Annotated in this window: 53 protein-coding genes and 1 pseudogene (1 of these 54 only partly in view); 26 read left to right on the plus strand and 28 right to left on the minus strand. The window is 61.5% G+C overall.

Annotation, left to right across the window (positions count from 1 at the left end):
• Positions 1 to 303 precede the first annotated feature (303 nt).
• From hemG to pepQ, 4 genes are read right to left on the minus strand one after another with little or no spacing between them, the layout of a single operon-like run.
• Complete coding sequence (hemG, locus tag ACB039_RS17090) at positions 304 to 828, minus strand: menaquinone-dependent protoporphyrinogen IX dehydrogenase (protein ID WP_041206713.1); 525 nt, start codon at positions 826 to 828, stop codon at positions 304 to 306.
• A 7-nt stretch (positions 829 to 835) separates the two neighbouring features.
• Complete coding sequence (locus ACB039_RS17095; protein WP_005323940.1) at positions 836 to 2,293, minus strand: TrkH family potassium uptake protein; 1,458 nt, start codon at positions 2,291 to 2,293, stop codon at positions 836 to 838.
• 36 nt (positions 2,294 to 2,329) lie between these two features.
• On the minus strand, positions 2,330 to 2,947 hold the full coding sequence (locus tag ACB039_RS17100; protein WP_005323938.1) for a YigZ family protein: 618 nt from the start codon (positions 2,945 to 2,947) through the stop codon (positions 2,330 to 2,332).
• Positions 2,947 to 4,269, minus strand: a complete 1,323-nt coding sequence (gene pepQ, locus ACB039_RS17105) for a Xaa-Pro dipeptidase (RefSeq protein WP_005323936.1) — start codon at positions 4,267 to 4,269, stop codon at positions 2,947 to 2,949. The genes ACB039_RS17100 and pepQ overlap by 1 nt, the downstream gene beginning before the upstream one ends.
• 196 nt (positions 4,270 to 4,465) lie before the next feature.
• On the opposite strand from pepQ, the gene ACB039_RS17110 reads away from it, so the two are divergent.
• The 6 genes from ACB039_RS17110 (at position 4,466) to ACB039_RS17135 (ending at position 13,724) form a co-directional block, all read left to right on the plus strand.
• Positions 4,466 to 6,403 (plus strand): acetoacetate--CoA ligase, encoded by a 1,938-nt coding sequence (locus tag ACB039_RS17110; RefSeq protein ID WP_371166086.1) that lies wholly within the window; start codon positions 4,466 to 4,468, stop codon positions 6,401 to 6,403.
• 204 nt (positions 6,404 to 6,607) lie between these two features.
• Positions 6,608 to 8,755 (plus strand): fatty acid oxidation complex subunit alpha FadB, encoded by a 2,148-nt coding sequence (fadB, locus tag ACB039_RS17115; protein WP_371166087.1) that lies wholly within the window; start codon positions 6,608 to 6,610, stop codon positions 8,753 to 8,755.
• Positions 8,756 to 8,776: 21 nt separating this feature from the next.
• Positions 8,777 to 9,940 (plus strand): acetyl-CoA C-acyltransferase FadA, encoded by a 1,164-nt coding sequence (gene fadA / locus ACB039_RS17120; protein WP_371166088.1) that lies wholly within the window; start codon positions 8,777 to 8,779, stop codon positions 9,938 to 9,940.
• Positions 9,941 to 10,223: 283 nt separating this feature from the next.
• Positions 10,224 to 10,946, plus strand: a complete 723-nt coding sequence (locus ACB039_RS17125; RefSeq protein WP_005323928.1) for a response regulator — start codon at positions 10,224 to 10,226, stop codon at positions 10,944 to 10,946.
• Positions 10,947 to 11,016: 70 nt separating this feature from the next.
• On the plus strand, positions 11,017 to 12,462 hold the full coding sequence (locus tag ACB039_RS17130) for an ATP-binding protein (protein ID WP_218410812.1): 1,446 nt from the start codon (positions 11,017 to 11,019) through the stop codon (positions 12,460 to 12,462).
• Between the two features lie 5 nt (positions 12,463 to 12,467).
• The gene (locus ACB039_RS17135; protein WP_371166089.1) at positions 12,468 to 13,724 is read left to right on the plus strand and encodes an ABC transporter substrate-binding protein; all 1,257 of its coding nucleotides are present in this window, start codon (positions 12,468 to 12,470) and stop codon (positions 13,722 to 13,724) included.
• Positions 13,725 to 13,769: 45 nt separating this feature from the next.
• Here ACB039_RS17135 and ACB039_RS17140 read toward each other — a convergent pair whose 3' ends face one another.
• A complete protein-coding gene (locus ACB039_RS17140; RefSeq protein WP_005323922.1) occupies positions 13,770 to 13,961 on the minus strand; it encodes a hypothetical protein in 192 nt (63 codons plus the stop codon).
• A gap of 281 nt (positions 13,962 to 14,242) precedes the next feature.
• On the opposite strand from ACB039_RS17140, the gene tusA reads away from it, so the two are divergent.
• Both tusA and ACB039_RS17150 read left to right on the plus strand, forming a co-directional pair.
• Positions 14,243 to 14,488 (plus strand): sulfurtransferase TusA, encoded by a 246-nt coding sequence (tusA, locus tag ACB039_RS17145; protein ID WP_182786987.1) that lies wholly within the window; start codon positions 14,243 to 14,245, stop codon positions 14,486 to 14,488.
• Between the two features lie 21 nt (positions 14,489 to 14,509).
• Positions 14,510 to 14,854, plus strand: a complete 345-nt coding sequence (locus ACB039_RS17150; protein WP_139751730.1) for a RidA family protein — start codon at positions 14,510 to 14,512, stop codon at positions 14,852 to 14,854.
• 145 nt (positions 14,855 to 14,999) lie between these two features.
• Here ACB039_RS17150 and ACB039_RS17155 read toward each other — a convergent pair whose 3' ends face one another.
• From ACB039_RS17155 to ACB039_RS17180, 6 genes are all read right to left on the minus strand, one after another.
• On the minus strand, positions 15,000 to 15,656 hold the full coding sequence (locus tag ACB039_RS17155) for an OmpA family lipoprotein (RefSeq protein WP_371166090.1): 657 nt from the start codon (positions 15,654 to 15,656) through the stop codon (positions 15,000 to 15,002).
• 165 nt (positions 15,657 to 15,821) lie between these two features.
• Positions 15,822 to 16,064 carry a hypothetical protein gene (locus tag ACB039_RS17160; protein ID WP_005323913.1) on the minus strand — a complete coding sequence of 81 codons (243 nt, stop codon included), beginning with the start codon at positions 16,062 to 16,064 and terminating at the stop codon, positions 15,822 to 15,824.
• A gap of 120 nt (positions 16,065 to 16,184) precedes the next feature.
• Positions 16,185 to 16,439 carry a hypothetical protein gene (locus ACB039_RS17165; RefSeq protein ID WP_371166091.1) on the minus strand — a complete coding sequence of 85 codons (255 nt, stop codon included), beginning with the start codon at positions 16,437 to 16,439 and terminating at the stop codon, positions 16,185 to 16,187.
• 82 nt (positions 16,440 to 16,521) lie between these two features.
• Positions 16,522 to 16,794: a hypothetical protein gene (locus tag ACB039_RS17170; protein WP_161507760.1), complete on the minus strand. Its 273-nt coding sequence runs from the start codon at positions 16,792 to 16,794 to the stop codon at positions 16,522 to 16,524.
• 44 nt (positions 16,795 to 16,838) lie between these two features.
• Entirely contained in the window at positions 16,839 to 17,093 is a 255-nt protein-coding gene (locus ACB039_RS17175) for a hypothetical protein (protein ID WP_043129211.1), read from the minus strand.
• Positions 17,094 to 17,413: 320 nt separating this feature from the next.
• Positions 17,414 to 17,983: a DNA-3-methyladenine glycosylase I gene (locus ACB039_RS17180; RefSeq protein WP_371166092.1), complete on the minus strand. Its 570-nt coding sequence runs from the start codon at positions 17,981 to 17,983 to the stop codon at positions 17,414 to 17,416.
• A 188-nt stretch (positions 17,984 to 18,171) separates the two neighbouring features.
• On the opposite strand from ACB039_RS17180, the gene glyQ reads away from it, so the two are divergent.
• The 5 genes from glyQ to ACB039_RS17205 all read left to right on the plus strand — a co-directional run bounded on the left by glyQ (position 18,172) and on the right by ACB039_RS17205 (position 23,586).
• Positions 18,172 to 19,095: a glycine--tRNA ligase subunit alpha gene (gene glyQ, locus ACB039_RS17185; protein ID WP_016348984.1), complete on the plus strand. Its 924-nt coding sequence runs from the start codon at positions 18,172 to 18,174 to the stop codon at positions 19,093 to 19,095.
• A 9-nt stretch (positions 19,096 to 19,104) separates the two neighbouring features.
• A complete protein-coding gene (glyS, locus tag ACB039_RS17190; protein WP_371166093.1) occupies positions 19,105 to 21,174 on the plus strand; it encodes a glycine--tRNA ligase subunit beta in 2,070 nt (689 codons plus the stop codon).
• A 235-nt stretch (positions 21,175 to 21,409) separates the two neighbouring features.
• On the plus strand, positions 21,410 to 22,192 hold the full coding sequence (locus ACB039_RS17195; protein WP_371166094.1) for a hypothetical protein: 783 nt from the start codon (positions 21,410 to 21,412) through the stop codon (positions 22,190 to 22,192).
• Positions 22,193 to 22,350: 158 nt separating this feature from the next.
• The gene (locus ACB039_RS17200) at positions 22,351 to 22,569 is read left to right on the plus strand and encodes a hypothetical protein (RefSeq protein WP_371166095.1); all 219 of its coding nucleotides are present in this window, start codon (positions 22,351 to 22,353) and stop codon (positions 22,567 to 22,569) included.
• 483 nt (positions 22,570 to 23,052) lie between these two features.
• Complete coding sequence (locus tag ACB039_RS17205; protein ID WP_371166096.1) at positions 23,053 to 23,586, plus strand: transposase; 534 nt, start codon at positions 23,053 to 23,055, stop codon at positions 23,584 to 23,586.
• A 344-nt stretch (positions 23,587 to 23,930) separates the two neighbouring features.
• Here the strand turns inward: ACB039_RS17205 and ACB039_RS17210 are convergent, their stop codons facing one another.
• A complete protein-coding gene (locus ACB039_RS17210) occupies positions 23,931 to 24,497 on the minus strand; it encodes a hypothetical protein (protein WP_182787001.1) in 567 nt (188 codons plus the stop codon).
• 218 nt (positions 24,498 to 24,715) lie between these two features.
• On the opposite strand from ACB039_RS17210, the pseudogene ACB039_RS17215 reads away from it, so the two are divergent.
• Positions 24,716 to 24,905: pseudogene (locus tag ACB039_RS17215) on the plus strand (hypothetical protein); the annotation flags it as partial.
• Positions 24,906 to 25,134: 229 nt separating this feature from the next.
• Here the strand turns inward: ACB039_RS17215 and ACB039_RS17220 are convergent.
• The 8 genes from ACB039_RS17220 to norV form a co-directional block, all read right to left on the minus strand.
• The gene (locus tag ACB039_RS17220; RefSeq protein WP_371166097.1) at positions 25,135 to 26,358 is read right to left on the minus strand and encodes an aromatic amino acid transporter; all 1,224 of its coding nucleotides are present in this window, start codon (positions 26,356 to 26,358) and stop codon (positions 25,135 to 25,137) included.
• A gap of 402 nt (positions 26,359 to 26,760) precedes the next feature.
• A complete protein-coding gene (locus tag ACB039_RS17225) occupies positions 26,761 to 27,975 on the minus strand; it encodes an aromatic amino acid transporter (RefSeq protein ID WP_182787003.1) in 1,215 nt (404 codons plus the stop codon).
• Between the two features lie 70 nt (positions 27,976 to 28,045).
• Positions 28,046 to 29,512, minus strand: coding sequence for a tryptophanase (gene tnaA, locus ACB039_RS17230; protein ID WP_182787005.1), 1,467 nt, complete (start codon positions 29,510 to 29,512; stop codon positions 28,046 to 28,048).
• Between the two features lie 203 nt (positions 29,513 to 29,715).
• Positions 29,716 to 29,823, minus strand: a complete 108-nt coding sequence (tnaC, locus tag ACB039_RS17235) for a tryptophanase leader peptide (RefSeq protein ID WP_081805816.1) — start codon at positions 29,821 to 29,823, stop codon at positions 29,716 to 29,718.
• 140 nt (positions 29,824 to 29,963) lie between these two features.
• Complete coding sequence (locus tag ACB039_RS17240) at positions 29,964 to 31,181, minus strand: 4Fe-4S binding protein (RefSeq protein ID WP_182787007.1); 1,218 nt, start codon at positions 31,179 to 31,181, stop codon at positions 29,964 to 29,966.
• A gap of 117 nt (positions 31,182 to 31,298) precedes the next feature.
• Entirely contained in the window at positions 31,299 to 31,640 is a 342-nt protein-coding gene (locus ACB039_RS17245; protein WP_005330036.1) for a DUF1971 domain-containing protein, read from the minus strand.
• Between the two features lie 51 nt (positions 31,641 to 31,691).
• Positions 31,692 to 32,858: an NADH:flavorubredoxin reductase NorW gene (gene norW, locus ACB039_RS17250; protein WP_182787009.1), complete on the minus strand. Its 1,167-nt coding sequence runs from the start codon at positions 32,856 to 32,858 to the stop codon at positions 31,692 to 31,694.
• Entirely contained in the window at positions 32,855 to 34,336 is a 1,482-nt protein-coding gene (gene norV, locus ACB039_RS17255; RefSeq protein WP_371166098.1) for an anaerobic nitric oxide reductase flavorubredoxin, read from the minus strand. The genes norW and norV overlap by 4 nt, the downstream gene beginning before the upstream one ends.
• Before the next feature lie 171 nt (positions 34,337 to 34,507).
• Between norV and norR the strand changes: the two genes are divergently transcribed.
• Entirely contained in the window at positions 34,508 to 36,031 is a 1,524-nt protein-coding gene (norR, locus tag ACB039_RS17260; protein WP_371166099.1) for a nitric oxide reductase transcriptional regulator NorR, read from the plus strand.
• A gap of 72 nt (positions 36,032 to 36,103) precedes the next feature.
• Here the strand turns inward: norR and ACB039_RS17265 are convergent, their stop codons facing one another.
• Positions 36,104 to 37,108, minus strand: coding sequence for a substrate-binding domain-containing protein (locus ACB039_RS17265; protein ID WP_005330032.1), 1,005 nt, complete (start codon positions 37,106 to 37,108; stop codon positions 36,104 to 36,106).
• A 435-nt stretch (positions 37,109 to 37,543) separates the two neighbouring features.
• Between ACB039_RS17265 and ACB039_RS17270 the strand changes: the two genes are divergently transcribed.
• The 6 genes from ACB039_RS17270 to ACB039_RS17295 all read left to right on the plus strand — a co-directional run bounded on the left by ACB039_RS17270 (position 37,544) and on the right by ACB039_RS17295 (position 43,266).
• Entirely contained in the window at positions 37,544 to 38,665 is a 1,122-nt protein-coding gene (locus ACB039_RS17270; RefSeq protein ID WP_041206698.1) for a branched-chain amino acid ABC transporter substrate-binding protein, read from the plus strand.
• 64 nt (positions 38,666 to 38,729) lie between these two features.
• On the plus strand, positions 38,730 to 39,656 hold the full coding sequence (gene livH, locus ACB039_RS17275; RefSeq protein ID WP_005330030.1) for a high-affinity branched-chain amino acid ABC transporter permease LivH: 927 nt from the start codon (positions 38,730 to 38,732) through the stop codon (positions 39,654 to 39,656).
• Positions 39,653 to 40,921 (plus strand): high-affinity branched-chain amino acid ABC transporter permease LivM, encoded by a 1,269-nt coding sequence (locus ACB039_RS17280; RefSeq protein ID WP_005330027.1) that lies wholly within the window; start codon positions 39,653 to 39,655, stop codon positions 40,919 to 40,921. Before livH ends, ACB039_RS17280 begins: the two co-directional genes overlap by 4 nt.
• Entirely contained in the window at positions 40,918 to 41,706 is a 789-nt protein-coding gene (livG, locus tag ACB039_RS17285; RefSeq protein ID WP_371166100.1) for a high-affinity branched-chain amino acid ABC transporter ATP-binding protein LivG, read from the plus strand. The genes ACB039_RS17280 and livG overlap by 4 nt, the downstream gene beginning before the upstream one ends.
• Before the next feature lie 10 nt (positions 41,707 to 41,716).
• Positions 41,717 to 42,418: an ABC transporter ATP-binding protein gene (locus ACB039_RS17290; RefSeq protein ID WP_005330014.1), complete on the plus strand. Its 702-nt coding sequence runs from the start codon at positions 41,717 to 41,719 to the stop codon at positions 42,416 to 42,418.
• Positions 42,419 to 42,420: 2 nt separating this feature from the next.
• The gene (locus ACB039_RS17295; RefSeq protein ID WP_371166101.1) at positions 42,421 to 43,266 is read left to right on the plus strand and encodes a helix-turn-helix domain-containing protein; all 846 of its coding nucleotides are present in this window, start codon (positions 42,421 to 42,423) and stop codon (positions 43,264 to 43,266) included.
• On the opposite strand, the gene ACB039_RS17300 is transcribed toward ACB039_RS17295, so the two are convergent.
• Entirely contained in the window at positions 43,245 to 43,838 is a 594-nt protein-coding gene (locus ACB039_RS17300) for a LysE family translocator (protein WP_371166102.1), read from the minus strand. The two genes, ACB039_RS17295 and ACB039_RS17300, sit on opposite strands and share 22 nt — an antisense overlap.
• Positions 43,839 to 44,005: 167 nt before the next feature.
• Between ACB039_RS17300 and glpE the strand changes: the two genes are divergently transcribed.
• Both glpE and glpG read left to right on the plus strand, forming a co-directional pair.
• Positions 44,006 to 44,329 (plus strand): thiosulfate sulfurtransferase GlpE, encoded by a 324-nt coding sequence (gene glpE, locus ACB039_RS17305; protein ID WP_005330007.1) that lies wholly within the window; start codon positions 44,006 to 44,008, stop codon positions 44,327 to 44,329.
• Between the two features lie 29 nt (positions 44,330 to 44,358).
• Entirely contained in the window at positions 44,359 to 45,192 is an 834-nt protein-coding gene (glpG, locus tag ACB039_RS17310; RefSeq protein WP_371166109.1) for a rhomboid family intramembrane serine protease GlpG, read from the plus strand.
• Between the two features lie 111 nt (positions 45,193 to 45,303).
• Here glpG and ACB039_RS17315 read toward each other — a convergent pair whose 3' ends face one another.
• On the minus strand, positions 45,304 to 47,721 hold the full coding sequence (locus ACB039_RS17315; protein ID WP_371166103.1) for a VolA/Pla-1 family phospholipase: 2,418 nt from the start codon (positions 47,719 to 47,721) through the stop codon (positions 45,304 to 45,306).
• Positions 47,722 to 48,022: 301 nt separating this feature from the next.
• Here ACB039_RS17315 and ACB039_RS17320 point away from each other — a divergent pair, with 301 nt between their 5' ends.
• On the plus strand, positions 48,023 to 48,280 hold the full coding sequence (locus tag ACB039_RS17320; protein ID WP_041206692.1) for an accessory factor UbiK family protein: 258 nt from the start codon (positions 48,023 to 48,025) through the stop codon (positions 48,278 to 48,280).
• A 103-nt stretch (positions 48,281 to 48,383) separates the two neighbouring features.
• Here the strand turns inward: ACB039_RS17320 and fre are convergent, their stop codons facing one another.
• The 5 genes from fre to trxA all read right to left on the minus strand — a co-directional run bounded on the left by fre (position 48,384) and on the right by trxA (position 53,651).
• Positions 48,384 to 49,082 (minus strand): NAD(P)H-flavin reductase, encoded by a 699-nt coding sequence (fre, locus tag ACB039_RS17325; protein ID WP_005328900.1) that lies wholly within the window; start codon positions 49,080 to 49,082, stop codon positions 48,384 to 48,386.
• A 155-nt stretch (positions 49,083 to 49,237) separates the two neighbouring features.
• Positions 49,238 to 50,707: a 4-hydroxy-3-polyprenylbenzoate decarboxylase gene (ubiD, locus tag ACB039_RS17330; RefSeq protein WP_025328827.1), complete on the minus strand. Its 1,470-nt coding sequence runs from the start codon at positions 50,705 to 50,707 to the stop codon at positions 49,238 to 49,240.
• Between the two features lie 33 nt (positions 50,708 to 50,740).
• The gene (locus ACB039_RS17335) at positions 50,741 to 51,745 is read right to left on the minus strand and encodes a hypothetical protein (protein ID WP_371166104.1); all 1,005 of its coding nucleotides are present in this window, start codon (positions 51,743 to 51,745) and stop codon (positions 50,741 to 50,743) included.
• 107 nt (positions 51,746 to 51,852) lie between these two features.
• Positions 51,853 to 53,118 (minus strand): transcription termination factor Rho, encoded by a 1,266-nt coding sequence (gene rho, locus ACB039_RS17340; protein ID WP_010672370.1) that lies wholly within the window; start codon positions 53,116 to 53,118, stop codon positions 51,853 to 51,855.
• A 206-nt stretch (positions 53,119 to 53,324) separates the two neighbouring features.
• Entirely contained in the window at positions 53,325 to 53,651 is a 327-nt protein-coding gene (gene trxA / locus ACB039_RS17345; protein ID WP_025328829.1) for a thioredoxin TrxA, read from the minus strand.
• Between the two features lie 113 nt (positions 53,652 to 53,764).
• Here trxA and rhlB point away from each other — a divergent pair, with 113 nt between their 5' ends.
• Together rhlB and gppA are read left to right on the plus strand one after the other, a co-directional pair.
• Positions 53,765 to 55,054 carry an ATP-dependent RNA helicase RhlB gene (gene rhlB, locus ACB039_RS17350; protein WP_042648688.1) on the plus strand — a complete coding sequence of 430 codons (1,290 nt, stop codon included), beginning with the start codon at positions 53,765 to 53,767 and terminating at the stop codon, positions 55,052 to 55,054.
• A 13-nt stretch (positions 55,055 to 55,067) separates the two neighbouring features.
• On the plus strand, positions 55,068 to 56,415 hold the 5' portion of the coding sequence (gppA, locus tag ACB039_RS17355; protein ID WP_005328890.1) for a guanosine-5'-triphosphate,3'-diphosphate diphosphatase. The gene runs 143 nt beyond the window's last position; the window shows 1,348 of its 1,491 coding nt (coding positions 1-1,348); its start codon is at positions 55,068 to 55,070; the stop codon falls past the right edge of the window.

Genomic DNA, 56,415 nt, shown 5'->3' on the forward strand with positions numbered 1-56,415 from the left:
GATTCAAATTGTTAAAGAGCGTCACGCTTATCGCGTTGAGGAGGCGCATCTTACGCTCCTCACTTCGAAAGTCAAGCGGTTGTTTTCGCTTTTCTTTCGGCGCCTGCTTCACAAGGAAGCTAGCTCATCAGTTTGGCGTGTTCCGCCGTGCTGGTAGGGGCGCATTATAGGGAGCCGCGCCGGGATGGCAAGCGCGAAACTACAAAAAATGACACTTTTTTACTGTTTAGCGACCCAAGCGCCTATTTATCAAACAAAACGCCCCGCATAAGCGGGGCGTCAACGAGAAAGGATGCGGATTTGCTACCTTTTTGACCAAAACTCCCGGGCAAAGGCACGTACCTTTTCCCAGTCGGTGAATTCGATGTCCTGGCTGGTATCCGTACTGCCACCGGTGATCATCATGATCAGCTGGATGATGCGAGTCTGCCACCAGTTGTAGCGAGAATATCGCAGCGCACCGGCAAACACCCCCAGGGTCTTCGGCTTCCACGGCGAGAGACGCAGAAACTTCTTCATATAGGCATTGGTCTGCGGTGTCTGCTTCTCGGGCTTGCGCGCCGTCAGGTTGACACAGAAGAAGGCGGCGTTGGCCACTTCCAGTTGTTCATGGTGAGCATGAATAAAGCTGAGCAGGCTGGGGTGAAAGTTGCCATAGCGGATAGAGGCACCGATCAATACCTTGGCATACTTGCTGAGATTGCACATCGGCAGGGTGTGTAGATCCTGCATCACCACTTCGCATCCTGATATCTCCTCCAGCATGACATCCACAATTTTCCGCGTTTGCCCGTCCCGAGAAGAATAAAGCACCAAAATCTTGTCCATACCAACCTCAACTACGCCAGAATGCAGGAGTAAACAGTACCAGAAGTGTGAAGATTTCCAATCGGCCAAACAGCATAGCGACCACCAGGATCCACTGTGCCGTCGCCGAGATGTTGCCAAAGTTGCTGGATACCTCACCTAACCCGGGTCCCACGTTGGTGAAGGCGGCCGCTACTGCCGTGAACGCGGTCACCTCGTTCAACCCTGTCATCAGCAACAACAGCATGAAGATGAAGAACAGGATGATGTAGGTGGCGAAGTAGCCCCACACCGCCTCGACGATCCGCTCCGGCACCGCGCGCCGCCCCAGCTTCAGGGTATAGATGGCCCGCGGGTGCACCAGCCGCTTGAGCTCGCGCATCCCCTGCAGGAACAGGATCATGAAGCGCATCACCTTGATGCCGCCCCCGGTGCTGCCGGCACAGCAGCCAATAAAGGCCGAGAACATCAGCAACATGGGCAGGAAGGAGGGCCAGTCGGCGTAGCTGGTCGTGCTGTAGCCCGTGGTCGTGCCAAGGGAGACCGCCTGGAACAGGCCGTGGTTGAGCGCCTCCTGCCAGGTGGCGTAGTGGCCGTGGAACAGCAGGGAGACGAAGCAGATCAGCACCAGCACGCCCTGGATGGCCAGGAACACCTTCAATTCGGAGTCCCGCAGATAGCTGCTCAATCGCACTGGCTTGTGGGCGAACACCATGAAATGCAGGGCGAAGTTGACGCTGGCCAGCAGCAGGAACAGCACAGTGATCAGGTTGATGGCCGGGCTGTTGAAGAAACCTATGCTGGCATCGTGAGTCGAGAAACCGCCCACCGACAAGGTGGAGAAGGAGTGGCAGATGGCATCGAACAGCGTCATCCCCGCCATCCAGTAGGCCAGGGCACAGAGGGTGGTCAGCAACAGGTAGATGAACCAGAGCGCCTTGGCCGTCTCGGCGATGCGCGGGGTCACCTTGTTGTCCTTGACCGGCCCCGGGATCTCGGCGCGATAGAGCTGCATGCCCCCGATGCCGAGCAAGGGCAAAACGGCCACCGCCAGCACGATGATCCCCATGCCTCCCAGCCATTGCAGCAGCTGGCGATAGAAGAGGAAGGCCTTCGGCAGGCTGTCCAGCCCGGTCAGCACTGTTGCTCCCGTGGTCGTCAGGCCGGAGAATGATTCGAAGAAGGCTTCGGAGACCGACATGTTCGGCACGTCGCTGATGATGAAGGGGACGGCCCCCACGCTGCCCAACACCACCCAGAACAGCACAACGATGAAAAAGCCTTCCTTGGATCTGAGGTCTTTCTTCTGATGGCGATTGGGGAACCAGAGCAGGGCACCGAGCAGGAGGGCGATGAAGAAGGAGTTCACAAACTCGGCACCGCCACCATCGCGATACCCAAAAGCAACCATCGCTGGCAGCAACATGGTCGAGCTGAACAGCGCGACCAAGAGACCAACGATACGAATGATGCTCAGAATCTGCATTCCGGCTCCCCCTTCAGGCTAAAAGAGCGATGGATTCTAGCCATCTAAGGGGCGAAGAGATACCCGGCCATGGGTTCGGTCTGTCATTTCCTGATCCACCTGACTCCAGATGGCAGCATCCCAGGCAACCTGCAAACGAACCTGCTGACCATAATCGGCGGCCAGCAACTGGCCCTGATGGGCCGAGATCAGGGCTTCCACCACCCCCATGTCGCCATAGTCGCAGCAGATAAGGGAAGGTGTTTGCTGGCGCTTGATGCTGGTCTCGAGCCGCTTGAGTGCCGCCCCCACGCCGCCGCCATAGGCCTTGACCAGGCCGCCGGTCCCGAGCAGAACGCCACCGTAGTAACGCACCACCACGGCCGCTATCTCGCCGATGCCAGCCCCCATCAGTTGGGCCAGCATGGGCTTGCCAGCAGTGCCCGAGGGTTCGCCGTCATCGCTGAAGCCATAGACCTGGCTGTCTTGCGGCGCCCCGGCGACGAAGGCCCAGCAATGGTGCCGGGCCGTCGGGTGCTGCCGCTTCACCTCGCCGATCCAGGCCTTGGCGGCCTCGACCGTCGGCGCATGGGCAATCAGGGTGATGAAGCGACTCTTCTTGATCTCCTCGCAAAGCTCCAGCGGCGCGGCTGGTATGGCGTAGTCTGCGACCATCAGAGCCCTGCTTGCCGGGTGAGGTTCTCCACCCCGTCCCCATGCAGGACCACGTTGTCCTCGATCCGGATGCCACCGAAGGGACGCAGCGCCTCGACCTTGTTCCAGTTGACCCGCTTGCCCTGCTCACCGCGGCGTAGCGGCTCCAGCAGGCTGTCGATGAAGTAGAGGCCGGGTTCTATGGTGAACACCTGACCCACCTCCATCACCCGGGTGCAGCGCAGATAGGGGAACTGCTCGGGCGCCGCCAGGTGGGTGCCACGCTCATCCTGCATGAAGCCACCGGCATCGTGCACCTGCAGGCCGAGGAAATGGCCGAGCCCATGGGGGAAGAACACATTGGTGACGCCGGTGTGGATCATCTCGTCCACCGACATGTCCACCAGCTCGGTGGCCTGCAGCAAGCGCGCCAGTCTGTGGTGCATCTGCAGATGCAGCTCGCTGTAACGGCGGCCCGGTTTGATCTCCGCGATGATCTCCTGCTGCTGCACATCCAGCGCCGCGATCAGATCGGCAAACTCGCCCCGACGCCAGGCCCAGGTGCGGGTGATGTCGGAGGCATAGCCGTGATAATCCACCCCGGCATCGATCAGGAAGGAGTGGCGCTCCGCATCCGGTACCCGCTGGGTCGACAGATGAGTGTAATGGAGGATGGCCGCGTTCCGGTTGATGGCGACTATGTTGCCGTAGGGCGCCTCATTGGCCCCCTGCCCGACCGCCTTCATGTAGGCGAGGTTGATCTCGAATTCGCTCGCCCCCGCCATGAAGGAGTCCTTGGCAGCGATGTGACCGCGCACCCCGAGCCGGTTCGCATCGCGCAGACACTCCAGCTCATAGGGTGTCTTGTAGGCACGGTGATAGTGCAGGTAGTTGAGCACCGCCTCCGGATTGGGCTGCCCCAGTCCCACCAGCTGGGCCACCTCGAGATGACCACCCAGATAGGCCCACTCCTGCTTGTCGGCAGGCAGGTGATCCGCCACCTGCTCAGGGCGGGTCAGGAAGCGGATGTCGAAGAAGTCGACCCAAAAGGCATTGGGCAGGTCCGCCACTTTGTGCCAGAAATCCACCGGCCGGTAGAACAGCAGCACCGGCTTGCTCACCCCGTCCACCAGCAACCAGCAGTGAGGGTTGTCCAGCACCGGCAACCAGGCCTTGAACTGGGGGTTCACCTTGAAAGGGTAATCCTGATCGTCGAGGAAGATGCGGTGGGTCTGGCCGGAATGGATGGCCAGTCCGCTGAGCCCCTGCTGTTGCAGTATGTCGCGGGTGCGCCGCTGAAGGGTATCGAGATGCTGGGCAAAAAGTTGGCTGTAAGTGCTCATGGCGTCCTGCTCCGGGCGAATGTGACTTCAGCATAACATCAAGCGAATCAAGGCTCGAGCCGCCAGGCTTTCGCTTCGTGAGGTAACGCATAGGTCAGGGGGTTTTTGTTATGAAACGAAAACCAACAATTAACAAATAAAGAACAATTCAATACACTGCCCACAGACAGTAGATATCAGCAGTCAGGAACGATTCATGCAAAACCTTTGTCTGTGGAAACCGGATCAAGACAGGATGCAGCACTCCAACCTCCAGCAGTTCATGGCCGAGGTCAACCACTTCCACGGCCTGCAACTACGCAGCTACGCCGACCTCTATCAATGGTCGGTGGAGAAGACCACCCGCTTCTGGCCGTTGGTGTGGCAGCACTGCGGTGTCAAGGGAGAGCTCGGCAACATAGTGGCGGAGAACCGCCAGGAGATGCAGCGCGCCCGCTGGTTCCCCGACAGTCGGCTCAACTTCGCCGAGAACCTGCTGCGCCGCCAGGACGAGAGCCCAGCCATCATCTCCCGCCTTGAAGGGGACACAAGCCAGACCCTGAGCTGGGCCGAGCTGGCAGATCAGGTCGCCAGGCTGGCTCAGTGGCTGCGCAGCCAGGGCATAGACCGTGGCGACGTGGTGGCCGCCTACCTGCCCAACATCCCGCAAACCGTGGTCGCCATGCTGGCCACCACCAGCCTCGGCGCTATCTGGACCTCCACCAGCCCCGATTTCGGTGAGGCCAGCGTGGTGGAGCGCTTCGGCCAGACCCGCCCCCGGGTGCTGTTCGCGGTGGATGGCTATCGCTATGGGGGCAAGGCCATCGACATTCAGGCCAAGGTCGCCAGCGTAGTGAGCCAAATCGACAGCATAGAGCAGACGGTGATGATCCCCCTGCTGGGCAATCCCCTGCAGCTCGGCCACGACTGGCTGCAGCTGCTGGCAAGCCAGCACGGTGCCCAGCTCACCTTCGAGCCCATGGCCTTCAACGATCCGCTCTATATCCTCTACTCATCAGGCACCACCGGCAAACCCAAGTGCATCGTCCACGGCATAGGCGGCACCCTGCTGCAGCACCTGAAAGAGCACCAGCTGCACTGCGACATCAAGCCGGGGGAGCGCGTCTTCTACTTCACCACCTGTGGCTGGATGATGTGGAACTGGCTGGTGAGCGCCCTCGCCTCTGGCGCCACCCTGGTGCTCTACGACGGCTCCCCCTTCTACCCGGACGGCAACGTGTTGTGGGATCTCGCCCGCGATGAAGGAGTTTCCCTGTTTGGCACCTCCGCCAAGTATCTCGATGCCCTGCACAAGCAGGGTTATGCCCCCATCAACACCCACGAGTTGCCACAGCTGCGACTTATATGCAGCACGGGTTCTGTGCTGTCGCCGGAGGGATTTGACTATGTCTATCAGGGGATCAAGCAGGATGTGCAGCTCAGCTCCATCTCAGGTGGCACCGACATTTGCTCCTGCTTCGTCATCGGCAATCCCTTGAGTCCCGTCTATCGCGGTGAGAGCCAGGGACGCGGCCTCGGCCTCGCGGTGCAGGTATTCAACGAGGCCGGCCAGCCGGTGCAAGGGGAGAAGGGCGAGCTGGTCTGTACCAAACCCTTCCCGGCCCAGCCTATCTACTTCTGGGGCGACGAAAACGGCGAAAAGTACCACGCCGCCTACTTCGAGCGGTTCGACAACGTCTGGTGCCACGGCGACTGGATCGAGCTGACCCAGACCGGCGGCATCTTGTTCTACGGCCGCTCCGACGCCACTCTCAACCCGGGTGGCGTGCGGATCGGCACAAGCGAGATCTACCGCTATGTGGAGCAGCTCGACGAGGTAGAGGAGAGCATCGTCATCGGCCAGCAGTGGCAGCAGGACGAGCGGGTGGTGTTGTTCGTCAAGCTCAAGGCGGGCTGCAAGCTGGACGAGCCCCTGCGCGAGCGCATCTGCCAGCAAATAAGGCAGCACTGCACCGCCCGTCACGTGCCGGCCCGCATTCTGCAGGTGGATGCCATCCCCCGTACCAAGTCCGGCAAGATAGTGGAGCTGGCGGTGCGGGAAGTGGTGCACAACAGGCCCGTCAACAACACCCATGCCCTCGCCGACCCCGAGGTACTGAATCAGTATCGTGATCGCCCCGAGCTGGCCAGTTGACAAACAACTCATCTGAAGAGCAGGCGCCGCAAGGCGCCTCTCTTTTGCCCGTTCCGTGATGAAGAGCTTTTACTCGATAACTGTTAAACAAATGTTTTAAATAGGTGTTGAAAATGTCTCCTTTTGGATCAATAGTGAGCCTCGCCCCCTGCTGGGGAGAAAGGAGCAAAGCCCCCCACCGCGTGGGAACAAGGAGACACTCTCATGATCTACCAAGGCGAAACCCTGTCGGTCAGCTACCTCGAACACGGCATTGCCGAGCTGAGGTTTGATGCCCCGGGTTCAGTCAACAAGCTGGATCGCGCTACCCTGCTCTCGCTGAGCGAAGCGATCGCCGCATTACAACAAGAACGTGAACTAAAAGGTCTGATCCTCACCTCCGGCAAAGACGCCTTTATCGTCGGCGCCGACATCACCGAATTCCTGGAACTGTTCGATTTGCCGCAAGAAGATCTGCTCGGCTGGCTGAAAAAGGCCAACGACATCTTCAGCGCCATCGAAGATCTGCCGGTACCGACCCTGTCCGCCATCAAGGGCCACGCCCTGGGCGGCGGCTGCGAGACCATACTCTCCACCGACTTCCGTCTGGCTGATACCACCGCCAAAATCGGCCTGCCCGAGACCAAACTCGGCATCATGCCGGGCTTTGGCGGCACAGTCCGTCTGCCGCGGGTGATCGGCGCCGACAACGCGCTGGAGTGGATCACCACAGGCAAGGATGTCCGTGCCGATGATGCCCTCAAGGTGGGTGCCATCGACGCAGTGGTCGCCCCCGCAGCGTTGCAGAGCGCCGCCGTGCAGATGATGAGAGACGCCATCGCAGGCAAACTGGACTGGCAGAGCCGTCGCGCCGCCAAGAAGGCGCCGCTGCGCCTCTCCAAGCTGGAAGCCATGATGAGCTTCACCACCGCCGCCGGCATGGTTGCCGCCGTGGCGGGCAAACACTATCCGGCGCCGATGACCGCAGTCAAAACCGTTGAGGCCGCCGCCGGCATGAGCCGTGACGATGCGCTCAACGTCGAGGCACAGGGCTTTATCAAGCTGGCCAAGACCGACGTGGCCAAGGCGCTGGTCGGTATCTTCCTGAACGATCAGCACATCAAGGCGCTGGCCAAGAAGGCGGCCAAGCAGGCAGCCAAGGCCACAAGCCACGCCGCCGTACTGGGTGCGGGCATCATGGGGGGCGGCATCGCCTACCAGTCCGCCAGCAAGGGCATCCCTGCGGTGATGAAGGACATCAACGAGAAGGCGCTGGCACTCGGTATGGGCGAAGCCACCAAGCTGCTCAACGGCCAGCTCGAGCGCGGTCGCATCGACGGCATCAAGATGGGCCAGGTGCTCTCCGCCATCACCCCGACCCTCAGCTATGACAACGTCAAGCATGTGGATGTGGTGGTCGAAGCCGTGGTAGAGAATCCCAAGGTGAAGGCCGCCGTGCTGGGCGAAGTGGAAGGGATCATTGGCGAAGATGCCGTGCTCGCCAGCAACACCTCCACCATCCCCATCTCCCTGCTGGCCAAGGGGTTGAAGCGCCCGCAGAACTTCTGCGGCATGCACTTCTTCAACCCGGTGCACCGCATGCCCCTGGTGGAGATCATCCGCGGCGAGCAGACGTCGGACGACACCATCAACCGCGTGGTGGCCTATGCCGCCGCCATGGGCAAGTCCCCGGTAGTGGTCAACGACTGCCCGGGCTTCTTCGTCAACCGCGTGCTCTTCCCCTACTTCTTCGGCTTCAACAAGCTGGTCGCCGATGGCGCCGACTTCGCGGCCGTCGACAAGGTGATGGAGAAGGAGTTCGGCTGGCCGATGGGTCCCGCCTACCTGCTGGACGTGGTCGGCATCGATACCGGTCACCATGCCGGTGACGTGATGGCGCAGGGCTTCCCGGTTCGCATGAGCAAGGAAGGCCGCACCGCCATCGACGTGATGTACGAAGTGAGCCGCTTCGGTCAGAAGAATGGCAAGGGCTTCTACGCCTACGAGCAGGACAAGAAGGGCAAGCCGAAGAAGGTGGCCGACGCAGCTAGCTACGAGCTGCTGGCCCCCATTGCCAAGCCGAAGCAGGAGTTCGACAAGGACGCCATCATCGCCCGCATGATGATCCCCATGATCAACGAGGTGGTGCTCTGTCTGGAAGAGGGCATTGTCGCCACGCCAGCCGAAGCCGACATCGCACTGGTCTACGGTCTGGGCTTCCCTCCCTTCCGTGGTGGCGCGTTCCGCTATCTGGACACTATCGGTCTGGATCGTTACGTGGCCATGGCCGACCAGTATGCCGATCTGGGCCCGCTCTACCGCGTCAGCGACAAGCTGCGTGAGATGGCCGCCCAGGGCAAAACCTTCTACTGATTGCGGAAAGGAGATCCATTCATGAAAGACGTAGTCATTGTCGACTGTATCCGGACCCCCATGGGCCGGTCCAAGGGCGGCGCCTTCCGCAACGTGCGTGCAGAAGATCTGTCCGCGCACCTGATGAGCTCCATCCTGCTGCGCAACCCCAACCTCGACCCGAACGAGATCGAGGACATCTACTGGGGCTGCGTGCAGCAGACCCTGGAGCAGGGCTTCAACATCGCCCGCAACGCCGCCCTGCTGGCCGGTATTCCGAAGCAGGTGGGGGCAGTCACCGTCAACCGCCTGTGCGGATCCAGCATGCAGGCGCTGCACGATGCCTCCCGCGCCATCCAGGTGGGTGATGGGGATATCTTCATCATCGGCGGCGTCGAGCACATGGGCCATGTGCCGATGAGCCATGGCGTCGACTTCCACCCCGGCATGGCGAAATCCGTGGCGAAAGCCTCCGGCATGATGGGGCTGACCGCCGAAATGCTAGGCAAGCTGCACGGCATCAGCCGAGCGCAGCAGGATGAGTTTGCCGCCCGCTCCCATCGCCGCGCTCACGCCGCCACCGTGGAAGGGCGTTTCGCCAAGGAGATCGTCGGGCTGGAAGGCCATGACGCCAGCGGCGCCCGCTTCTTCTACGACTATGACGAGGTGATCCGCCCAGAGACCACGGTGGAAACCCTGAGCCAGCTGCGCCCGGTGTTCGACCCGGTCAACGGCACCGTCACCGCCGGCACCTCTTCGGCGCTGTCCGACGGCGCCGCCGCCATGCTGGTGATGAGCGCGGACAGAGCCAAGGCGCTGGGGCTGACTCCCCGCGCCAAGGTACGGGCCATGGCCGTGGCCGGTTGCGACGCCGCCATCATGGGGTACGGCCCGGTGCCAGCGACCCAGAAGGCGCTCAAGCGTGCCGGTCTGACCGTCGGTGATATCGACCTGTTCGAGCTGAACGAGGCGTTTGCCGCCCAGTCACTGCCCTGCGTCAAGGATCTCGGTCTGCAGGAACTGGTAGACGAGAAGGTAAACCTCAACGGTGGCGCCATCGCGTTGGGCCACCCGCTGGGCTGCTCCGGTGCCCGCATCTCCACCACCCTGATCAATCTGATGGAGGAGAAGGACGCCACCCTGGGGGTCGCCACCATGTGCATCGGCCTGGGTCAGGGTATCGCCACCGTGTTCGAGCGGGTGTGATCTAAACGGCTCACGCGAACGTGAGCCAGCATTCTCTTGTTGGGGTCGGCCGGTCCGGCCCGTTGTCGAGTCTGTGGAGCACGCCACACGGGGTGTGATCCTGCCGTCGGAATCTGCGTGTTGGCCGGCCCGTTTGGGTCGGCCTTTTTTATTCTGTTCTACCGATCAGCGCCAATTCAGGGGCTATATTGCCCATAACTTCACATTAGAGGGGGGCCTTGCTTGCTTTTTGCTCCCCCGACAGGTTCAATCTGCACAAAAAAATGGGTGGATGCACATACATATGTCAACGAGCAAACAACTGCTTATCGTCGACGACGATCAGGAGATCCGCGAGCTGCTCAACGAATACCTGACCCGGGCGGGTTTCCAGGTATTGACGGCAGCCGAGGGCAACGAGATGCGCCAGCAACTCGCCCAGCACAGCCCGGACCTCATCATTCTGGACATCATGATGCCCGGCGACGACGGCTTTACCCTGTGTCAGCAGATCCGCCGCGACTCCCAGGTCCCCATCATCATGCTGACCGCGGCCTCCGATGAGGCGGATCGGGTGATCGGCCTGGAACTCGGCGCCGACGACTACATCGCCAAGCCGTTCAGCCCGCGCGAACTGCAGGCCCGCATCAAGGCGCTGCTGCGCCGCGCCGAATTCCGCCAGCCGGAGAAAGAGAAGGAGCCGAGCCGCCGCCTGCGCTTCGCCGACTGGACCCTGGACACCCTGAGCCACCAGCTGACCCACGACGACGGCAGCCTGCTGGATCTCTCCGGCAGCGACGCTCTGCTGCTCGGCATGTTCCTGCAACAACCGGGCGTGGTGCTGGACAGAGACACCATCTCCGATGCCACCCGGGGCCGCGAGAGCCTGCCGATGGAGCGCGGCATCGACGTGCAGATAAGCCGTCTGCGCCAGAAGCTGGGTGACAACGGCAAGAGCCCGCGCATCATCAAGACCATACGCGGCAGCGGCTACATGCTGATCGCGGAAGTCCACGAGATCCCGTGAAAGGGGAGAGGCAAGCGGCACGGTGTCGCCTTGGCGGCTACATGCTGACTGACAAGAGGCACCCAATCCCATGAGAAGTCGGCGATTCTGGCAAGCACTGGTACCCCGCTCCCTGCTGTCACGGATGCTGCTGCTGTTGCTGCTCGCCATCCTGCTCTCCCAGACCATACTCACCGGCATCTGGATGCAGCAGATCCAGAAGCGGGAGCTGGAGGGCATGCTCAGCACCACCCGCAACCTGGCGCTCTCCGCTGCCTCCACCGTCAGCTTCTTCAAGTCCCTGCCACTGCAGTACCGCCACATCGCGCTGGACCAGCTGCGCAACATGGGGGGCAGCCGCTTCTTCGTGTCGCTGAACGAGGAGGAGATCCACATCAGCGCCATCCCCGACAGCGAGCGCAAGACGCTGGTGCTGAAGGAGGTGCAGGAGGTGCTGACCCGCAAGCTATCCGACGCCATGGCGATCAAGGTGGACTTCTCGCGACCCGAGGAGCTGCACGTCTTCAACAACGACACCCTGCTGGCGGATCTGCCCTCCTCCTGGGCCCGCTACACCCTGTCCCTCGAGCCCATCAATCCGCCGGTGCTGGTCACCCAGATAGAGATCGAACCGGGGGAGTGGCTCTATCTGGCGGCCCTGCTGCCCGCCCCCTACATGACGCTGGATGACACCGTCATGCCGAGCAACCAGGTGCGCTTCATCGCCCTGATGACGGTCTTCCTCTGCTTCTTCACCTTCATGCTGGTGCGCTGGCAGACCCGGCCCCTGCGTCGGCTGGCCAAGGCGGCGGTCAACCTCGGCAAGGACATCGATCAGCCGTCACTCAAAGAGGAAGGGGCGTCGGAAATAGTGGCGGCGACCCGTGCCTTCAACATCATGCAGCAGCGCATCCGCCGCTTCATAGACGACAGGGAGCGGCTGTTCAGCTCAATCTCCCACGATCTCAAGACCCCCATCACCCGGCTGCGGCTGCGGGTCGAGCTGCTCGACGACGAAGCCCAGATAGCCAAGTTCAACAAGGATCTGGACGAGCTGGAGCTGATGGTGAAGGGGGCGCTGCAGACGGTGAAAGAGACCGACATTCACGAGAACCTCGAGCTCATCGACATCAATGCCCTGCTGGAGCAGATGGCGGAAGCCATGAACCTGCACGAGGATCTGCTCACCATAGAGGGGCACTGCAAGTGGCCCTATCGCGGCAAGCTGCTGGCCCTCAAGCGCTGCATCGGCAACCTGGTGGACAACGGCATCAAGTACGGCCATCGGGTGCGCGTCATCCTCATGGATGACGAGGAGATGCTGATCCTCTTCATCATGGACGAGGGCCCCGGTCTGCCGGAAGATCAGTTCGAGCGCATCTTCGAGCCTTACTACCGCCTCAGCACGGATTCCGCCGGAACCGGACTGGGTCTTGGCATCGCCCGCAACATAGCCCACGCCCACGGCGGCGATCTGGTGCTGGAAAATCGTCCCCAGGGCGGCCTGCAGGCCACCCTCTCCCTACCAAGGCAGTAAAGCTTATGAAGTGGTTGTCGTTTTCTGTCATCGCCCTGTTGTCCCTGCCTGTAGGCGCCTCCCAAGTCGAGGTGTTGCACTGGTGGACCTCCGGCGGCGAGGCCAAGGCGGTGGAGGTACTCAAGTCGGAATGGGCCGAGCAGGGCAACCAGTGGAACGACTTCGCGGTGCAGGGCGGCGGCGGCAAGAGCGCCATGACGGTGCTGAAAAGCCGGGCACTGGCGGCCAACCCGCCGGAAGCGGCGCACCTCAAGGGCTATGAGCTGCACGAGTGGGCCAGCCTGGGTTTCCTGCGCGACCTCAGCCCCATGGCCGAACACCTCGGCTGGTACCCGCAACTCTCCCCCATGGTCCGTGACACCCTCAGCCAGAACGGTGCCCTGATGGCGGTGCCCACCGGCATCCACCGCGTCAACTGGTTGTGGCTCAACCGCAAGCTGTTCGCGCGGCTGGGGCTGACGCCCCCCACCGACTGGCACCAGTTCATGACGGTGGCGGAGCAGCTCAAGGTACAGGGCGTCACGCCGCTGGCCATCGGCAACGAGCCCTGGCAGCTGGCGGTGCTGTTCGAGACGGTGGCGCTCGGCGAAGGCGGCAAGACCTTCTATCGCAAGGCGTTCCTGGAGCAAGACAGCGCCACCCTGACCGGCCCCGACATGGTGCGGGTGCTGACTCGCTTCCAGCAGTTGCGCGCCTATGTACCGGAAAAATACGCCGGCCTGAAGTGGCACCAGGCCACCAACCTGCTGGAGAGCGGTGGTGCTGCCATGCAGATCATGGGAGACTGGGTGAAGGGGGAGCTGAGCGCCGGCAACTACCGACCCGGGGAGGACATCGACTGCCTGCCAAGCCCGGGCAGCCAGGGATTGTTCAGCTACAACCTCGATTCCATCGCCATGTTCAAGCAGCGGGATCCCGCCCAGCTGCAAGCTCAGGGCGAGCTGGCCAGGTTGCTGATGACCCCCAGATTCCAGGAGGAGTTCAACCGGGTGAAAGGCTCCATCCCGGCGCTCACCCAGCCTGACATGAGCAAGTTCGATCGCTGCGCCATCCGCTCCTACCATGATTTCCAGCGGGCGGAGCGGGATGGCAATCTGCTGCCCAGCATGGCGGAGGGCATGGCCGTACCGACCAACATGCGCCAGGGGATCATGGATGTGCTGAGCAGCTTCTTCAACGACGCCAGGGCCAATCCCGAACAGACGGCGCTGCAACTGGAACGCGCCATGCGCTCAACCCGCTCAGGCGTGGAGCAGAAATGACAAAGGCGGAATTGCTCCGCCTTTGTGGGTGAATCGTCATCCGATTCAGGATTTATCGTTCTCGTCCTCATCCTCGTCGTAGTAGTCGCTGAGCTCGATCCAGAGCCCCAGCCCTATCATCACCATGGATCCGAACCAGGTACCGGTGTTTCCGATCGGGCTGCCCAGCACTATCATGGCGAACGACAGGAACCCCATGCCTGCGTAGGCTTGCAATCTGCCGTAGGAGACCTGCATATTCACACCTCCTTGTTGAATATGGTTCAATTTTTATATTACTCATCGGGCAAGGTCTGGATAGAGCCGGATCACACTTTGGTTACATATGCTGGCAGAGCACCCTGATATTTGATTATTTTTTCGCCTTGAGTATCATTGGCAGCTGAATTGGTTGAAGGTTGATTATTGATGAGTGCTTTATTCTGCAATGCGACTCATGAGTTGGACGCAATCGGGCTTCGTTGCCCTGAACCCATGACGATAGCGCGCAAGAAAGTGCGGCTGAAGGTTGATTATTGATGAGTACTTTATTCTGCGATGCGACTCATGAGTTGAACGCAATCGGGCTTCGTTGCCCTGAACCCGTGATGATGGTCCGCAAGAAAGTGCGGCTGATGGCGGATGGCGAGACCCTGCTGGTCAGTGCCGACGACCCCTCAACCACTCGCGACATCCCCAGTTTCTGCCGCTTCATGGATCACACCCTTATCGCCAGCGAGACAGAGCAGGCCCCCTATCGCTATCTGATCCGCAAGGGTCAATAAGCCCCTGTACCGGAGCAATCCATGACGATTACCCGAATCGGCACCACGGCCCGCTGGTCTGATGTTGTCATCCACAACGGCACCCTCTATGTGGTGGAAGTCCCCGCCACCGACGAGGCCGACATCCACCAGCAGACCCGCGAAGTACTGACCAGCCTGCAGCGCCTGCTGGAAGCCAACGGTTCCGGCGTCGACAAGATCCTGATGGCCAACATCTATCTCAAGGACATTGGCGACATCGCCGCCTTCAACGAACAGTGGGACGCCTGGATCCCGGCTGGCACAGCACCGGTCCGCGCCTGCGTGCAGGCCCGCCTGGCTCACGAAGGCTACAAGGTAGAAGTGCAGCTGACCGCTGCGGTCTGAGACACGGTTCGCCCCCTCATCCTCGGCCCTTCTCCCGCGAGGGGAGAAGGGCGAAAAGAGCGCCGATACCATCGGACCACGGCCCCCATAGCAAAAGGCCCCACCATCACTGGCGGGGCCTTTTCGTTACCAAAACCTGAACGACTTAGGCGGTCGGGGTCAGGGTGATGGTCACCCGACGGTTCTGGGCCTTGCCTTCAGCGGTGCTGTTGGTGGCTACCGGCTGATCAGGGCCCACGCCACTGGTGGAAATGCGACTGCCAGTCACGCCCTGACCGATCAGCTGGGCGGCGACGGCATCGGCACGCTGGGCGGAGAGCTTCATGTTCAACTCGCGGGAACCGGTGCTGTCGGTGTGGCCGACCACATTCAGGCGAGTCTTGTCGAACTCGGCAACCACCATGGCCACACCGGACAGGGTGTTGGCACCAGCCGCTTTCAGCTGGGCGCTGGAGCTGTCGAAGGTGACGTTGTTCGGCATGTTGAGGATCAGCTCGTCGCCATTGCGGGTCACACTGACGCCGGTACCCTGCAGCTTCTCGCGCAGCTTGGCTTCCTGCACGTCCATGTAGTAACCGATACCGCCACCCAGGGCGGCGCCGGCGGCCACGCCGGTCAGGATGCCCTTCTTGCGGTCACCCTTGCTGGAAGAGAGAGCCCCCACGGCGGCGCCAGTCGCGGCACCGGCCAGTGCGCCCCAGGCACCCTTGGAAGTCTGGGATTCACCGGTATAGGGATTGGTGGTGCAGCCAGTCATGGCGACGGTCAGGGCAAGTGCAGGAACCAGTTTCTTGAAATGCATGAAAAAACCTCTGAAAAAGAACGACTCTAGCCGATGGCCGCGCATTCTAACCCAGAGAGGCGCCAGAGTGTGACGCGCGCATTGCGGATATGAACAAGGGGGCCAAAGCCCCCCTGTGTCATGCCGTGAACGGCATGGGTACTGCCTGCCCGGGCAGGCCGGACATCAATATTTGATGTCGCGCGCCTCGTCACGCCCTTCCTGCTTGTTGTCGCGATGCTCCTGACGGCAATCGGCATTGCCCACCAGGCCTTCGCGGCACTCCTGCTTGGCGTCGCGGGATTCCTGGCGGGTATCCTGACGCACATCGCGCGCTTCGCGACGCTCCTGGGCCTGTTTGGTTGCCTGTGCAGGCAGGGCAGCCAACAAGGCGGTGGCTGCAAGCAGCGCGAATACGGTCTTCTTCATGGTGGCTCCTTGGCTAAATGAAATACACCGGCTTGGGATGTCTGAATTATACACTGGGGTCAAGATAACCGCCGGACGGGCGCCAGCAGGGCGACCCGACAGGGAGGCGGCTTGTCGGGATCAGTATTTGACGTCCCGGGCCTCGTCGCGGTTCTCTTGCTTGTTGTCGCGGTTGTCCTGACGGCAATCGGCATTGCCGACCAGGCCCTCACGGCACTCCTGCTTGGCGTCACGGGATTCCTGACGACCGTCCTGGCGGATTTCGCGGGCGTCCTGGCGCTGCTCACCCTGATTGGTGGCTTGAGCCGGCACGGCGGCGAACAGGGTGCAGGCGGTCAGCAGGGCGGCGCTCAGGCGGGATACGGAAATAGTCATAAGGACTCCAATGTAAGTTAATGCGACAGCCAGGTTCGGCTGCCGTCATGGAAGATGGGTTAGGCGAGCCCCTGCTCTCGAATCAATATTTGATATCGCGAGCCAAGTCGCGTGCCTCTTGCTTGTTGTGGCGGTGTTCCTGGCGACAGTCGGCGTTACCCAGGAACTCCTCCTGGCGGCAATCCCGCTTCTGTTCGCGGGATTCCTGGCGGACATCCTGACGCAGATCCCGAGCCTGTCGGCGCTGCTGGGCTTGTTCGGTTGCCTGAACCGGCAGGGCCACCGACAGGGTACAGCCGACCAGCAAGGCTGACAGCAAGGCGCTGCGAGCCGGGTGAGGAGTTGAAATGTTCATGACGAGGCTCCCTGGTTGATCGGGCTGAGGTCTGTGGTGCGGGATCAGTATTTGACGTCGCGGGACTTCTCGCGCACGTCCTGTTTCACTTCACGCTTGTCCTGACGGCACTCGTAGTTGTCCTTATTGTTGGCCTGACGACAATCGATCTTGGCCTCACGGATCTCGGGACGGACTTCCTGACGCACGTCGCGGGCATCCTGACGATCGGCCGCCTGGGCGGGCAGGGTCGCCAGCAGGGAGCAACCCGCCAGGATCAGGGTGCCGAGGGTGCGGTGGCGAGATGAATTCAGTGACATGGGACTGCCTCGTTGATGGGGACTTCGATTTGGATACAGCAATCTTGAACAGGAATTACTGTATCCCGGCTGTACCAGACGCCGAAAAGAGGGCCCCAGGCCCCGCTGGCAGGGGGCCTGACGGGGCGGGCTTCTAGATGATCGTTCACCAGGCCCAGGGCCCGCATGGCGGCGAGGCAGAGGAGGCTCTCAACCGAGGTAAAATCGAGCCGCGTGAACGCCCTCACCATGGCGTCAGATCCTGGCGAGCTGGCCCCTAATCCCAAGGCCAGAAAGGAAGAAAGGAGGCTGTTGGCCTCCCTTCTTGTTCCGCTCCCGATTTAGCCTTGCTGGCAGGCGGCGTGACAGGGGCAGGTCACCAGATGATCGTTCACCATCCCCACCGCCTGCATAAAGGCGTAGCAGATGGTGCTGCCGACGAAGGTGAAGCCGCGCTTCTTGAGCGCCTTGGCCATGGCATCCGACTCCGGTGAGGTCGCCGGAATGTCGCCGTTGCCCTGGCGCTGGTTGACGATGGGGGCACCGCCCACAAAGCCCCACAGATACTCCACAAAGTCGATGCCCTCGGCCTCCAGCGCCAGATAGGCGCGGGCATTTTTGATGATCGACAGCACCTTGAGCCGGTTGCGGATGATGCCACTGTCTTGCATCAGCCGTTCCACATCCTGCTCGTCGAACTGCACGATGCGCACCGGATCGAAGTCGGCATAGGCGCGATGGTAGCTGTCGGTACGCTTGAGAATGGTGATCCAGGAGAGCCCGGCCTGCTGGCCATCAAGGCAAAGCTTGGCAAACAGCTCGCGGGCGTCATAAACCGGCCGGCCCCACTGTTTATCGTGGTATTCGATGAATTCCGGGTCCTTGGTCACCCAGGCGCAGCGCAGTTCCATTTCCTCTCCCTTGTCATTTCATCGGCCATCGGCAGGCCGCTTCCGTCGGCGACATCATAGGGCAAACGGCAGCATAGCCCCACTAATCCCCTGTAATTTCGCCTATTATCCGACCATGCCAGACGGTATACTCCCTCGGTTCACATTCAGCAAATCTTGCTCTGATTTCATTTCGCGCGAAAAACACTATGCAAAAATTCGATGTCAAAACCTTTCAGGGCCTGATCCTGCAGCTGCAGGACTATTGGTCCCGCCAGGGCTGTACCATCATTCAGCCGCTGGATATGGAAGTGGGTGCCGGTACTTCCCACCCCATGACCTGTCTGCGTGCCCTGGGCCCGGAGCCCATCGCCTGCGCCTACGTGCAACCGTCCCGCCGTCCGACCGACGGCCGCTACGGTGAAAACCCGAACCGCCTGCAGCACTACTACCAGTTCCAGGTGATCATCAAGCCTTCCCCCGACAACATTCAGGAACTCTATCTGGGCTCCCTGAAAGAGCTGGGTATGGATCCCGAGATCCACGACATCCGCTTCGTGGAAGACAACTGGGAAAACCCGACCCTGGGTGCCTGGGGTCTGGGTTGGGAAGTGTGGCTGAACGGCATGGAAGTGACCCAGTTCACCTACTTCCAGCAGGTCGGCGGCCTCGAGTGCAAGCCGGTCACCGGCGAGATCACCTACGGTCTCGAGCGTCTGGCCATGTACATTCAGGGCGTAGACAGCGTCTACGATCTGGTCTGGTCTGACGGCCCGCTGGGCAAGACCACCTACGGCGACGTGTTCCACCAGAACGAAGTGGAGCAATCCACCTACAACTTCGAACACGCCGATGTGGAGTTCCTGTTCCACTGCTTCGAGCAGTACGAGAAGGAAGCCCAGCACCTGCTGGCACTGGAAAAACCGCTGCCGCTGCCTGCCTACGAGCGCATCCTCAAAGCCGCTCACTCCTTCAACCTGCTGGATGCCCGCAAGGCCATCTCGGTCACCGAGCGTCAGCGCTACATCCTGCGCATTCGCACCCTGACCAAGGCCGTGGCAGAGGCATACTACGCCTCCCGCGAAGCGCTGGGCTTCCCTATGTGTCAGCGCAGTGAGAACAAGCAAGGTTAAGGAACGGACATGGCACAACATACATTTCTGGTAGAGATCGGTACTGCTGAGCTGCCGCCCAAAGCCCTGCGCTCCCTGGCCGAAGCCTTTGCCGACAACTTCAAAGCCGAACTGACCAAGGCCGATCTGGCCTTCGGCGACGTCGAGTGGTTTGCTTCACCGCGCCGTCTGGCGCTGAAGGTGAGCGAACTGGCTGGCGAACAGCCGAGCAAGAGCGTCGAGAAGCGCGGCCCGGCCGTGGCTCAGGCGTTCGATGCCGAAGGCAAACCGACCAAGGCTGCCGAAGGCTGGGCCCGTGGCAACGGCATCACCGTTGAACAGGCCGAGCGTCTGGTCACCGACAAGGGCGAGTGGCTGGTTCACACCGCCAAGGTCGAAGGCCGTCCGGCCAAAGAATTGCTGGGCGAACTGGTCGCCTCTGCACTGGCCAAGCTGCCGATCCCGAAAATGATGCGCTGGGGCGACAAGACCATCCAGTTCGTGCGTCCGGTCTTCACCGTGACCCTGCTGCTGGATGGCGAGCTGGTTCCCGCCCACATTCTGGGTATCGACTCTGCCCGCACCCTTCGCGGCCACCGCTTTATGGGCGAGAGCGAATTCACCATCGACAACGCCAGCCAGTACCCGCAGATCCTGCAGGAGCGCGGCATGGTGATTGCCGACTTCATGGCGCGCAAGGCCAAGATCAAGGCTGACGTCGAAGCGGCCGCTGCTGCCTTCGGTGGCGTAGCCGATCTGGACGACGCCCTGCTGGAAGAAGTGACCGCACTGGTCGAATGGCCGGTGGTGCTGACCGCCAACTTCGAAGAGAAGTTCCTGGCCGTTCCGGCCGAGGCGCTGGTGCACACCATGAAGGGTGACCAGAAGTACTTCCCGGTCTACGACAAGAACGGCAAGCTGCTGCCGAAGTTCATCTTCGTCACCAACATCGAGTCCAAAGACCCGAGCCAGATCATCAGCGGCAACGAGAAGGTGGTTCGCCCCCGTCTCTCTGACGCCGAGTTCTTCTTCAAGACCGACCTCAAGCAGACCCTGGCCTCCCGCCTGCCGCGCCTTGAAACCGTGCTGTTCCAGCAACAGCTGGGCACCGTCAAGACCAAGGTCGAGCGCATCGAGACCGTCGCCGGCTTTATCGCCGAGCGTATCGGCGCCGACGTGGCTCAGGCCAAGCGTGCCGGTCTGCTCTCCAAGTGTGACCTGATGACCAACATGGTCGGCGAGTTCACCGACACCCAGGGTGTCATGGGGATGCACTACGCCCGTCACGATGGCGAAGACGAAGCGGTTGCCGTGGCCCTCAACGAGCAGTACATGCCGCGCTTTGCCGGCGATGCCCTGCCGTCCGGTCTGGTTGCCTGCGCCGTCGCGCTGGCCGACAAGTTCGACACCCTGGCCGGTATCTTCGGCATCGGCATGCTGCCGAAGGGTGACAAGGACCCGTTCGCCCTGCGTCGCGCCGCCATCGGTGCCCTGCGCATCATGACCGAGAAGCAGCTGGATCTGGATCTGGTTGAACTGGTTGAAGAAGCGGTACGCGTCTACGGCGACAAGCTGACCAACAAAACCGTCGTCACCGACGTGGTCGACTTTATGCTGGGCCGCTTCCGCGCCGCCTATCAGGACGAAGGCATCGGTGCCGACGTGGTGCTGGCCGTACTGGCCCGCCGCCCGACCCGTCCGCTCGACTTCGATCGTCGCGTCAAGGCCGTCAGCCACTTCCGCACGCTGGATGCCGCACTGGCACTGGCCGCCGCCAACAAGCGCGTGAGCAACATTCTGGCCAAGGTCGAAGGCGAGTTGCCGACTGCCGTCAAACCGGAACTGCTGGTCGATGCCGCCGAGAAGGCGCTGGCCACCCAGGTTGCTGCCCTGCAAGCCGAACTGGCGCCGCTGTTCGCTGCCGGTGACTATCAGGCCGCCCTCACCCGTCTGGCCGCCCTGCGCGAGCCGGTCGATACCTTCTTCAACGAAGTGATGGTGATGGCCGACGACGAAGCCCTCAAGGCCAACCGTCTGGCACTGCTGAACAACCTGCGCAACCTGTTCCTGCAAGTCGCGGATATCTCCCTGCTGCAGTGATCTTGGTTGAGTAAGTGATATAAAAAACGGCGCCGAAAGGCGCCGTTTCAATTTACAAAAGTATCAATGTGAAAAAACCTAAAAAATGTACGTACTCATGACTACATGCAACTAAGCACTGTAACCATGAATTGAAAAATTGATTAAAAACACATTTATCCTTGTATATTTTCATCATCAAAAATATAGTGTTTGTCACGTGTAAGCTTTGTTTTTATTTATACAAGAGATATATATGCACCCCATTTTTATTAGAGCATGCTTTAGACACGCCCTAAAAAAACCAGCACCACAAACTATACCTCGCTCTGGAGAAGAAGGAGCCAAAGTTGATTGCTATGCGGTCAAGATACAAATAGATAAAGACCAAAGTTTTTGGGTTGAAAGAATCTGTGGGGATATTTTGTCTGGTTATATTTATGACCAGAGATCAGAACAAAGAGTACCATACGAGATGCATCTTTCTACACTCGATACTTCCACGATAGAAATTACAAAATTTAAAGGATATTACGATATTTCATTTAGTAGCCTAATAGAATTCTTTATCAAAGACTTCAGTTCATACATTCATATAAAGATGAGTTTTTTATCAGTCATAGATAGAACCTTACAATACGCATACAATCGCAAAACATTGCAGGCGCATAAAAGAATTGAAGTGATTAAATTCCTTATTCAAAGACATCTCTATAAGAGAGAAGAGTTCAATATAGTTGACCTTATGTTGGGTCTACACTCACTTCGATTAATCAATCATCCAGATAAAAATAGAATAAAAGGAATTCTGAAGCTCTATGTTGAATCATTTATTGAGACTGGGGAAATCTTAAGGCTTGGTGGTGGTAGGTATAAAATAACAGGGAAAGCCATTTCAACTTTAGAGGAGTATGAAAACGTAGAGAGAAAACACTCTGAAAATAAACGATTACAGGAAATAATCGCTATGACAACAATAATTTTAATGCTTTTAGCTGCTGGTCTAATTAAATTTCCAGTGATGTTAGACTTTACCTAAGTTGCCCGTAGGGCATAAAAAGTTGGGACCCCCACCTCATCCCAGCAGATGATGGATTCTCCCGCCATAAAAAACTGGGACACCCACCCAATCCCAGCTTTGACAACTCACTCTCCCTCCACTTTCCTTACACCGAGAGACCCGAGGAGAGAGCCGCCATGACCATCGCCCGTTCACGCCAGATCAGCCTCGCCGATACGCCTTACTACCACGTGGTCAGCCGCTGTGTCCGGCGGGCCTTTCTCTGCGGCCAGGATAATCACTCCGGCCAAAGCTACGAGCACAGGCGCCAATGGGTTGCCGACAAACTGGGCAAGCTGTCACAGGTCTTTGCCATCGGTATCTGCGCCTTATTAAAAGCTGGGACACCCACCTAACCCCAGCGTTGACAACTCACTCCCCCTCCACTTTCCTTAAACCGAGAGACCCGAGGAAAGCCGCCATGACCATCGCCCGTTCACGCCAGATCAGCCTCGCCGATACGCCTTACTACCACGTGGTCAGCCGCTGTGTCCGGCGGGCCTTTCTTTGTGGCCAGGATGATCACTCCGGCCAAAGCTACGAGCACAGGCGCCAATGGGTTGCCGACAAACTGGGCCAGCTGTCACAGGTCTTTGCCATCGGTATCTGCGCCTATGCCGTGATGAGCAATCACTATCATCTGGTACTCAAGGTGCAGGCCGACATGGCTAATGAGTGGAGTGAACGGGAGGTGGCGGAACGCTGGTCACGTCTGTTTCAGTGGCCCTTGCTGGTGCGGCGCTGGTATCAGGGGGGGGGAACTGATAGAACCCGAGCTGGACGTTGTACACCAGCTGATCGCCCAGTGGCGGGAGCGCCTCTATTCCATCAGCTGGCTGGTGCGTCTGCTGAACGAGTCGCTGGCCCGCCAGGCCAATCAGGAAGATGGCTGCAAGGGCCACTTCTGGGAGGGCCGCTTCAAAAGCCAGGCGCTGCTCACCGAGTCGGCCCTGCTGGCCTGCATGGTCTATGTCGACCTCAATCCCATACGGGCTGGCATTGCCGCCACACCGGAGGAGAGCGACTTCACCAGCATCAAGCAACGCATTGATAAAGAAGATTATTTTTTCACGCAGCCCCCCTTGCTGCTGCCTTTTGCAAGAGAAGGGAAACCAGAGGCACTTCCCTGTTATTTTGCCGATTATCTGGCGCTGGTGGATTGGACAGGGCGAGCCATTCGTTTAGATAAACGAGGCTATATCCCGCATCATCTCGCACCTGTGCTCCAGCGCCTGGGCATAGAAGAGGGGCAATGGTTGGGGCAAGTCACCCTGTTTCGGCGTCACGGTATCCGGGCGATTGGCGACAAGCGTTGCTGCCAGCGTTACGCCATCCATTGTGGCCAGACTCGATGTTACCAACCCAGACCTTGAGATCTGAAAAACTCGCGACGTCACTACCAATCCATCGATGACAGCGGCCCTCTTTGACGTTGCACGGGCACTGATTGCCCACTGGCAGCCACTGACGCTCATTCAAGCTCACAGCTAGCACTACCACCACCGTTTCATACCTTCGAATCAGTCTGCACATGAGTGGGGCTTTCAAGTTATCCACCATTTCCAATTGATAGGTATCCTAGTTTAGGGCCCCTATCCGATGGGTGTCCTAATTTACTCGTCCTAACTTACTCGCGAACCCAATACAAAAGGCGCCAGAGGGCGCCTTTTGATGATCGGCAGCGGCGAACCGCGCCGACTCGGCTGCACGGAACCTCTTACTCCACTGGCGCCATCAGGTGCTGATAGGGAGTGCCCGACCACATGATGTAAGGGACCGACGTGTCCGGATCTGCACCCTTCGGATACATATCGTAAAAGGCATCATCCGCCCCGACGATCATCACGTGGGGCCCGGTCTGCAACCAGTTGTTGCTGGTGGTGGGTTGGGTCGCGTAGGGGTCGGTGTTGCTGGCATCGGTGCCGCCCTTGAGCATGTACATGAAGCCAATCTTGCCCTTCGGCGGCATCTCGTGGCTGATCCAGGCGTGAGCCCAGGCCATCGCCGCCGCGTCCATGCACATGGGATCCGGACCCGGTGTGGCCGGGTTGTCGGGCATGCAAGTGAAGCCGTTGCTGCCCTCACGCAGGGTACGCATCTTACCATCGACGCCCATGGCCACTATGGTGGCGCCGGCACCGACTTTGACGGGGGCCGCCGCCATGGCGCTGGTGATCATCGCCTCATCTGTCATGGCTGGCATGCTGGCAGCCTCTTCGGCCTGGGCCGGTGTGATCAGGGTGATGGCCGCGAGCACGCTCAGGGCCAATAGGTGTTTGCACATAACATCTCTCTCCCAATTGGGTGAATACGATGCAAAACAAGATCACGCACGGCCTGGCTACCATGGCGGCCGTGCTGCCGGGCGCAGCTGTCTGGTGGATGGACGGGGTGATCGAAAGCTGGCAGCCCGGAGACAGGATGTGACTCGCAGGCGCCATCTGTCTGACTATAGCCCCTACAGACCCCTACACCGATGCGCTGTCGTGGAGCCATCACGTCGTGACGACCGAGGCGTTATGCAGCAAGACCCTGGCCCAGCTGCTGGCCCCCCTACTGGTGGGGACGGCGTGCTTTGCCGCCGGCATCTATACCCTGCCCATACTGATCGCTCCATCCGCACCAAGCACTGAACAGTGCGGCGGCCAATCAGCAGCAGGCAAGCTTTAACGGCACCTTTCGCCGAGATCTGAACAAGAAACCATTCCAGAACACCCATCGCTGTACACCCTATTTTCCCTCATCGATATCAACTCTCGATGGATGTCCCAACTTTATCCGTTGGTAACAAGAGCCTGCAGAGTAATGGCACTGCCAAGGCAGCGCGTCGATGGCGGGCGAAGTGTCAGCCCTCAGCTGACCACAGCAAAACGGCGCCCGAAGGCGCCGCTTTTTCTACATCGGATCGCAAGGGATGCCGATCAGCCGGTATAGGCGGGCAGCAACCCCGCCATGTTGAGCAGATGGAAGGCGGCGGTCAGCACGCCGAACAGAATCACCAAGACGATCATCAAGATACCGCCGGGCGCACGGAAGCCCTCGCCCTGGTTGCCATTACGCGCCGCCTTGCGCACCTTCCAGGCCAGTAGGGGCGGTATGATGCAGGTCCACAGGGTGGCCACTGCGCCCGCATAGCCGATGGCCATCAGGAAGCCGAACGGGAACAACAAGGAGAGTACCAGAGGCGGCAGGAAGGTGACGCCCCAGGACTTGGCGCGACCGGCCCGGCTGTTGTCGAACTTGAACAGATCCGCCAGGTAGTCGAACACCCCCAGGCCAACCCCGATGAAGGAGGAGAGAATGGCCGCCATGGAGAAGGCGTTGAGGGCATTGGCCACCGCCTGGGATTCGATCACCGAGCCCAGGGCCTTGAGCAGGGCATCCACATTGCCCCCCTCTGCGATCACCGGGCCGAACTCGCTGCGCGGCAGGTTGCCGAACACGCTGGCCAGCCAGATGAGGTAGAAGGTCAGGGCGATGACAGTCCCCCCCAGGATGGCGCGGCTGGCGCGACGCTCCTCGCCATAGTAGGCCCGCATGGACGACACCGAGTGGTGATAGCCGAACGAGGTGAGCGCCACCGGCAGCATCACCAGGGCATATTGGGCGTAGTGGGTCTCACTGCCGACTCGATCGAGCAGCAGGTCGAGGCGAATGTTCATCGACAGGCCGGAGATGCCAAAAACAAAGCTCAATCCCATCAGGATCACCAGCAGCACCGAGATGCGGTCTACCGCCCGGGTGGAGTGCCACACCAGCACCGAGAAGACCAGGGTGAACAGCACCGAGGACCAGTGGCTGCCCATCCCCGTCATGCCATCTATGATGAGACCGGCCGAGGTGATGTAGGCGTAGAGCAGGATGCCGCCGACGAAATAGACGCTGAGATTGTTGAGGGCATTGACCTTCTCCCCCAGCAGATCCCGGGTAACGGTATCGAAGGAGACGCGCAGCGGATAACCCTTGTAGGATTCGAGCAGCATCCAGCCAGAGACCGTCATCACCACCATGGTCAACGCCACCGCGAGCATGGACCAGAGGCTCCAGGCCCCCGCGCCCGCACTCGGCAGGCCCAGCATGCCAGCCCCCACACAGACGCCGGCAATGATGCATGCCCCGCCCACCAACGATGGTTTATGTTCCATTTACTTCCCCAAAGACGATTGTTGATCTGGTCGCGACCGCGGACCGTTGCATCTGCTACGCCGGTTGTCATCGTAAGATCGCGCTCATCTGTGCTATCGACGCCCAGCCGCTTGCTGCTGCATCGGCGGCAGAAGCTGTGCTATCGACGCCCTGGCCGCTTGCTTCTGCGTCAGCGAGGCAAGACGTGGCTGAGGCTAGCTACCGATCCCAACATGGCAGCAGGGCGGCCATGTTGGGGGTGTGACTTTACCCTGCTCCCCCTCAGGTATCAAATCCGGGGGCGAATTGACGGGAAATGGGGGCGATGTCCGACCGCTACCCCCAAGTTCGGGGCGTCTCTGGCCCCGGACACGACAAGGGCGCCCGCAGGCGCCCCGTGTCGCTTTCCCGGAGGATCCAGGTTATCCCGTATAGATGGGCAACATGCCCGCCATCGCCATCAGGTGAAAGGCCGCCGTCAGCACCCCGAAGACGATGACGGCCACCACCATGGGCTGGCCGCCAGGCGCCTTGAAACCGCCCCCTTGTGGCGCCAGCTCCCGGGACTTCTTCGCCAGCAGGGCAGGAATGATGCAGGCCCAGACGGTCGCCGCGGCCCCGGCATAACCGATGGCCACCACGAAACCGAAGGGGAACAGCAAGGAGAGCAGCAGAGGTGGCAGGAAGGTCACACCCCAGGACTTAGCACGGCCGGCGCGGCTGTTGTCGAACTTGAACAGATCCGCCAGATAGTCGAATACCCCGAGCCCGACCCCGATGAAGGAGGAGAGGATGGCCGCCATGGAGAAGAGGTTGATGGCGTTGGATACCCGCTTGGATTCGATCACCGAGGCCAGCGCCCCGAGCAGCACATCGACGTCGCCCCCCTTGGCGATAACGGGGCCGAAGGCACTGCGGGGCAGATTGCCGAAGATGCTCAGCAGCCACAGCAGGTAGAGCGCCAGGGCTATCAGGGTGCCCCCCAGGATCGCCTGCTTGGCCTTCTGCTCCTCGCCGTAATAGGCCCGCATCGACGCCACCGAGTGGTGGTAGCCGAAGGACGTCAGCGCCACCGGCAACATGGCCAGGGCATAGGGCGCCTGACCCAGCTCCTCGGTGAGGGAGTGGAACAGCCTGGTCGCGTCTATGTTGGCGGCAAGGCCCGATACCCCGAACACGAAGCTCAGCACCATAAAGGCGATCAAGACGACCGAAATCCGATCCACCGCCCGGGTCGAATGCCAGACGAAGCAGGAGAACACCAGAACGAACAGCACGGAGGCGAACTGGCTATTGATGCCGAGCAGGCCGCTCAGGATCAGACCCGAGGAGGTGATATAGGCGTACAGCAGAATGCCGCCGACGAAATAGACCGTCAGATTGTTGAAGACATTTATTTTGTGACCGAGCAGATCCTTGGTCACCGAATTAAAAGAGGCGGTCAATTCATAGGGCTTGAAGGCTTCCAGCAACATCCAGCCGGAGACCGTCATGATGATCATGGTTAGAATAATGGCCAGCGATGACCAGCTGGTCCAGGCGCCCGCCCCCGCACTCGGCAATCCCAGCATGCCGGCGCCGACACAGACGCTGGCAATAATGCAGGCCCCTCCCGTCACGGATGGTTTCGATGTCATGTGTTGTCACTCCCGAAATTTCACAGAGCTGCGAAAAAAAAGGGGCACCCGATAAAGTGCCCCTGACTCATTATGCTTCTATTAATTTTTCATTCTTGTTGCTGGTCGCTTGCTTGTTATTGTCGACCTCTTTCAGTCTGGCAGTGAAATGGCGCAGTACCGCCGGCTCATAAATGAAGTCGAGCCCCTTCACGTTCCTGGCGTTCTTCTTCACCTCGCCGAAGGCCTCGATGACGAAGTCCATGTGGGTCTGGGTATAGGTGGCACGCGGTATGGTGAGACGCAGCAGCTCCGCCGGGCAGGGGTGCTGCTTGCCGGTAACGGGATCCCGTCCCAGCAACAGGGAGCCGATCTCCACCGCACGGATGCCCGCGACCTTGTAGAGCTCGCACGCCAGGGCGTGGGCCGGGAACTGATACGCCGGGATATGGGGCAGCAGCTTGCCCGCATCCACGAAGGCCGCGTGGCCCCCCGCCTGCTGGCACACCACGCCGATGGCCTCGAGGCCATCCACCAGGTACTGCACCTGACCGATACGATAGGCCAGCCAGTCCTGGCGCATGCCGTCCCGCAAGCCCACCGCGAGCCGTTCCATGGCGCCCCCTTCCAGACCGCCGTAAGTCGGGAAGCCTTCCTGCACCACGCACAGGGTGCGGCACTCGGTGTAGACGTCCAGCATGCTGTCATCCTTGAAGCAGAGCAGCCCCCCCATCTGCACCATGGCATCCTTCTTCGCCGACATGGCGAGGCCGTCGGCGTACTTGTAGGACTCCAGGGTGATCGCCTCTATGCTCCAGTCGGCGTAGCCGGGCTCGCGCTGCTGGATGAAGTAGGCGTTCTCGGCGAAGCGGGCCGAGTCCATGATGACCGGAATGTCGTACTTGCGGGCGATGGCGTACACCGCCTTCAGGTTGGCGATGGAGACCGGCTGGCCACCGGCGGAGTTGCAGGTGATGGTGCTGACGATGTAGGGCACGTTGGCGGGACCCGCCTCCAGGATGGCCTCCTCCAACTTGACCAGATCGAAGTTGCCCTTGAAGTCGGCGGTGACCGAGGTGTCGAACGCCTCCTTGGTGTAGACGTTCTTCGCCACGCAGCAGTTGATCTGGGTGTGACCCTGGGTGGTGTCAAAGAAGTAGTTGGAGAGCGCCACCATCTTCTTGCGATCCAGCCCCTTCTCCTGCTCTCGCTTCTTGATCAGCACCGGGATGTAGATCTGCTCGGCACCGCGTCCCTGGTGGGTCGGGATGGTAAGGGAATAACCGAAGATCTCCTGCACCGCCCGCTGCAGGGCGTAGTAGCTGCGGCTGCCGCTGTAGGCCTCGTCGCCGCGCAGCATGGCAGCCTGCATGTCCTGGGTGATGGCGCCGGTGCCACTGTCGGTCAGCAGGTCGATGAAGACGTCTTCACTGTCCAGCAGGAAGGGGTTCATGCCCGCCCGGACGATGGCCTCCTCCCGGTAGGCACGGGTGGTTCGCTTGACCGGCTCGATGACACGAATGCGGAACGGTTCGGGAAGATGCTTGAAGTTTTCCATGGATAGACACCCTTGCTTTAAATATTCAGGATGAATCTCATCACCCGCCATCAATAAGCAGTTGGCAGGTAGCAAATAATGAGATCGGGTGCACGACATCGCCTCGCCAATAAACAAGGTGAATGAAGGTGCAGATTATTTCAGATTAGGTATTCAGACGGACTCGTTGCATCCAGATAAATGCACAAGCACCGCGGGGGATATTACAGCGGGAAGAAGAACGCAATTTTATGGTCCAGGGTAAACCACTTGGGATAGCTGACCTTGATATGCATGTTGTTGCTCATCTGGTTGGAATTAACAACGCCCATTAACAGGGTCCATTATGGTGAGCCCTTGCATATGATCAATTGCAACATGAACAATTTGGGATGGCGCTAACAGTTTGACGGGGGATTTTTATACACCCCGGCTCGCGCCTCCCTGACGCACGCTCTCCCTGGCCGATGGCTCAATGATTCAGCCAGGGCAACCGCTGCAACAAGTCATGACGGTCGGCCAGCGGTGTCTGGCTGACCCAGATATCCAACAGGCCGTAGGAGAGCAGCGGCAACACCAGCAGCAACAGGCAGAGCAGCCCCAGCAACCGCCGGGGGCTGAGCCGGCGGCGTGGTGTGCCAAGGTGCAGCGCATCGGCCCGCCTGGGGCAGGCGGCGACGCAGCTCAGACAACTGGTGCACTCCAGGCTTCGCACCGCGATGAGCTGGTGCACCTGAATGCGTGACGGGCAGGCCCGGCTGCACTTGTCGCAGTCGTGGCCGGAACTTCGCAGGCAGCGGACCGGGTCACGGCGAATGCGCAGGGGCGTCAGCAGACCGAGCAGGGCGAGCCAGGCGCCATAGGGACAGAGATAACGGCAAAAGCCCTGGCGGAAGGTAGCGGTGAGCAGCAGCACCCAGCCGAGGCAGAGGCCGGAGACCAGGGACAGGTTGAAGAAGAAGGCCCCCATCTTCATGTCTGCGGCCTGATGGTAAGGGCTGGCGAGATAGCCCGGCAGAGCTGCGGCGGGCACCGCCAGCAATATGATGAAGAGCAAAAAGCCGAGCACCAGGAATTTCTGGGCCCGCAGCAGCCAATCCAGCCAGCGCGGCGGCGTCCACTCCCCCGGCAGCAGGTGGTTGCGCAGGCCGTGCAGCCACTCCCCCACTACCCCCAGGGGGCAGAACCAGGCGCAGAACGCCCGCCCCAGCAGCAGGGCCGACAGACTGAGCACCAGCACCGTAATGGTGGCCGCCGGATGATGCGGATCCACCAGCCCCTGCCCAAGCCAGGCCCGCAGCCCGAGCCCGCCGGCGATGGGCAGGAAGCCGTCCACCACGTCCGGGCGAACCAACCAGGGACTCGTCCCCTGACCCAGCTGCCAGACATGCAGACCATATTGCACCGCCACCAGCCCCCAGCAGAGCAGCAGCAGATGGCGGGCCCAGGCCCGCAGCGGCTGGCTGCCGAGCTCGCCGAGTGCCGGCTGCGGTCTGTATCTGTGCCACAGGGCGAGGGGGACGACCACCAGCCCCAACACGAGCCAGAGCAGGCTGTCCGTCGCCACCAGCCAGAGCAGGAACAACAGGCCGAGGGCGAGGCGCCACGGCCAACCGGATCGCACCTGCCACACCAGCAGCACCAGATAGACCAGGCCGGCGGCCATGGTCATGGCTTCAATCAGGCTCATGCCTCTCCCTCATGGAACTCATTCGGATAAGGGTGGCAGGATAACGAACATCTGAGTTGATTGTTTTGATCTGCATGGGCAGAGGGGGCATTCCACAGGATTGTCCCCCGCCGGCGCTCATCCTTTGCGGCTGTTGAACAGGGGTTGATCGGACTCGGCCTGCTCGGCCCAGAAGTGGATGTTGAAGCGAGCGTCCTCCGACAGCTCGACCCTGTGCCAGTACCGGGGCGGGCTGGTGGCAAACTCCCCGGCCCGGATCACCAGGCTCAGCTCCGGCTCCTCGGCCTGTTCGTCGGCAAAACCGTGGTAGGTCACGGACCCCTCCATCACGCAGAGCTGGCCGAACACCCCGGCCGCGGTGTTGTGGTGGGTGAGCAGGGCCTGGGGCACATTCTCGCGGGTGAAGAAGGGGGTGGAACGACGCACCACCCAGTGAGACGGGATCAGTTGCATGGCCATATCAGTTCTCCTCGAGTGGCCGGGTCGCCCCGGCCGGTGCAATGAAAAGGATTAACGGGGCAGCTGACGCAGCAGCGGGAAGGCGGCGCTCATCTGATCGCCCCCCACCACGAAGCCGCACAGCTCGCCGGCTTCGTCGCGCGCCTCGGCCACCATGCCGTGGCTGTTCCAGCGGCACTGCCAGGCGAGATCCTCACCCCGGGTGCGGCCCGCCAGTTGCAGCGGGTAGCGCGGGGTCTTCACCTTCACCAGCATGGGCGGCAGGGTCAGCGGGGTCGGCGTGCCGAGCAGGGTGCGCGCCAGCGCATTGGCTCCCAGCACTATGGGTTGCAGGAAGGGGAGCAGCTGGCCTCGCCACTGCACGCAATCCCCCAGTGCAAAGATATGGGGATCGCTGGTCTGCAGCCTGTCGTCGACCAGGATGCCGCGCTCCACCTCCAGCCCGGCCTGCCGGGCCAGGGTCAGGTTCGGCCTAAGGCCGATCGCGGCGATCACCAGATCCTGTTCGCTGACGCGGCCATCGGTCAGGGTGACGCGCCAGCCATCGCCAGGCTGGGCGTCTATCCTGGCGATGCCCAACCCGAGCTGCAGGCTGACGCCCTGGCAGCGCAGCGCCTGTTGCAACGGCTGGGTCAGGGTGGCGGGCAGCAGGGCACTGAGCGGGCTGTCGGCCAGATCCAGCAGGGTGACCTCGCGGCCATCGCTCGCCATGTCCATCGCCAGCTCGCAGCCAATGAGGCCGGCCCCCAGCACCAGGATGCGGCGGGCATGCTGGATTGCTCCCTCGGCGGCGGCATACTCCTGCTGGCTGTTGAGGGTGACCAGATGCTCGCTGCCCGGCAGGTCGGGTCGCGCCGCGCTGGCACCGGTGGCCAGCACCAGCTGGCCGTAAGGGAACTCTCCCTGTCCGGTCAGCACCACCCGCCGGGCGGGATCTATGCCCAGTACCGGGCAGTGGGGCAGCAGCGTGACGCGCTGCTGCTCGGCAAAGTCGCTGCCGCTCTGCCGGGTCATGGCGGCGGCGGCGCAGCCCCGGCTCACCACGTGGCTGAGATCCGGCTTGTTGTACTCGTCGCCGCTGTCGGCGGTGATGAGACGGATGGGCTGCTCCCCATCCAGCTTGCGCAAACTCTTGACCAGCTGCTGGGCGGCAAAGCCGCTGCCGATCACCACTATCTCCCGGCTGGCACCGGCGTCACTCAGGGTTGCTGCATTCATACACAGGCCTCCGCCCCACAGGGTTCAAATACCTCCTTGCCGATGCCGCAGCCCGGGCAGAGGAAGCTGTCAGGTACCTGGGCCCAGGGGGTGCCAGGTGCCACCAACTGATCCGGCTCGCCGAGAGCCGGGTCATAGACCCACTGGCAGACGGTGCAGAGCATGGGCTGGTCGTCGTCCCATTCACCGGCGGCCGGTACGGCTTGCGGCGCCTTGGCGATCACCGGGGCAGGCGTCACCGCCGTCTGGGTTGTGGTGATCGGGCGGGATGCCTCAAGCGGATGCAGCGCCCACTGACGGGCGAGCTGGCGACCGTGCTCGCGGCACTCGGCCAGCGCCGAACCATCCGGGCGCCACTTGGCCTTGAGGGAGAGGCTGATGTCAAAGCCCGCGTCCATCAGCCGGGTCTGGATGCGATCCACCGCGCCGCCGGTCCAGCCGTAGCTGCCGAAAGCGGCGGCGCGCTTGTTGCGAAAACGCAGGCCGGTAATCTCTTCGAGCATGCCAGCCACCTTGGGCATCATGACGTTGTTCATGGTGGAGGAGCCCACCAGTATCCCCTTGGAGCGGAACACCTGGGTCAGGATCTCGTTCTTGTCGTGGCGTGCCACGTTGAAGATCTTCACCGCCACGCCCGGATCCACCTCGTGGATGCCCTGGGCGATGGCGTCGGCCATCATGCGGGTGTTGTTGGACATGGAGTCGTAGAACAGGGTGATGCGATCCTCCTGATAGTGGTCGGCCCACTCCAGGTATTTGAGGATGATCTGGGTGGGATCCTCGCGCCAGACGATACCGTGGGAGGTGGCCACCATGCTCACAGGCAGGTTGAAGCCGAGCACTTCCTTGATCTTGGCGGTCACCAGCGGGCTGAAGGGGGTGAGGATGTTGGCGTAGTAACGCTGGCACTGCTCCATCAACTCGGTCTGATCCACCTCGTCGTTGAACAGGTGTTCGTCGCAATAGTGCTGGCCGAAGGCGTCGTTGGAGAAGAGCACCGCATCCTCGGTCATGTAGGTCATCATGCTGTCGGGCCAGTGCAGCATGGGAGTTTCGATGAATACCAGCTGCTTGCCGTTGCCGATATCCAGGCTGTCGCCGGTCTTGACCGGCTGGAAGTTCCACTCAGGGTGGTGGTGGTGGCCGGTGATGGAGTCGATGGCGTTGTGGGTGCAGTAGATGGGGGTGCCGGGGATGCGGGCCATCAGCTCGGTCAGGGCGCCGGCGTGATCCTCCTCGGCGTGGTTGATCACCACAAAGTCGATGGAGGCGAGATCGATCTCTGCCGCCAGGTTCTGCACGAACTCGCGGCTGAACTTGTGATCGACGGTGTCGATCAGCACGTTCTTCCCTTCACGGATGAGGTAGCTGTTGTAGCTGGTGCCCTTGTGGGTCTTGTACTCGGTGCCGTGGAAGTCGCGTACCTCCCAGTCCCGTTGGCCGACCCAGTGGATGTTGTTTTTGACGTGAATGCTCATCAGGCAGTTCCTCAGCAGGCAATAGTGAATGTGTGACTGAATTCCCTATTGCAGCGGACGTGCCAACTCGTAACCTATTGTTTTTAATGGTAACAAAAAACCAAAATTGTCATTTGGACAGCCACCATATATAGTCATATTCACAAACAAACTGTCATTTGGACAATTATCGTGATCTCGACCGACCGCCTGGCGCGCATCGCCCTCGACCTGCAACTCGGCATCTCCCATCAGGACAGATTCCACCGCCTGATCCAGAGCGTGCGCAGCCTGCTGCACTCGGACGCCTCGGCCCTGCTGCGCTACGAGGGGGGCCAGTTCATTCCACTGGCCATCGACGGCCTGATGCAGGACGTGCTGGGTCGCCGCTTCGCCTTGCGGGATCACCCGCGCATGGAGGCCATCGCCCGGGCTGGCGACGTGGTGCGCTTCCCAGCCGACAGCAGCCTGCCCGACCCCTATGACGGCCTGCTGCCGGATCACGACGACTTCAAGGTGCACGCCTGCGTCGGCCTGCCGCTGTTCTCGGATCAGACGCTGATCGGCGCCCTGACCATAGACGGCATGAATCCGGCCCAGTTCGACGGCATCAGCGACGAGGAGCTGCGGCTGGTGGGCGCCCTGGCCGCCGCCGCCCTCAGCAACGCCCTGCTGCTGGAGCGACTCGCCCGCCAGAGCAGCGAGCCGCTCGCCTCGACCCCCCATGCCGAGGGCCAGCCGGAGATGATAGGCCACTCCCCCGCCATGGCACGGCTGCGCCACGAGATAGACGTGGTGGCGAGCTCGGAGCTGAACGTGCTGATTTTGGGGGAGACCGGGGTCGGCAAGGAGCTGATCGCCAAGGCGGTGCATCAGGGTTCACCCCGAGCCAAGGCGCCCCTTGTCTATCTCAACTGCGCCGCCCTGCCGGAATCGGTGGCGGAGAGCGAGCTGTTCGGCCACGTGAAGGGGGCCTTCACCGGCGCCATTCACCACAGGGCAGGCAAGTTCGAGCTTGCGGACAAGGGCACCCTGTTTCTCGACGAGATCGGCGAGCTCTCTCTGCCGCTGCAGGCCAAGCTGCTGCGGGTGCTGCAATACGGCGATCTGCAACGCATCGGTGACGACACCCCCCTCAAGGTCAATGTGCGCATCCTGGCCGCCACCAACCGGGATCTGAAGCAGGCGGTGGTGGAGGGGCAGTTCAGGGCCGATCTCTACCACCGCCTGAGCGTGTTCCCGATCCAGGCCCCGGCGCTGCGGGAGCGCCCCGGCGACATCCCCTTGCTGGCCGGCTATTTTTGCGAACGCTGCCGGGTCAGCCTGGGGCTGGAGCGGCTGCGCATCCTGCCCGGTGTACTGCAACTGCTCGAACGCCACGACTGGCCGGGCAACGTGCGCGAGCTGGAGCACGCCATCCACCGCGCCGCCGTGCTGGCCCGGGCCGAACAGGGCAGCCAGGCCCCGACCCTCGCCAGCCATCACTTCAACCTGGCGACCGGTCCTCTGCCCCCCTCCACCAGCCCCGCCATCGCGCCAGTTGCCCCCTTGCCCGGCGGCCCTGGCCTGCGCGCCGCCACCGACGCCTTCCAGCTCGCGCTGATCGAGCAGACCCTGGCGGCCCACCAGGGCAACTGGGCCGCCACCGCCCGGGCACTGGAGCTGGACGGCGGCAACCTGCACCGGCTCGCCAAACGGCTCGGCCTCAAGCCCTGAGGCACTGAGGCGAGCCCCATAAACAAAAACCCCCTCGCGAGGGAGGGGGTTTGGGGGCAACCGCAGTGGCGATCAGCGCAGGGACTTGACCGAGCGGCGAACGATCAGCTCGGGCTGGACCGTCATGGACTCGACTTCCAGCGCCTTGTTGCGGATCCGGCTCACCAGTTGCTGCACCGCCAGCAGGCCGAGTTCGGCCTTGGGGTGGCGAATGGTGGTGAGCGGCGGGCTGGAGAAGCGCGCCATCTCCACGTCGTCGTAGCCGATCATGGAGATGTCGTCAGGCACCTTGACTCCGGCTTCCCAGGCGGCGCAGATGGCACCGATGGCCATGGGATCGTCAAAGGCAAACACCGCCGTCGGGCGAGGCGTGAGGGCCAGGATCCGCTGCATGGCATCGTAGCCGCTCTGGCTCTCGTAATCCCCTTCGAAGATCTGCTCATCCTTCAGGGTCAGCCCCTGCTCGCCCAGGGCGTCACGCACCCCGTCCAGCCGTTGCTGGGTGGTCGGCTTGTCGATCTGGCCCGTGATGCAGACGATGCTGGTGTGACCTTGCTCCAGCAGATGGCGCACGGCCAGGCGCGCACCGATGCGGGCGTTGTCGTTGATGACGTTGGCGAAATCACACTCGGTTCCCCAGTCCAGCACCACTTGAGGCACGTTCTTGTGGATGCGCAGCATGTCGCGCAGCGGGGTGTCGATGTCGGTCCCCAGCACCAGCAAGCCGTCGACCCGCTTCTCCATCAACATGCGCAGATAATGCTGCTGACGGGGGGGCTGGTTCTCGGTGTTGCACAGGATCAGGCTATAACCCTGCTCGAAGCAATAGGCTTCCACCCCTTGCACCACTTCCGCGAAGAAGGGGTTGGCACTGGTGGTGACCAGCATGCCGATGGTCTTGGTTGAATTGATCTTGAGGCTGCGCGCTACCGAATTGGGCGCGTAGTTGAGTTCTGCCACCGCCTCAAGCACTTTCTGGGTTGCATCTTCGCTGACCCGACGGGTGTGATTGAGTACATGTGAGACGGTGGAGATGGATACGCCTGCCCGGGAGGCGACATCCTTGATAGTGGCCATCTCTGTCTCCTGAATAACAAAGGCGGAACAGTAGCAGATTTCCCGAATAAAGGCTTGGTTTTAACGAGAGCTGCCAGTGAATTGTCAATCTTGGCTAATCTAGGCGGTCATTTCTTTTTGCGCAAACGGAATTTGGTCAAAATGAGAGCGGACGCAGAATGAAATATCGTCAGTTTTTTACTCTGATTTTTTCCGCACACACCTCTTGTTGTGAAGATGTTAACCGACAAAAACAAAATTAAACTCTATCAATAGTGAAACGGCAGGGCATTTGTTTCATAAAATGGCTTACCACCCCCGCATGGTTAGTATCTTTAACATCTTGTTATTGCACGGCGAGGAATGATAGAACCTTATCTATTGCCGGGCTGGCGGGACACAGGCTCGGAATGACACACGGAAAATGAAACAATCCACTGATTAAGGGACGAATCAATGAATAACTTGAGCAAAATGGCAGTCAGGGCAGCGGTTTCTTTGGCTCTGTTTGGATCAGTCTCCATGGCCAATGCGGCCGATACCATCAAGATCGGCATCGCCGGCCCCCTGACCGGCCCGGTCGCCCAGTACGGTGACATGCAGTTCACCGGTGGCAAGATGGCGGTCGAGCAGATCAACAAGGCGGGCGGCATCAAGGGCAAGCAGATCGAAGCCGTCATCTATGACGACGCCTGCGATCCCAAGCAGGCCGTGGCCATCGCCAACAAGGTGATCAACGACGGCGTCAAGTTCGTGGTCGGCCACCTCTGCTCAGACAACACCCTGCCCGCCTCCGACATCTATGAAGATGAAGGCGTGCTGATGGTGACCCCGGCGTCCACCAACCCCAAGATCACCGAGCGTGGCTACCAGCTGACCATGCGCACCATCGGTCTGGACAGCGACCAGGGCCCGACCGCCGCCAAGTACATCATCGAGCAGGTCAAACCCCAGCGCGTGGCCGTCATCCACGACAAGAAGCAGTACGGTGAAGGCATCGCCTCCAGCGTCAAGGCGGCGCTGGACAAGGCGGGCGTCAAGGTAGTGGCCTTTGAAGGCATCACCGCCGGGGACAAGGACTTCTCCGCCCTGATCGCCAAGCTGCAGAAAGAGAACGTCGATTTCGTCTACTACGGCGGCTACCACCCGGAACTGGGGCTGATCCTGCGCCAGGCCGGCGAGAAGGGTCTGAAGGCCAAGTTCATGGGTCCGGAAGGGGTGGGTAACAAGGACATCTCCGCCATCGGCGGCCCGGCGTCCGAAGGCCTGCTGGTCACCCTGCCGAACAAGTACGATCTGCTGCCTGCCAACGCCTCCATCGTGGAAGCGTTCAAGGCCAAGGGTCAGGACTCTTCAGGTCCCTTCGTCTGGACCACCTATGCAGCGGTACAGACCCTGGCGGCCGGCATCGCCAAGGCGGGTGAGGATGATCCGGCTGCCGTGGCTGCCGCCATCAAGGCCGCACCGGTCGACACCGTCATGGGCCCCCTGAGCTGGGCACCGAACGGTGACCTCAAGGGCTTCGAATTCGGTGTGTTCCAGTGGCACGCCGACGGTACCTCCACTCAAGTCAAATAATCTGCCGGTCGGGGTGACATGAGTCACCCCTCCTTTCTTTGCGGGCAAGTACAGGGAACGCGGTATGTCCGAACACCTTCTTTATCTGGTTCAGCAGTTGCTGAACGGATTGACCATAGGCAGCACCTATGCGTTGATCGCCATCGGCTACACCATGGTCTACGGCATCATCGGCATGATCAACTTCGCCCACGGCGAGGTCTACATGATCGGTTCCTATGTCGCCTTCATGGTGATGGCGGGGCTCACGATGATGGGCATCGACAGCACTGTGCTGCTGCTGGGCGGCGCCTTCCTGGTGAGCATCATCATCACCGGCAGCTATGGCTGGTCCATAGAGCGGGTGGCCTATCGTCCACTGCGGGGCGGCAACCGCCTCATCCCCCTCATCTCCGCCATCGGCATGTCGATCTTCCTGCAGAACATGATGCGGATGGCACAGGGCTCGCGCGATATCGCCATGCCCACCCTGATCTCCGGGGGCTGGACCCTGGGTGGTGAGGACGGCTTCCAGGCCAGTCTCTCCTACATGCAGCTCATCATCTTCGTGGTGACCTTCATCACCATGCTGGCGCTGACCCAGTTCATCAACCGATCCCGCATGGGCCGCGCCTGCCGCGCCTGTTCGGAAGACATCAAGATGGCCAACCTGCTGGGTATCGATACCCATGTGGTCATCTCCATCACCTTCGTGCTCGGGGCGGCCCTGGCCGCCGTCGCGGGCGTGCTGCTCGGCATGTATTACGGCGTCATCAACCCCTACCTCGGCTTTATGGCCGGTCTTAAGGCGTTTACGGCAGCGGTATTGGGCGGCATCGGCAGCATTCCTGGCGCCGTGATCGGCGGCCTGCTGCTCGGCGTCGTCGAGGCGCTCACCGCCGGTTACCTCAGCACCGAATACAAGGATGTGATGGCCTTCGCCCTGCTCATCTTTGTGCTCCTCTTTATGCCCACCGGCATCCTGGGTCGTCCGGAGGTCGAGAAGGTATGAAAAAACAATTTATCCATGCCTGTATCGCCAGCCTGATGCTGCTGGTGCTCTCCTTCTGGCTACTCGGCTTCAAGCTGGAGACCGATGGCTCCCGCCTGCTGGTGGTAAGCCGGCTCGATGTCTCCCTGGCCTGGCTGCTGGGGGGCGCCGCCCTGGTGTTCTGGTTCCAGCTGATGCGCGGCCAAATCAGTCGCCTGTTCCAGGCCTCCATCAGCGGCTTCTCCGTCGGCTTCACCAAGCTGGTGCTGCCGAGCCCGGAGGAGGCGCCCAAGCTCTATAACATCACCGCCATCCTGGTGCTGCTGTTTGCGGTCAGCTGGCCCTTCATGGCCTCGCGCGGTGCCATCGATCTGGCCACCCTGGCCCTCATCTACATCATGCTGGGCCTGGGCCTGAACGTGGTGGTGGGCCTCGCCGGCCTGCTGGATCTCGGTTACGTCGGCTTCTACGCGGTCGGCGCCTACAGCTACGCCCTGCTCAATACCTACTTCGGCCTGAGCTTCTGGGAGTGCCTGCCCATCGCCGGCCTGATGGCGGCCACCTTCGGCTTCCTGCTCGGCTTCCCGGTGTTGCGGCTGAGGGGAGACTATCTGGCCATCGTCACCCTGGGCTTTGGCGAGATCATCCGCATCCTGCTCAACAACATGACCACGCTGACCGGCGGCCCGAACGGCATCTCCGGCATTCCCAAGCCGACCCTGGGCGGCCTGGAGTTCAACCGTACCGTCAAGGACGGGGGCTTCGAGACCTTCCACGAGTTCTTCGGCATCGCCTACAACGCGAACCACAAGGTGATCTTCCTCTACCTGATGGCGCTGGTGCTGGTGGTGGCGACCCTGTTCGTCATCAACCGCCTGCTGCGCATGCCGCTGGGCCGTGCCTGGGAGGCGCTGCGGGAAGACGAGATTGCCTGCAAGTCACTGGGGCTCAACCCCACCATCATCAAGCTGACCGCCTTCACCATAGGCGCCTGCTTCGCGGGCTTCGCCGGCAGCTTCTTCGCCTCGCGCCAGGGCTTCATCAGCCCGGAGTCCTTCGTCTTCATCGAGTCGGCCATCGTCCTTGCGATCGTGGTGCTGGGCGGCATGGGCTCCCAGATCGGGGTGGTGCTGGCGGCCATCGTCATGACGGTGCTGCCTGAGCTGGCCCGTGAGTTCAACGAGTACCGCATGCTGATGTTCGGCCTCTTGATGGTGTTCATGATGATTTGGCGGCCGCAGGGACTGCTGCCCATGAGCCGACCCCATATGGAGCTGCGCAAATGAGCAAGCTGAACAACAATACCAACAACAAATTGCTCGACGTCTCGGATCTGTCGATGCGCTTCGGCGGCTTGCTGGCGGTCAACGGCGTCAAGCTGGATGTGGACAAGGGCGAGGTGATCTCCATCATAGGCCCCAACGGGGCGGGCAAGACCACCATCTTCAACTGCCTGACCGGTTTCTATCGCCCGACCGGTGGCACCATCCGCTACCGTGGCGAGGAGATCCAGGGATTGCCCGGCCATCTCATCGCCCGCAAGGGCATAGTGCGCACCTTCCAGCATGTGCGCCTGTTCAAGGAGATGACGGCGGTGGAGAACCTGCTGGTGGCCCAGCACAGGCATCTCAATACCGGCTTCATCGCCGGCCTGTTCAAGACCCCGGCCTTCCGCCGTGCCGAGAAAGAGGGGCTGGAGCAGTCCGCCTTCTGGCTGGAGAAGGTGGGCCTCAAGGATCTCGCGAACCGCGCCGCCGGCAACCTGGCCTATGGCCAGCAGCGCCGTCTCGAGATCGCCCGCTGCATGGCGACCCGGCCCGAGCTGCTGATGCTGGACGAGCCGGCCGCCGGTCTCAACCCGCACGAGACCGACGAGCTCAACGAACTCATCTCCAACCTGAGGGATGAGTTTGGCGTCTCCGTGTTGCTCATCGAGCACGACATGAAGCTGGTGATGGAGATCTCCAACCGCATCTTCGTGGTGAACCAGGGCACCCCGCTGGCCCACGGCAAGCCGGATGAAATCCGCAACAATCCGGCCGTGATCAAGGCCTATCTGGGCGAGTCGTAAGGACAAAAAGATGTTAGAACTTCGCAACGTATCGACCCACTACGGCAAGATCCAGGCGCTGCACGACGTCAGCGTCGAAGTAAAAGAGGGGGAAATCGTCACCCTGATCGGCGCCAACGGCGCCGGCAAGACCACCTTGCTGATGACACTGTGCGGCGAACCCAAGCCCAGCAGCGGCTCCATCTGGTTCGAGGGGGAACAGATCAACACCCTCAGCACGGCCCGCATCATGCGCAAGGACATCGCCGTGGTGCCGGAGGGGCGCCGCATCTTCGCCCGCCTGACGGTGCAGGAGAACCTGCTGATGGGGGCCTTCTTCGTCGACAAGGCCGAGCAACACGGCCTGCTGGATCAGGTATTCACCCTGTTCCCGCGCCTGCACGAGCGGCTGGAGCAGCGCGCTGGCACCATGTCCGGCGGCGAACAGCAGATGCTGGCCATCGGCCGCGCCCTGATGAGCAAGCCGCGCCTGCTGCTGCTGGACGAGCCCTCCCTGGGGTTGGCCCCCATCATCATCCAGCAGATCTTCGACACCATAGAGCAGCTGCGCCAGAAGGGGATGACCATCTTCCTGGTGGAGCAGAACGCGAACCAGGCGCTCAAACTGGCGGATCGGGGCTATGTGCTGGAAAACGGCCGGGTGGTGCTGCAAGACACCGGGGCGGCCCTGCTCGCCAACCCGGCAGTGCGCCAGGCCTATCTCGGCGGCTGATCATGAGCAGGGCAGAGAAAGCGCCGGACAGACACAGCTTCTGGCACGACCCTGCCCTGCCCTTCATCGAGGCGCGGGCGGTGCAGGATGGCCGCCACGTCTGCTACGACAAGCACAGCCACCCCCACTTCTCCATCGGCGCCATCACCGGCGGCCACAGCCACTACCTCAACCAGCGCAGCCTTCAGGAGGTCGGCCCGGGCTCCCTGGTGCTGATGAACCCGGAAGAGGTGCACGCCTGCAATCCCATCGCGGATCAGCCCTGGTCCTATCTGATGTTCTACCTCGATACCGACTGGCTGCGCAGCCAGCAGGAGGAAGCGGGACTTGGCAGCGAGTTCAGGCCCTTCGACATGACGGCAAGCCGGGATCCCCTGCTCTATCAGGGTTTGCAGCACCTCCATCACCAGCTGGTGCAAGGGCCGGATCCCCTGGCCCGCGAGGTGGCCTGCCACCTGTTCAGTCGCCAGTTGCTGGCGAGGCTCACCCCGGCCAGCTGGGACGATCGCCCGCCCCAGCACCTGCAACGGGCTGCCGAGCTGATGCAGGACGACAGCGCCAGCCCCCTCAGCCTTGCCGAACTGAGCGCCGTGGCCGGGCTCACTCCCTCCCACTTCGTGCGCGCCTTCAGCCACCATTACGGCATGACCCCCCACGCCTATCTGCTGGATAGGCGCATCCGCCACGCCCGCACCCTGCTCAGGCAGGGGCAGCCCCTGGCCGAGGTCGCCCTGGCCAGCGGCTTCGCGGATCAGGCCCACTTCCAGCGCCAGTTCAAACGTCGGGTCGCCGCCACCCCGGGCCAGTACAGGACCCAGCTCACCCGTCAGGCTGAACGCACCAGATAGGCGGCGCTGAGCAGCAACAAGAGCGCCATGGCCCGGTTGAACCAGCGCATTCGGCGAGGCACGAGCAGCAGCCCCTGCATGCAACTGCCGGCATAGGCCCAGCAGGCGATGGAGCCGAGGCAGATCACCAGATAAATAGCGGTAAACAGGGCGATCTGCCCCACCCCGCCCGCGACACCATAGGCCCCCATGCCCATGCTGGCCGCCAGCCAGGCCTTGGGATTGAGCCACTGCATCAGGGCCCCGTACCAGAAGGCGGGGGGCGCCCCCTCGACCCGCTCCAGTTGCCCCCTGTCCACCAGCAGTTGCCAGGCCATGTAACAGAGAAAAAGCACGCCGCCCCAGTGGATGGCGCCCGCCGCTACCGGCCACTGGGACAGGGCACCGCCGAGGCCCAACCCCATCAGCAGGAGCAGGAAAATGAAGCCGAGGGTCGCCCCCACCACGTGGCGCAGGCTGGCCGGGAAGCCGTAACGGGCGCCGGTGCCGAGGGCGACCAGGTTGACCGGGCCGGGGGAGATGGACATGGCCAGGGCAAACCCGGACATGGACAACAACAGACTGATTTCCATGGATGAGACTCACGCAAAGGATTGAGTCACCAGCCTATCCGGCCCACCCAAGCCAATATTGAAGGAAATTGCGATCCTGCGGCACATGGCGAGGCGCATTGCGGGCTTAGCGCCGGCCCCGGCTTGCGGTAAACTGGCTCTCAATCATCTATTTGCAGGACATCTCAATGGACCAGTTTGCCCATATCAGCGCCCAAGATGCCCACCAGAAGCTGGAGGCCGGTGAGGCCCGTCTCGTGGACATTCGCGATCCCCAATCCTTCGAGACGGCCCACGCGGTCGGCGCCTTCCACCTCACCAACGGTACCCTGGTTCGCTTCATGAACGAGGTGGACTTCGATACACCGGTCATAGTGATGTGCTATCACGGCAACAGCAGCCAGGGGGCGGCCCAGTATCTGCTGCAACAGGGCTATGACGCCGTCTACAGCCTGGACGGCGGCTTCGAGGCCTGGCGCAGGGAGTTCCCGATCCAGGCAGGCGACGCATGACAGGGGCGGGCCACACCTCCCCGGCCGGCATGATCCAGCTGCTGGTGCTGGGGGACGCCCGCATGGCCCAGGCGCTGGTGGATTACCTCGCCACCCTGGGCATCCCGTGCGAGCTGACCCAGTCCGAGCTCGGCGTCTCCGTCTGGCTGGCGGACGAGCGGCGCCTCGCCCAGGCCCAGCAGGAGGTGAAGCGCTTCCTTGCCGAGCCCAATCACCCCCGCTACATGGAGGCCTCCTGGCAATCCGGCCGGGCGGATGCCCGCATCGACTACAGCAAGGGGATGACGGATCCGGTCACCGACTTCCTCCATCAGGCGGGCCCCCTGACCCTGGTGGTCATCATCGCCTGCCTGGCCATCTATGCCCTGGATGCCATCGGCCTGCCCATCTTCGACGAGCTGGCATTCCACCCTACCCTGGCCCAGTTCACCGACTGGCAGGCCTGGCGCTACGTCACCCCGGCCTTCATCCACTTCTCGGTGCTGCACCTGGTGTTCAACCTGCTGTGGTGGTGGTATCTCGGCGGCCAGATCGAGCAGCGGCTCGGCAGCGGCAAGCTGTTCATCCTGCTCATCGTCGGCGCTGCATTGCCCAATATCGCCGAGTTTTTCGTGAGTGGCCCGCGCTTTGGCGGCCTATCCGGGGTGGTCTATGCCCTGCTCGGCTACAGCTGGCTGCGTGCCAGACTGCAGCCCGCCTGCGGCCTCACCATGCCGCCGGCCCTGATGGGCTTCATGCTGATCTGGCTGGTACTCGGCTTCTTCGACATGCTCGGTACCCCCACCGCCAATATGGCCCATCTGGTGGGTCTGCTGGTCGGCCTGCTGCAAGGCTGGCTGGACAGGCATCACAGGCCCGTTTGAAGCGTTGTTGTCGGCAGGGTGTCCAACAATGTGCCGCAGCCTGCTGCCACAGTGTTTCGCCAGAAAACAAAACGCCGCCCCCAGGGGCGGCGTTGTTATTGGCCGACAGGCTTACTGCTTGAGCAGGCTGCCGTCGGTCACCTTGACCATGGCGCCGTCGCTCGCGAAGAAGCTGCCGAACTGGGTCTGCATCTCGGTGGTGACGGCGCCGGTCGGATCGAAGTTCTCGTCCGGTGCCAGCAGCGAGCTGTGTCCCCCCGCCACGAAGCGGGCAGCGTGGTGGTTGGCCGCGCCGGTCGCGCTCAGGGGTTGCAGTGCCAGCACCTTGAACAGCGGCTCGGTGCCACCCAGGGGCGCGGTGGCAATGCTGTTCGGGATCACCCGATCCGACAGGCTCAGGGCGCCATCGCCGACGACTTCCGTGGCAAACAGCGGGAAGTCCGCCGCTATGCCGCGACCCAGGTTGATCGGATCCGCCGAATCCAGCACCGACTGAGCTGCAAAGCTGTAGCTCTGCAGGGTACCGGCCGCGCTCGCCTGAGTGGTTGCATCCAGGCTCGGCAGGAACTCGTTGACGAAGCAGGTCGGCACCGCGGTCTTGCAGTTCGGCGCATAGGCGGTGAAGGCCGTCTTCAGGGCGGCACTGCTACCGGTGAGCACGCTCATCTGGATCGTCGGGCCAAAGGTCGGCGAGTTCAGCAGCAGCGGGGCAATGCCGCCCCCCGGCATCGCCAGACCGCCGGTGTCGAACTTGAACAGGGCATCGGCCTGGGGATTGCCGATGGACTGGTTGGCCACCGCCAGCAGGTTGGCGCCCGCGATGGCACCCAGGGAGTGACCCAGGAAGTGCACCTTGAGGCTGCCTGTGGTGCCGATGGCACCCTTGGCATTGGCCAGCCCCACCGCCAGACGCAGGCCCAGCAGATCCGCCACGCTCTGTTTCAGGTTGTCGCGCGCCACCGTCAGGTAGCTCAGGTTCAGGTAGGGGGTCGGGTTGTCGGAGGTGGTCACCGAGTCCATGCTGCCAGTCAGGGCGAAGCCGCGCTCACCGTGCAGCGGATGATCGATCACCACCACGGCCACGTTCTTGCTCGCCTGAGCGCCGGCGCCAATCTGGCCCAATGCCAGCGCGTAGGCATTCTCCTTCACCGAGGTGACGCCGTGCTGATAGATGATCACGTCTGTGATGGCTGTCAGCGGCGCGGCGGCGAAGATCCGCATCGGCACGGACTGCACCTCTTCCAGCGCCGGCAGCGGGTTGAAGCGGCCTATGTTCATCTCGGGATCCAGCGGCTTGCCGCCGGAGGTGAGGGTCACCCCGATCAGCTTGCTCGCCTCCGCCAGCAACTCGGCCTGACGGCTCGGATCGGCGATGAGCTCGCCCAGCAGAGCCGGATCCACACCGGCGCCCACCAGGCCGCCGATCACCTCGGCATCCTGGGCCTTCAGTGCATTGGCGATGGCGTAGAGGCTGGGGATGGCGCCGTGCCAGGACTGGGTCCTGGCCTTGTCCCAGGAGCCGGCAGTGGCCGGAGAGGAGAGGAAGTAGGGCAGCTTGACGGTGCCAGTATAGACCGTGGTCATCTGGGCCAGGCCGTTGAGCGGGGTGCCGGTACCAAAGGCGGCGGCCAACGCATCCTTCTGCTCTTGCGGCAGGAAGGGCTCTGCATCTAGCTGGGTCAGGAAGGGGTTGCCACCGCTCACCGCCAGGGTGTAGGTACCCGGCAGGCTGGTGTTGCCCAGGGCATCCTGCTTCCACAGGGCGGCAGCGTCCAGGGTCGGGCTCTTCAGCACGGAGGCGGCCGCCCCTTTCACCGCCACCAGCACGTCGGCGCCGGACTGGGTACCGAACCAGTCGGAGAAGATCACGTGGTCACTGGTGATGCCGGTAGCCGCCTTGAACAGCCCTTCCTGCAGCGCGATCAGGCCGCTGATGGTCTGCTCTTGGGCATTGCTGCCGGTGCTGGTCTTGTAGTTGCTGTAGTCGCTACCCGCCCGCAGGGGGTTGCCGCTGCTGTCCTTGAGCGAATCGGTCGCCACTATCATGTAGTAGGAAGAGGGATTGAGCGGCTTGAGCGGCACCAGGTTCAGCTTGCCCGCCGACTCGGCGACCACGAAGTCTACCCCGTAGGCCAGCACCTTCTTCACGCCACTCGGGCGCAGGGCGGCGCTGTCGAATTCCAGCTCCAGCAGGTAGAGCGGGGCCACGGAAGCACCGAATTCGCCGGCGGCTGGCGCCTTGACGGTGATGCCCGAGGCAGTCACGGGCACTATCTGGATCGCCTGGGTTGTGGACCAGCCATCCAGGGTGGAGAGGGCGGAGACTGGATTGGAGAGATCGGCCGTTTCGGTCGAGAACTTCAGGGTGCCGTCACTGGCACGGGCAGCCAGGGCGCTAGGGCGCGCCGCATTGGTGCCGCTCAGCAGATAATCGAGATAGCTTGAGGTATCGCCTTTGTTGTCGTCACTGCCACCACAACCGCTCAGCAGCGCACTGACAACGGCCGCATAAATTAGCTTTTTTTTCATATCCTTATCTCTTTTATGTTGTTATCCATGATGAGCCTGACGGGGTAGGGTCCAAACCCGACCGAATCATATTAACAGCAACGCAACAATTAATAAGCCTCTGGTCGGTCATCTGATCTGATTTTTTTGTGTACAACATCAAGGAACTGGAATTGAACCCGGACGAGAAAGGGTAGCAGCCTTACTGTTATCGCCAGACCCGACCAGAGCCTTTCAGGGCCAGTGGCGCAAAAAGCCGCCCCGATCTCGGCAAAGAGAGGGATTTGTCGGTAGAATGGCGCCATTGCTCAAGGAGAACCCCATGATCGACCCGAAAAAACTGGAAGAGATCGCCAAACAGATACACAACGCCCTGCCGCCCGGCATTCGCAGCATGGGTGAAGAGGTGGAGAAGAAGACTCGTCAGGTGCTGCAGGCCCAGTTGGGCAAGCTGGATCTGGTCAGCCGCGAGGAGTTCGACGTGCAGACCAAGGTGCTGCTGCGCACCCGGGAGAAGCTGGCCGCCCTCGAGGCCAAGCTGGCCCAGCTCGAGCAGCAGCTCGGCGCCAAGGGCGAGTAATCCGGCTCGACGTCCCGTCGGCACATAAGACAAACCCCAGCCTGGCTGGGGTTTGTTGTTTCTGGCTCACCGAAGAGACTGGTGAATCGCCCTCGGCTAGCGCTCAGATAAATTCGTAGGCGTCGCCGAAGATGCGCTCGGGCTCGGCACCCAGCACCTTGAACTCCTCACGAGCGGCACCCGCCATCTCGAAGCGACCGGCCACATAGATGTCGTAGTCATGCAGACTGACGAAGTCATCCATGATGGCCTTGTGCACCAGGCCGGTCTTGCCGGTCCAGTCCGCCTCAGGCTCCTGTACCACGGGGATGAAGGTCAGCGGCGCATAGTCGCGCTCCCACTGCTGCATCTGCCCCTGCTCATAGAGCCAGTGCGCCTGGCGCACGCCCCAGTAGAGGAACACCGGGCGCTTGCTGCCGGTATCGATCAGATACTCCAGGATGGCACGGGCGTAGGAGAAACCTGTGCCCCCAGCCATCAGGATCAGGGGGCGTGGCGATTCGTCACGCAGGAACGCCTTGCCCGCCGCCAGTTCGATCTCGATCTCTCCCTGCTCGCGCATGCGGGCCAGCACCTGACCGGCGTAGGCATTTTCCGGGGTGGCACCGATCTGCAGCTCCAGCACACCGGAGCGGGTCGGCGAGTTGGCGATGGAGAAGGGGCGCTTGTCCGAATCGCTCATCACCACCAGCAGATACTGGCCAGGCTTGAAGCTCACCGCTTGCTGCGGCGTCAGGGCCACGTGCCAGATGGTGTCGACATATTCGCGCAGTTCCTCTACGCGGCACTTGATACGTTGCATTCTTGTCCTTGTGAGGGGCCTGCCCGGCCCGCTTCGCTCATGGTTTCACTGTTTTTATGGCGACCAGTTGGTGGTCAAGTCAGTCGAGCATACCCAATTCGGCACGGCAATACCGCACTTTTGCGTCGGTATGGCCGCCAGCCCGGGTGGGTCGCTCAGTCGAGGATCTTCAACTCGTCCCAGATCCCGTCGATCTTCTGCTTCACCGCCTCGTCCTGGACGATGGGCTGACCCCACTCCCGGTTGCTCTCTCCCGGCCACTTGTTGGTGGCATCCAGCCCCATCTTGGAGCCGAGCCCCGAGACCGGCGAGGCGAAGTCGAGGTAGTCGATGGGGGTGTGTTCGATCAAGGTGGTGTCCCGCGCCGGGTCCATCCTGGTGGTGATGGCCCAGATCACGTCCTTCCAGTCCCGGGCGTTGATGTCGTCGTCGCAGACGATCACGAACTTGGTGTACATGAACTGGCGCAAGAAGGACCAGACCCCCAGCATCACCCGCTTGGCATGGCCGGGATAACGCTTCTTGATGGTCACCACCGCCATCCGGTAGGAGCAGCCTTCCGGTGGCAGGTAAAAGTCCACGATTTCGGGGAACTGCTTCTGCAGCAACGGCACGAACACCTCGTTCAATGCCACTCCGAGCACGGCGGGCTCATCGGGTGGACGGCCTGTGTAGGTGCTGTGATAGATGGCGTCGCGACGCATTGTCATGTGGGTGATGGTGAACACCGGGAACTCGTCCACCTCGTTGTAGTAGCCGGTGTGATCCCCATAGGGGCCCTCGGGCGCCATCTCGCCGGGCTCCAGATAGCCCTCCAGCACGATCTCGGCGCTGGCGGGCACCTCAAGATCGCAGCTCAGGGCCTTCACTACCTCGGTGCGGCTGCCCCGCAGCAGGCCGGCGAAGGCGTACTCGGAGAGACTGTCCGGCACCGGCGTCACAGCGCCGAGTATGGTCGCAGGGTCGGCGCCGAGGGCCACCGCCACCGGGAAACGCTCCCCTGGATGGGCCTCCTGCCACTCGCGAAAATCGATGGCCCCCCCACGATGATCCAGCCAGCGCATGATCAGCTTGTTCTTGCCGATCTTCTGCTGCCGGTAGATACCGAGGTTCTGGCGCTTCTTGTAGGGACCGCGGGTGATAGTCAGCCCCCAGGTCACCAGGGGGGCCACGTCACCTGGCCAGCAGTGCTGGATCGGGATCTGGTCCAGATCCACCGCGTCTCCCTCCAGCACCACCTGCTGACAGGGGGCGGAGGAGAGCCGCTTGGTCGGCATGTTGAGCACCTGCTTGAAGATGGGCAGCTTCTCCATCAGCTCCTTGAGGCCGCGGGGCGGCTCGGGCTCCTTCAGGTAAGAGAGCCACACCCCGACCTGGCGCAAGGCACCGACGTTGGGTTGGCCCATGCCCATGGCGACCCGATCCGGGGTGCCGAACAGGTTGGTCAGCACCGGCATGGAGTAACCTTTGGGATTCTCGAACAGCAGGGCCGGGCCGCCCGCACGCAGGGTGCGGTCGCTGATCTCGGTCATCTCCAGATAGGGGTCTATCTCGCGGCTGATGCGCTTGAGCTGTCCGGTTTGTTCCAGCTGCGCGATGAAATCACGCAAGTCCTTGTATTTCATGCAGGTACCCTAGCGGGATCAGGAGGTTCCGCATTATAACCCTGGCCGCGCATCCGGTGTACCCGTATCGGGCAGCATCACGGACGAGGTGTGACGCCGCTCCTGCCGGGTAAGCCTATCTGCCAGCTGGCCCAGCAACCTGGGCTCGTCCATCTGCAACAACAGACCGGCCACCAGGCCGCCATATTGATGCCTGCCGAGCTCCGCCAGCAGATATTGCTGGGCACCATCCGGCAGCGGTGAAAGCCGGCTGAGCTGCTGCAAGGCGGGGATCATCAGCCGCCCGTTGCGGCTGGCGGCGATCAGCAGATCGCTCGCCTCCTGGCCGGTATGGAAGCGGGAAATGGAGTGCAGGGCCGTCAGGCTGTCGTGATCCACGGGCTGGCGCCACAGCTTCAGATACAGTGCGGTGTCACCGGTCCGCTCGATGAGGTGCAGCAGCAACTGGTTGTCAGGCAGGAAGAGATTGAGGGAGGCGAGCCGGTCGGCCTCGCGTCGCAGCACTGGAACGGGCTGGTCATCGAGCACGGCCAGCAGCGCCTGTTGCTGCCGGGCCAGCTCAGGGTTGCGGCTGTAGTAGAGCTGCTTGTAGTCGAAGCTGTTCCGCTCCAGCAGTTGGCGGTAGTTGTCCTGCCAGGCCAGTTGCTGCCAGTGGCTGAGCACCAGCCTGGCCTCGGCGGCAAAATCATAGGCGGGCAGCTGGACCAGGAAACCGTCCACCTCCCCCTCCACCAGCCATTGCGGCGCCTTGGCGGCCTGCGCCCGCACCCAGGCCAGCAGGGCGGGGCTGGGTGCATCCGATGACTTGAGCCCGCTCAGCAGCTGATGCAGCAAGTACTCCCGCTGCCCCACCGACAGGGTCTCGAGCAGCGAGTCCATGGCATCAAACTGCCCCAATGCCATGCGGCTATCCAGGTACGCCCGGTGCCCCTCCAACCCCTCGTCCGCCACCAGAGGTGCCTGCAGCTGCGGCAGGGTATCAGCATGCACAGGGGCAGCCAGCATCCAGCAGAGTCCGATGAGAAATACCAGCTTCATGACGTCCCTTTCCTTGTGACATCGAGGCTACATACTACTAAGCCAGCCGTGAAATAGATAAACAAAAACCGCGACCTGGGCCGCGGTTCTGTCATTCCAAGATGCAGTTATTTCTGCTGACGCTTCATGGAGTCGAAGAACTCGTCATTGGTCTTGGTGGCTGCCAGCTTGTCGATGAGGAACTCGATGCTGTCGATCTCGCCCATGGGGTGAATGATCTTGCGCAGTATCCACATCTTCTGCAGCTCGTCCGGCGCGGTCAGCAGCTCTTCCTTGCGGGTGCCGGAGCGGGTGATGTCGATGGCCGGGTAGACGCGCTTCTCGGCAATCTTGCGCGAGAGGTGCAGTTCCATGTTGCCAGTACCCTTGAACTCTTCGTAGATGACTTCATCCATCTTGGAGCCGGTATCGATCAGCGCGGTGGCGATGATGGTCAGGCTGCCGCCTTCCTCGACGTTACGGGCCGCACCGAAGAAGCGCTTCGGACGATGCAGGGCGTTGGCGTCCACACCACCGGTCAGCACCTTGCCGGATGACGGGATGACGGTGTTGTAGGCGCGCGCCAGACGGGTGATGGAGTCCAGCAGGATCACCACGTCCTTCTTGTGCTCGACCAGGCGCTTGGCCTTCTCAATCACCATCTCGGCAACCTGGACGTGACGGGAGGCAGGCTCGTCGAAGGTGGAGGCGATCACTTCACCCTTCACCATGCGCTGCATCTCGGTCACTTCTTCCGGACGCTCGTCGATCAGCAGGACGATAAGTTCGCAGTCCGGGTGGTTGTAAGCGATGCTCTGGGCGATGTTCTGCAGCAGCATGGTCTTACCGGCCTTGGGCGGTGCGACGATGAGGCCACGCTGACCTTTACCAATCGGGGAAGCCAGATCCAGCACACGAGCGGTGATATCTTCGGTGGAACCGTTGCCACGCTCCATGCGCAGACGCTCGTTGGCGTGCAGGGGGGTCAGGTTTTCGAACAGGATCTTGTTGCGGGAGTTTTCCGGACGGTCGTAGTTGACGTCGTTGACCTTGAGCAGCGCGAAGTAGCGCTCACCCTCTTTCGGCGGCCGGATCTTGCCGGAGATGGTATCACCGGTACGCAGGTTGAAGCGGCGGATCTGGCTCGGGGAGACATAGATGTCATCCGGGCCTGCCAGATAGGAGCCGTCTGCGCTGCGCAGGAAGCCAAAGCCGTCGGTCAGGATTTCCAGCACACCGTCGCCAAAGATATCCTCGCCACCCTTGGCGTGCGCCTTGAGGATCGCGAAGATGATGTCTTTCTTGTGCGCCCGAGCCAGATTTTCCAACCCCATGGATTCGCCAAGCTGTACCAGCTCGGACACAGGAGTGTTCTTTAATTCAGTCAGATTCATAGTGGTGAAAGTCTGTAAGCAAGGATTGAAATGAGGAGACAGTCTGCTGGATTGATGCTGATCGGATTTGACTTGCCAGGCTGCTGTTAAGCAAAGAGTCAGGCAAAAAGGTTAGCAAACGAGCGATAAACTAGCACCAATCGGGATGAGCGTCTAGGTGATAAAACACAAGGAGCGCATTATTGCAATGCGCTCCTTCTTGATTATTACAGGTTACCGTCCAGGAACTCTTTCAGCTGAGTCTTGGACAGGGCGCCGACCTTGGTCGCTGCCACTTCGCCATTCTTGAACAGCAAGAGGGTCGGGATACCGCGAATGCCATACTTGGGCGGAGTGTCGGCGTTATGATCGATGTTCAATTTCGCCACGGTCACGCGACCGGCATATTCTTGGGCGACTTCGTTCAGGATCGGGGCAATCATCTTGCACGGACCGCACCATTCAGCCCAGAAATCGACCAGAACGGGGCTGTCGGCTTTGATTACATCGGCCTCGAAGCTGGCATCGCTCAGCTGAACAATCTTGTCACTCATCTCCAACTCCAGTCAGTAATTAAGGCTTTATTGATGGTTCAACAAAGGCAATAGTTGCCCTATTTGAAATGATCCTGTTTATTATTGCAAGCCTAACCTGATAACCTACCGCCATGAGCAAAACACACTTAACGACCGAAAAATTCGCCCAAATGGGCCTCGAACCCGAAGTTCTGGCTGGTCTGGAATCAAAGGGATTTCACTATTGTACGCCCATCCAGGCACTGTCTCTGCCGCTGCTGGTAGAAGGCCATGACCTCGCCGGTCAGGCCCAGACGGGGACCGGCAAGACCCTTGCCTTCCTGGCCGCGACCTTCAACTATCTATTGACCCATCCGCTGACCAGGCCGCGCCTCGTCAACCAGCCCCGCGCCATCATCATGGCCCCGACCCGGGAGCTGGCGGTCCAGATCTACAACGATGCAGAAGGCATGTCCGCCTCCACCGGGCTCAAGCTCGGCCTCGCCTATGGTGGCGAAGGCTATGACAAGCAGCTGGCCGTGCTGGAACAGGGTGTCGACATCCTGATCGGCACCACGGGCCGCATCATCGACTACTTCAAGTCCAATGTGATCGATCTGGGCAACATCCAGGTCGTGGTGCTGGATGAAGCGGATCGCATGTTCGATCTCGGCTTCATCAAGGACATCCGCTTCCTGTTCCGCCGCATGCCGCCCGCCACCGAGCGTCTGAGCATGCTGTTCTCCGCCACCCTCTCCCTGCGGGTGCAGGAGCTGGCCTACGAGCACATGAACCACCCGGAACACGTGCAGATCGAGCCGGAGCAGATGACCGGCGTGCGGATCAAGGAGGAGCTGTTCTACCCCTCCAACGAAGACAAGATGCTGCTGTTGCTCTCCCTGATGGAAGAGGAGTGGCCGGAAAAAGCCATCGTCTTCGCCAACACCAAGCATGTCTGCGAAGACGTGCATGCGTGGCTGGAGAACGACGGCCACCGCGTCGGCCTGCTGACCGGTGACGTGCCGCAGAAGAAGCGGATGAAGATCCTGGAAGACTTCACCAAGGGAACGCTGGACATCCTGGTCGCCACCGACGTGGCCGCCCGTGGTCTGCACATCCCCGACGTGACCCATGTCTTCAACTATGACCTGCCCGACGACGCCGAAGACTATGTACACCGTATCGGTCGTACCGGTCGTGCCGGCAAGAGCGGTCACTCCATCAGCCTGGCCTGTGAAGACTATGCCTTCAACCTGCCGGCCATCGAGGAGTACATCCACCACCCGATCCCGGTCAGCAAGTACGATCGCGAATCCCTGCTGGATGACGTAACCGCCCCGAAACGGGTGTTCCGCAACCGCCAGCCGGTGAACCGCAACATGCGGGATCGCCAGGGTGGTGGCAACAGCAACAACCGCCGCCGTCCGCCACGCAAGAACTGAGGGACAGGCCCAGTTGCACAACTCGCCTCTCTATGCCGCCATCGACCTCGGCTCCAACAGCTTTCACATGCTGGTGGTGCGCGAGGTCGCCGGTGCCCTGCGCACCGTCACCAAGGTCAAGCGCAAGGTTCGCCTCGCCGCCGGTCTCGATCCGGAATTTCGTCTCAGCCGTGCCGCCATGGAGCGGGGATGGGACTGTCTGCGCCTGTTCTCCGAGCAGTTGCAGGACATTCCGTCCGACAACATCCGGGTGGTGGGTACCGCCACCTTGCGCCTCGCCACCAACGTCGATGAGTTCCTCAGCGAAGCGGAACGGGTACTCAACCACAGCATCGAGATCATCTCGGGCGAGGAAGAGGCCAAGACCATCTATGAAGGGGTCTCCTGGACCTCTGCCGGGGAAGGCAACCGGCTGGTGATCGACATCGGCGGCGCCAGTACCGAACTGGTGATCGGCGAGCACAGCGAAGCAAAACTGCTCAACAGCCTGCACATGGGCTGCGTCACCTGGCTCAACAATCATTTCGGTGACGGTGAGCTCTCCGAGGCCCGTTTCCAGCAGGCCATTGCCGCCGCCAAGGCGGTGCTGGAGAAGGTGGCGGAAGATTACCGCGCCCTCGGCTGGCGCACCTGCGTCGGCGCCTCAGGCACGGTGCAAGCGCTGCAGGAGATCATGCTGGCGCAAGGGAAGAGCGAGCGGGTCACCCTGCCGAAGTTGCAGGAGCTGATGGGTCAGGCCATCGCCTGTGGCAAGCTGGATCAACTTCAGCTGGAAGGGCTGGCGGCCGAGCGACTGACCGTGTTCCCCTCCGGCCTCGCCATCCTGATCGCCATCTTCGAGACCTTGGGGATAGAGAGCATGACCCTGGCGGGCGGCGCCCTGCGGGAAGGCCTGATCTACGGTCTGCTCGGCAACAATCACGACTGTGATGCCCGGGACAGAACCGCCGACAGCCTGATCAGCCGCTATCAGCTGGATAAAGAGCACGCCGAGCGGGTACGCGATACCGCCGTCCTGGCTTTCACCCAGTTACAGCCGGCCTGGCGTCTCTCCAAGCGTTACGGACGCCCGATCCTGCGTTATGCGGCTCTGCTGCACGAGATCGGCCTCTGCATCGAGTACAAGAAGGCGCCGCAACACGCTGCCTACATCATCGACAACATCGACATGCCGGGCTTCACCCCCGCGCAGAAGAAGCTGCTGTCGGCCCTGCTGTTCAACCAGCGGGACGACTTCAAGCTGGATACCCTGGAAAAACAGGGCGCCGTCACCGGTCGCCAGGCGATCCGGCTGGCCCGCATCCTGCGCATCGCGCTGATCCTCTGCATGCGCCGCACCCAGGGCACTGTGCCCAGCTTCA

This window comes from Aeromonas sp. S2(2024) (assembly GCF_041402505.1).
Taxonomy (GTDB): domain Bacteria; phylum Pseudomonadota; class Gammaproteobacteria; order Enterobacterales; family Aeromonadaceae; genus Aeromonas; species Aeromonas media.

Bases quoted from the DNA above. Each gene is read 5' to 3' on its own strand.
- hemG (WP_041206713.1), bottom strand. From the start codon at position 828: ATGGACAAGATTTTGGTGCTTTATTCTTCTCGGGACGGGCAAACGCGG.
- ACB039_RS17095 (WP_005323940.1), bottom strand. From the start codon at position 2,293: ATGCAGATTCTGAGCATCATTCGTATCGTTGGTCTCTTGGTCGCGCTG.
- ACB039_RS17100 (WP_005323938.1), bottom strand. From the start codon at position 2,947: ATGGTCGCAGACTACGCCATACCAGCCGCGCCGCTGGAGCTTTGCGAG.
- pepQ (WP_005323936.1), bottom strand. From the start codon at position 4,269: ATGAGCACTTACAGCCAACTTTTTGCCCAGCATCTCGATACCCTTCAG.
- ACB039_RS17110 (WP_371166086.1), top strand. From the start codon at position 4,466: ATGCAAAACCTTTGTCTGTGGAAACCGGATCAAGACAGGATGCAGCAC.
- fadB (WP_371166087.1), top strand. From the start codon at position 6,608: ATGATCTACCAAGGCGAAACCCTGTCGGTCAGCTACCTCGAACACGGC.
- fadA (WP_371166088.1), top strand. From the start codon at position 8,777: ATGAAAGACGTAGTCATTGTCGACTGTATCCGGACCCCCATGGGCCGG.
- ACB039_RS17125 (WP_005323928.1), top strand. From the start codon at position 10,224: ATGTCAACGAGCAAACAACTGCTTATCGTCGACGACGATCAGGAGATC.
- ACB039_RS17130 (WP_218410812.1), top strand. From the start codon at position 11,017: ATGAGAAGTCGGCGATTCTGGCAAGCACTGGTACCCCGCTCCCTGCTG.
- ACB039_RS17135 (WP_371166089.1), top strand. From the start codon at position 12,468: ATGAAGTGGTTGTCGTTTTCTGTCATCGCCCTGTTGTCCCTGCCTGTA.
- ACB039_RS17140 (WP_005323922.1), bottom strand. From the start codon at position 13,961: ATGCAGGTCTCCTACGGCAGATTGCAAGCCTACGCAGGCATGGGGTTC.
- tusA (WP_182786987.1), top strand. From the start codon at position 14,243: ATGAGTACTTTATTCTGCGATGCGACTCATGAGTTGAACGCAATCGGG.
- ACB039_RS17150 (WP_139751730.1), top strand. From the start codon at position 14,510: ATGACGATTACCCGAATCGGCACCACGGCCCGCTGGTCTGATGTTGTC.
- ACB039_RS17155 (WP_371166090.1), bottom strand. From the start codon at position 15,656: ATGCATTTCAAGAAACTGGTTCCTGCACTTGCCCTGACCGTCGCCATG.
- ACB039_RS17160 (WP_005323913.1), bottom strand. From the start codon at position 16,064: ATGAAGAAGACCGTATTCGCGCTGCTTGCAGCCACCGCCTTGTTGGCT.
- ACB039_RS17165 (WP_371166091.1), bottom strand. From the start codon at position 16,439: ATGACTATTTCCGTATCCCGCCTGAGCGCCGCCCTGCTGACCGCCTGC.
- ACB039_RS17170 (WP_161507760.1), bottom strand. From the start codon at position 16,794: ATGAACATTTCAACTCCTCACCCGGCTCGCAGCGCCTTGCTGTCAGCC.
- ACB039_RS17175 (WP_043129211.1), bottom strand. From the start codon at position 17,093: ATGTCACTGAATTCATCTCGCCACCGCACCCTCGGCACCCTGATCCTG.
- ACB039_RS17180 (WP_371166092.1), bottom strand. From the start codon at position 17,983: ATGGAACTGCGCTGCGCCTGGGTGACCAAGGACCCGGAATTCATCGAA.
- glyQ (WP_016348984.1), top strand. From the start codon at position 18,172: ATGCAAAAATTCGATGTCAAAACCTTTCAGGGCCTGATCCTGCAGCTG.
- glyS (WP_371166093.1), top strand. From the start codon at position 19,105: ATGGCACAACATACATTTCTGGTAGAGATCGGTACTGCTGAGCTGCCG.
- ACB039_RS17195 (WP_371166094.1), top strand. From the start codon at position 21,410: ATGCACCCCATTTTTATTAGAGCATGCTTTAGACACGCCCTAAAAAAA.
- ACB039_RS17200 (WP_371166095.1), top strand. From the start codon at position 22,351: ATGACCATCGCCCGTTCACGCCAGATCAGCCTCGCCGATACGCCTTAC.
- ACB039_RS17210 (WP_182787001.1), bottom strand. From the start codon at position 24,497: ATGTGCAAACACCTATTGGCCCTGAGCGTGCTCGCGGCCATCACCCTG.
- ACB039_RS17220 (WP_371166097.1), bottom strand. From the start codon at position 26,358: ATGGAACATAAACCATCGTTGGTGGGCGGGGCATGCATCATTGCCGGC.
- ACB039_RS17225 (WP_182787003.1), bottom strand. From the start codon at position 27,975: ATGACATCGAAACCATCCGTGACGGGAGGGGCCTGCATTATTGCCAGC.
- tnaA (WP_182787005.1), bottom strand. From the start codon at position 29,512: ATGGAAAACTTCAAGCATCTTCCCGAACCGTTCCGCATTCGTGTCATC.
- tnaC (WP_081805816.1), bottom strand. From the start codon at position 29,823: ATGGGCGTTGTTAATTCCAACCAGATGAGCAACAACATGCATATCAAG.
- ACB039_RS17240 (WP_182787007.1), bottom strand. From the start codon at position 31,181: ATGAGCCTGATTGAAGCCATGACCATGGCCGCCGGCCTGGTCTATCTG.
- ACB039_RS17245 (WP_005330036.1), bottom strand. From the start codon at position 31,640: ATGGCCATGCAACTGATCCCGTCTCACTGGGTGGTGCGTCGTTCCACC.
- norW (WP_182787009.1), bottom strand. From the start codon at position 32,858: ATGAATGCAGCAACCCTGAGTGACGCCGGTGCCAGCCGGGAGATAGTG.
- norV (WP_371166098.1), bottom strand. From the start codon at position 34,336: ATGAGCATTCACGTCAAAAACAACATCCACTGGGTCGGCCAACGGGAC.
- ACB039_RS17265 (WP_005330032.1), bottom strand. From the start codon at position 37,108: ATGGCCACTATCAAGGATGTCGCCTCCCGGGCAGGCGTATCCATCTCC.
- ACB039_RS17270 (WP_041206698.1), top strand. From the start codon at position 37,544: ATGAATAACTTGAGCAAAATGGCAGTCAGGGCAGCGGTTTCTTTGGCT.
- livH (WP_005330030.1), top strand. From the start codon at position 38,730: ATGTCCGAACACCTTCTTTATCTGGTTCAGCAGTTGCTGAACGGATTG.
- ACB039_RS17280 (WP_005330027.1), top strand. From the start codon at position 39,653: ATGAAAAAACAATTTATCCATGCCTGTATCGCCAGCCTGATGCTGCTG.
- livG (WP_371166100.1), top strand. From the start codon at position 40,918: ATGAGCAAGCTGAACAACAATACCAACAACAAATTGCTCGACGTCTCG.
- ACB039_RS17290 (WP_005330014.1), top strand. From the start codon at position 41,717: ATGTTAGAACTTCGCAACGTATCGACCCACTACGGCAAGATCCAGGCG.
- ACB039_RS17295 (WP_371166101.1), top strand. From the start codon at position 42,421: ATGAGCAGGGCAGAGAAAGCGCCGGACAGACACAGCTTCTGGCACGAC.
- ACB039_RS17300 (WP_371166102.1), bottom strand. From the start codon at position 43,838: ATGGAAATCAGTCTGTTGTTGTCCATGTCCGGGTTTGCCCTGGCCATG.
- glpE (WP_005330007.1), top strand. From the start codon at position 44,006: ATGGACCAGTTTGCCCATATCAGCGCCCAAGATGCCCACCAGAAGCTG.
- glpG (WP_371166109.1), top strand. From the start codon at position 44,359: ATGATCCAGCTGCTGGTGCTGGGGGACGCCCGCATGGCCCAGGCGCTG.
- ACB039_RS17315 (WP_371166103.1), bottom strand. From the start codon at position 47,721: ATGAAAAAAAAGCTAATTTATGCGGCCGTTGTCAGTGCGCTGCTGAGC.
- ACB039_RS17320 (WP_041206692.1), top strand. From the start codon at position 48,023: ATGATCGACCCGAAAAAACTGGAAGAGATCGCCAAACAGATACACAAC.
- fre (WP_005328900.1), bottom strand. From the start codon at position 49,082: ATGCAACGTATCAAGTGCCGCGTAGAGGAACTGCGCGAATATGTCGAC.
- ubiD (WP_025328827.1), bottom strand. From the start codon at position 50,707: ATGAAATACAAGGACTTGCGTGATTTCATCGCGCAGCTGGAACAAACC.
- ACB039_RS17335 (WP_371166104.1), bottom strand. From the start codon at position 51,745: ATGAAGCTGGTATTTCTCATCGGACTCTGCTGGATGCTGGCTGCCCCT.
- rho (WP_010672370.1), bottom strand. From the start codon at position 53,118: ATGAATCTGACTGAATTAAAGAACACTCCTGTGTCCGAGCTGGTACAG.
- trxA (WP_025328829.1), bottom strand. From the start codon at position 53,651: ATGAGTGACAAGATTGTTCAGCTGAGCGATGCCAGCTTCGAGGCCGAT.
- rhlB (WP_042648688.1), top strand. From the start codon at position 53,765: ATGAGCAAAACACACTTAACGACCGAAAAATTCGCCCAAATGGGCCTC.